We start from the raw sequence: 57,671 nt of genomic DNA on the forward strand, positions 1-57,671 counted from the left end.
TTATATGATCGACTATGTTTATTACAGCGGCAACGGACCGTATCCGTTCCTCCACCTTGGTGACGTTAACAACGATACCGTTGTCGACGGCGCTGATGTCGCGTTCCTGGTTAATTATTACTTTAATTTTGGACCGTGCATCATGGGTGATTGGACACTGTCCGGTTATTGATGACAACGATCGAAAATACAAGCAAGCAGGGCCCCGCGGCCCTGCTTTTTTTGTGCTTATAAGCAGATTATATGTTATGGTTGACACCCGCCTTGCACATTGATATTATTTAAACAAGTGTCAATTCATAATAAGAAATATTATGTCGGAACTGCTGATGGTAATTGTCGGCGGATTGCTTCTCGGAATCGGTCTGTCCAAAACGATCGGCATATCATACCTGATGGTCTACCTGATCATCGGCGCCATTACCAATAATATGTCAATGATGCATCGTCTGGTATATGCCGAGATGCGCCAGATAGAGATGCCTTTTTATATCGCTTTTTTTGTACTTTCGGGGGCGAGTCTGGAATTAGCGCAGCTTGGAAACCTTGGATTGCTGGGCCTGGCCTATTTGATACTTCGTCCGACAGGCAAATTCCTGGGGGCCTTTTTTGCCGGAAGAAAATCAGGCGCCGGCGAAATTATATATAGAAATCTCGGCTTGGCTCTTTTGCCTCAGGCCGGTGTGGCTATCGGATTGGTGCTGACCGTAACGGAATCCCACCCGGAGATGGGTGGAATAATCGGCACGGTCATTTTTTCATCGGTTATAATTTACGAGGGAATCGGCCCGTTTCTGACGAAATTCGCTATTGCCCGGGCCGGGGAAATACATCTCCAGGAATAGGCCTGCAGACAATTATCAAGCTTATGTTTGAATTGGAAAACGATAATTAGCTTTTTTGAATAGTACTCTTTTGTGGTGATTTGAATATTTTTAGCGTAAAACTATCTATCGCCCACCCAATCATTCAATTATGTCCATACCCGACAAAGGGTCGGGTTGTTTTCCGGATTCCACGAAAAATCAAGTTTTGGCATGGCTTGTATCTCCCTGTATTCTTGTTAATCGGGCTTGACAATTGAAAGTAAAGCGGTATATCTTAACGCTCACAAATTGACTTGCCAGAAGTTTGTAACCGAAGTTAAAGTATAGGAATATCTTATGGATATTGTTAAGCAGCTCGGTATATTGGCTTTCGGGAGTCGTCTCAAGAGATTCACCGAGAGACTGATGAGAGATGTTTCTCGAATATATCGGGAGCAGGATATCGACTTTGAGGCCCGCTGGTTCCCGGTCTTTTATCTTCTTAAGCTGGAATCAGACATGGCCATTACTGAAATTGCTGCGACTCTGGGAATGACCCACCCGGCGATAAACCAGATTGCCGGAGAAATGTCGCGTGACGGTTTGATAATTTCGGTCAAGGATAAAAATGACGAACGGCGAAGGCTGCTCTCCCTGTCGGCCAGGGGGCGAGCTATGGTTCCCGCCCTTGAGCTGCTCTGGCAGGACATTAGCGACGCTACCAATGAGATCCTTGAGGAGGGTGATGCCGGTTTTCTTGAATCGGTTGACCGGATGGAAAACGCTCTTGACCAGAAAGAGCTGTATGATCGGATAACGGCGAGAATTAAGGTGCGCCAGTACGAAGCGATAAGAATTATTGAGTTTGAGTCCGGCCTGGAGAAACATTTCAAGGCGCTTAATTATGAGTGGCTGGAAAAATATCATCATGTCGAACCCGCCGATAAAATACTCCTCGATGATCCTCAGGGCAAGATCATAGCCAGGGGGGGATGGGTGATTTTTGCCAGGCTGGATGATAAAGTGGTAGGCACAGGAGCCTTGATCAAACATGATGATCTGACATATGAGATCGCCAAGATGGCCGTTACGGAAAAATTGAGGGGGCGGCAGGCAGGGAAAAAATTAACCTGCGCATTAATTGACCGGGCGCTGGAAGTCGGCGCCAAAAGAATATTCCTTCAAACCAACCCCAATATGATTCCGGCCATCTCGCTTTACAGGAAACTGGGTTTTGTCGATTGTGGGGATATTGTTCCGCCCCGATATGAGCGGGAGTCGCTGACAATGATATTAAATTTAAAAGATACAAAGTTGAGAGAAAAGGAAGATGAAAAGAGAAACGTATAAAGCCGCCGCAAAAAGATTCATTACGATAGCACTGTTTGGGCTGTTGCTGATTCCTGTAACCGGAGAAATCGTCAGGGCTCAAATATCGCAGACGGAAGAAAGGGAAATTACTGCGGCCATTCAGGCCGAAATCATCGACAGCTTCAGTGCCGCGCTGAATGAGATATATGTCTTTCCCGATGTAGCCAAAAAAATGGAAAAACACCTTCGCAAAAGACTCAAGGAAAAGGCCTATGACGATAAAAAAACGCCGGGTGCTTTTGCCGATGCGCTGACCACTGACCTGCAGGAGATAAGCAAAGACAAGCATCTTGGGGTACGGCAAGTCACCCCTGAATTTGTAGAAAATTATCTTGGTGATACGCTGACGGATGACGCCAGGGAAGAAGATCTTCGGAGAAAAGAGTATAAGAATTTTGATTTTATCAAAGTCGAGCGCCTGAACGGCAACGTCGGTTATTTGAAATTCAACAGTTTTGAGGAGGCCGAAACCGGAGGGGCCACGGCGGTGGCCGCCCTTAATTTTCTGGCTCATGTCGATGTATTAATAATCGACTTGCGCGATAACGGGGGCGGCGAACCCAGTATGATACAATTGATAACGAGTTATTTTTTCGATTATCCGGTACATCTGAACAGTTTCTACATTCGCCAGTTGGATTCCATCCAGCAATTCTGGACACAGGCTTATGTCGAAGGCCCAAGAATGAGCGATGTCGATCTCTAAATCCTGACCAGCAATTACACTTTTTCCGGGGCCGAGGAGTTTTCATACAACCTGAAGAACCTTGGGCGGGCGACAATCATCGGCGAAACCACCGGCGGCGGCGCCCACCCGGTAGCGACGCGCATTTTTCCAAATCTGTTGGTTTTGGCCAGGGTCTCTTATGGAAGGGCCATTAATCCGATTACAGGGACCAATTGGGAAGGTGTCGGTGTGAAACCGCATATCGAGGTCGCCGCCAGTGAAGCATTCGATGTGGCCTATATCGAGGCATTGAAAAAGTTGAAAGAAAAGGCTGGTGAAGAGGGGAGGGCCTTCACTCTGCAATGGGCCATTGACGGCTTGGAAGCCAAACTTCATCCGATTACAGTGGAACCGGAGAAACTGACAAGCTGTGTCGGCGTCTATGGTCCCAGAGTTATAACGTTCGAAAACGGTTTGCTTTATTATCAGCGTGAGGAACGCCCCAAAATGGTTTTGACACCTATGGCTGAAGATTTATTTATGGTCGGAGATATTGAATATTTCAGGATAAGAATTGTCAGGGATAATGATGGTCGTGCAATTGCCCTTGATGGCATGTATGACAACGGGAATATAGATAATTCGCTTCGATCAGACGGCAAATAATTAGTCTTGGAACTTTCGCCGGCGGGTCGGAAATAAATTAATTCAGCCCGCCGTTTTTTTGATTTTTTATTTATTTTTCAATAATCGCTCTATAAAATCGTAATGATTATGAATAGATTATTTTGAACAAATGGCCGTTGATTGAAGTCCGCCGCGCGCGAATAGCGGTTTGGACAATAAGTCAATGCCGTTCAAATAATTAGCGACAAATTCAAAGATTAATATATCCACGGGCATCTTAGAAGAGTTAAAAAAAGTATAAATGTGGGAACAAAAACTGTAAACTAACGGTAATAGTAATTATTACTAATGAGTTTTATTATGAAAACAGAAAACATGCAGAGAATGACAGATCAACGCCGGGTAATCCTTGAGGAATTACGCGGTACCGTAGCCCACCCGACCGCCGATGAGTTGTATCGGACTGTCAGAAAACGGTTGCCCAAAATAAGTTTGGGCACTGTTTATCGAAATCTCGACATCCTGACAAAGGCAGGCTTGATTCATAAGCTTGATTTTGGGGCCGGCCAGAGCCGTTATGATGCTGATTTAAGCGAACATTATCATGTTCGCTGTGTCGATTGCAATCGTCTGGTTGATGTCATGGGTTTGCCGAGGTTTGATTATGACACGGAGATACTTTCACAGAGTCAATTTGAGATTATCGGTCACAGCCTGGAGTTTCTCGGCATATGTCCCGACTGCCAGCCAAAACAGGCCGGCATGATGGAAATGCCGCACTGAAAATCGGTTGGTGATTACTGTCATTAAAAAGAACGTGTGGAGAAAGAGGAATCCTGTAAAATTGGATTTTACGACCTTAAAATCTTACTTATAGTACATTATTTAAAATTGGTGGAGGCAAGTTGATGAGTACGAAGGAAATTCAGGAAAAAATCGTTGATAACATGAGGCGCTGGCAGAAAATCGAAAATGCTTCGGTCGCGTCTACCGGTAGAGTCATTGAGAAGACCGACAATCCAATTGTCCGTCTGGTCATGGAATTAATTCAAAGAGATTCTCAGTTTCACTATCGCGTTCAGCAAATGATAGCCGACAGCCTGGAAAGCAAGGCTATTGCCTTGAGTCCCGATGAACTGGGTGATGTTTGGGGGATGATTGAAGATCATATAAGGCTGGAGGAGAAAACGGTGGAACTGGCGCAGGAGGCGCTCGCGGCATTAAAAGGCAAGAAGATGCTGGTTCAGGAATATCTATTGAATTACCTGTTGGAAGACGAACTGAAGCATAACAAAATTTTGGACCACCTGCAGAAAATAAAAGCGGGCATGTACCCGTACGCATAACCATACAAGAAAAGGAAATTAAAATGAGAGAAAGAAAGAATATCATAAAAATGAAGGGCAATCCGCTGACCCTGGTCGGACATGAAGTAAATGTCGGCGACAATGCCCCGGATTTTACCGTTCTGGGTGAGAATCTTGAGCCGGTCACGCTTTCATCATTCAAGGGAAAGACGGTTGTTATTGTTTCGGTTCCGTCGATTGATACTCCGGTGTGCGATGTGGAAACCCGCCGGTTTAATCAGGAGGCCGTCAAGCTTGGTGATAAGGTGGCTATTCTGGGGATCAGCATGGATCTTCCGTTTGCACAGAAGCGCTGGTGCGGCGCGGCCGGTGTCGAGAAAGTAAAAATGCTCTCGGATTATCGCGATGCTTCTTTCGGCAATAATTTCGGTGTCCTGATAAAAGAGCTCAGGCTGCTGGCCAGAACGGTGTTTATTATAGATCCGAAAGGCAGAGTGGCTTATATACAATATGTCGAAGAGACCACCACCGAGCCGAATTATGATGAAGTTCTGACGGCGCTGAAGAAAATGGCCTGAGCGGATACTCGGACCAATTATTGGCAGGATAAAAGGTAAATGGAATATAGAATAGAACGTGACACCCTTGGAGAAGTAAAGGTACCTAAAGACACCTATTACGGCGCCCAGACCCAGCGGGCCGTGGATAATTTCAAAGTAAGTTCTCTGCGGCTGCCACCGGCCTTTATTCGGGCTCAGGCTGTCATTAAGAAGGCGGCGGCGATGGCCAATATCGCTGCCGGTAATCTCGATAAAGCGGTCGGGGAAGCGATTATTAAGGCAGCCGACGAGGTGATGGCCGGGAAATTCGACGATCAATTCGTGGTCGATGTTTTCCAGGCCGGCGCCGGAACTTCCCAGAACATGAATATCAATGAGATTCTGGCCGCCCGTGCATCGGAATTGCTTGGCGGAAAAAAGGGCGACTACAGCAAAGTGCACCCCAATGATCATCCCAATATGAGCCAATCGACCAATGATACGATTCATGTCGCCATTCATATTTCCGCCTATACCGAGATTCAAAAAAATCTGCTTCCGGCGCTGGAACGGCTGGAGAAAGCTCTCGGGGTAAAGGCGGCCGAGTATGATGGTATTGTCAAGTCGGGCCGGACGCATCTTCAGGATGCTGTTCCGATTCGGCTCGGCCAGGAATTCGGCGGCTATGCCGCCATGATCCGGAAGGGCCGCAATCGGGTCGCCCATGCTTCGGAGGCGCTGCTCGAACTATGCATCGGCGGAACCGCGGTCGGTACCGGTATCAACACCGATCCACATTATCGGGAAAATGCCCTGAGGGCCATCAATGAGATGACCGGATATGACTTTCGTGAACCGGAAAATATGTTCGAGGCGATGCAGAATCTCGACGCCGTGGTCGAAATGGCCGGGGCCCTGCGGGTGGTTGTCACCAGTCTGCGCAAGATAGCCGATGATTTCCGCTTGCTGAGTTCCGGGCCGAGGACCGGCCTGGCAGAGATACAACTTCCGCCGGTTCAGCCGGGATCTTCGATTATGCCGGGCAAGGTGAATCCGGTTATGGCCGAGATGCTCGACATGGTTTGTTTTCAGGCCATGGGCTGCGATACCACGCTGGTGACGGCGGGCCAGGCGGGGCAGATTGAATTAAACGTCATGATGCCGGTTGTGGCTTATAATCTTCTTCTGGAGATTCAGATACTTTCGGGCGGCGTTGGCAGCTTTGTTGATCGCTGTGTGACCGGAATCACGGCCAACGAGAAACAGTGCCGATTGTATGCCGAAAAAAGCGCGGCTCTGGCGACCGCTTTGAATCCGCAGATCGGCTATCAGCGGGCGGCGGAACTGGCCAAAGAGGCGCTCGAAAAAGATGAACTGATTCGGGATCTGGTTATATCGAAAAATATTATGGATAAAGAAAAATTGGAAAATATACTCAACATCCACGACATGACCATTGACCCGGCCGACAAAAAAGAGAAATAAAGTTTTTTGCGAAGTAAAGCTCGATATTTGCCGGCAGAACCGTATCAAGTAAAACTTTTTGGATTTAATATTTAACGGAGGACTACAACGTGAAGCTCGACTCGATTAACAAAGTTCTGGATTTCGCCATTGAAAAAGAACAGGACGCCGCCGACTTTTATACCGACCTGGCCAGCAAAATGAAGAAAAAGAATATGAAAGAGATATTCGAGCAATTTGCGCTTGAGGAGAAAAGCCATAAAGCCAAACTGCAGCAGGTCAAGGGCGGTAAGCTGGATCTCTCGCCGGTCAATCAAAAGATCATGGATTTGAAAATCGCGGAGACTCTTGCCGATGTCGATACCGACGGCAAATTTGACTATCAGCAGGCCCTGATCGTGGCCATGAAGAATGAAAAGAACTCGTACAGATTATATACCGATTTGGCCGGGATGATCGATGATCCGAGTGTAAAACAGCTTTTCCTGGGACTTGCTCAGGAAGAGGCCAAACATAAATTACGTTTTGAAATTGCTTATGATGATGATATCCTGGTCGAAAATTAAACCGGACCATATTATCTCTTGAATAGAAAGGGGAATACAATGTTAAGCAAGAAAATCGAAAAGGCCTTTAATGAACAAATAAATGCCGAGATGTTTTCATATTATATATATCTCGCCATGTCGGCCTGGCTGGACGAAAAGGGGTTCGTGGGTATGTCGAAGTGGATGAGACTGCAGGCCGATGAAGAGATGATTCATGCCATGAAATTTTATGATCATGTTCTCGAGCGCAACGGCTCTATAAAGCTGACAGTCATTGAGGGCCCGAAAATTACATGGAAGGCGCCGCTCGATGTCTTTAAAGCCGGTCTGGAGCATGAGCAGATGATAACCGGGCGCATCAACAATCTGGTCAAATTGGCTCACGAGGAAAGTGACTATGCTTCGCATAGTTTCCTGCAGTGGTTTGTCGATGAACAGGTCGAGGAAGAGGCCAACGCCCAGACCATTATCGATCAGTTGACAATGGTTTCCGGAAACCCGGCGGCCCTGTTTCTGGTCGATCGTGAACTTGGCCTGCGTCAGCCGGCCGCGGCCGCCGATGCGGCTGCCCAGTAAAATTGAATTCGCGGTTAATGAACGGAGAGGCAAGCTCATACTGAATCCGGGGATTTGAATTTCTAAAGAGGAGTTTTTAATGTCATTTCTAGTAACAAAGCGGGCGCCCGATTTTACCGCAAAATCGGTTATGCCCGACAATACATTCGAGGACCTGACGCTGTCGTCATATCGAGAAAAATATGTCATCCTGTTTTTCTATCCGCTTGACTTTACCTTTGTCTGTCCGTCCGAAATAATCGCCTTCAATGCCAGGCTGGATGATTTTAAGAGCAGAAATTGTGAGGTAATCGGGGTCTCGGTCGATTCCGAATATTCACACTGGGCCTGGAAACAAACGCCGGTCAACAAGGGCGGAATCGGTAACATCCAGTATCCGCTGGTTTCCGATATCACGAAGAAGATTTCCCGTGATTATGGGATTTTGTTTGAGGATTCGGTGTCGCTTCGCGGCCTTTTCCTGATCGACAGGGAAGGCGTTATCCGGCATGCCGTAATCAATGACCTGCCGCTCGGCCGCAGTGTCGATGAGGCGTTGCGTATGCTGGATGCCCTTCAATTCTGCGAGAAGCACGGCGAGGTTTGTCCCGCTAACTGGAAAAAGGGTGATGAGGGGATGAAAGCGACGGCGGAGGGGGTCGCCAATTATCTTGCCACTCATGACGTAAAGTGATGTATCGAACCGAAAACGAAAAGATGTATTGATTAGCCGGGAGCCGACGAAGATGATAACAAAAGAAGCCAATGCCATCGTGGTTCAAAGAATCGAAATTGCGCCGGGATTAATAAAATTGAGAGTGGTTCCCGACGGATGGGAACTGCCCGTGTTTACCGCCGGGCAATACAGCCTTCTTGGGCTGCCGGGGTCGGCTCCCCGCTATCAGTCATCGGAAGAGGAAAAAGAGCCGCCGGATGCGAACAAGCTTATCTTGCGAGCTTATTCGGTCGCCTCATCATCGGTGGCCAATGAATATCTCGAATTTTATGTGGCGCTGGTGCGTTCCGGGAGGTTCACGCCGCGATTATTCAATCTGAAAATCGGGGACAGGCTCTGGCTCTCGACTCACTTTTCGGGCATGTTTACGCTGGCCGATGTTTCTCCCGAATTCAACGTCGTTCTTATTGCCACCGGAACCGGCGTGGCTCCTTATATGAGCATGATCCGCACCGAGGTTTATGAAGGGCTGCGGCATAAATTCGCGGTCATACACGGGGCCAGGAATTCCTGGGACCTGGGTTATCATGAGCAGTTGACTACTCTCGACAAACTGAGCGATCACTTCTCATATATTCCCATTATCAGTGATGCTCACAACGAAGCGGTTCCGTGGAAAGGGCATACCGGCTTCGTGCAGAAAATCTGGACCGACGGCGCCCTCGATGCCAAATGGGGTTTTCATCCGACTTCCCAGGACACCCATGTTTTTCTGTGCGGGAATCCAAATATGATCGATGATATGGTTAAGCTGCTGACGAGCGAAGGTTTTTACGAGCAGACCAAGGAAGCACCCGGTAATATTCACCTTGAGCGGTACGATTGATTCATTTAATCCGTTCGGATTAAATCCTACAATTTATATAGCATTAAATAGATTGCAATTCCGCTGAGGGAGACGAACATCCAGACCGGCCAGATCCACCGGACGATTTTCCTGTGCTTTTCAAATCTGGAGCGGAAGGCGAAATACAGTGCCGCCAAAATAAACGGCACCATCACTCCGGCCAGGATGACATGAGGGACCAGGATAATATAGTAAACCGGCCGGGTCCAGTCGTGATAAGGATATGGGACCGAACCGACCTGATAATGATAAATCAGATATGATATCAGAAATAAAGCCGAAGAAACCACGGAGCTCAGCATGATTTTCTTGTGAATGGCTCGATTGCCCTGTTTGATCTTGATATATCCGAACATCAGCAGGGCGGCGCTGACGGCATTGAGAAAGGCATTGATAGTCGGAAGCGAGGCAGTGGTCACGGCATCTCCCGCAAAAGTTTACTGATATCAGTCTTGATATTATCGATACTGGTTTCGTCCATGCCGTCATGATAGCTGCGAATTCTGCCGAGTTGGTCGACCACCACGAATTTGGTCGTATGCCCCATGGGCAGTCCCTCGGCGGCCAGCATGAAGCCGTTTTCGCTCAGGTTAATGACCTCTTCCACCGGCGCCCAAAGAAAGACCCAGCGATTATCTGTGACGCCGTGCTCTTCGGCATATCTGTTCAGCGTCTCAAGCGTATCACGCTCGGGATCGACCGTAATTGACACGATTTGCACCCTGTCGATGCCCTTGTAATACCCATACAACTCACCCATATTGACAACCATGATCGGGCATTTTGTTTTACAGTTCGAGAACATAAAATCAACCACACTGATCTTGCCCTTCATGTTTTCCAATCCAAACGGCTCGCCGCCACGTTCGGTGAATTCGAAATCAGGTACCTGCCCGAGAATCGGCAGTTCGGAGCGTGAATGGTCGGCCTGGTTGATTACCAGAAGGGCCATGATGGTCAGGATTATCAGGGCGGCGACGATCAATACTACAAGTTTTGGCAGACTTCTTTCCGTGCTCATTTAATTCTCCTGTTTTTTTTTCATGGCTGTGTATAAAATAAGGCAGAGGCCGATAATCAGACTGGCTGTCCAGAGGTGCAACACCTGCATGACCGGCGGTATGGCTCCGATGTATAGCGTAATTCCCAGGAGCAGTTGAAGGCAGACCAGAATTATTATTCCAAAACTGCTTTGTTTGACCAGCGTTGAGGGCCGGCTGCCGCCTGCGAGTAATCTGAATACGGCGAAAAATGCCAGAAAGGTTACGATTGTACCTAGAATGGTATGGACATGACTTATTATTCCCACTTTATCGAGCCAGGCCGATGCCGGCAGCTCCGGAAATTGGCGGGCATTGATTTCAATGGCCGATCGCACCTGTGTCCCCATTATTACCTGTATTATGACGACGATCCACAGCAAGCCGATCCATAATTTCATACCGGCTGGGTATCGCGCATCTTTTTCGGCGTCAGGTTTGGCCAGATGACGCGCCTGCAGCGAGACGTAAAGCAGCAGGCTGACAATTATAAAGGCAATAACCATATGCGCGGTGACGATGATCGGCTCCAGTTCGGAGGCAACCACGCGGCTTCCCTGCCAACCCTGAAATGCGACCAGTAAGGCGGCCAGTATCGAGGGAACTATTATTTTGGGGCGGTTGCGAAAATTCCTGATGGCCAGAAAGGCGACGATTACGATTAAAAATCCGATTGTAACCCCGACCAACCGGTTGATATACTCTATCCAGGCAAGGGTAAAGTTAAACATGGCCGGGTCCATATCAGGCGGCAGTTGAGCGGCGCTTGTCGGGGGAACCCAGCGGCCGAAGCACTTCGGCCAGTCGGGACAGCCTAACCCGGCTCCCGAAACGCGTACCAGTCCGCCGACAAAGATCAGGAAATAGGTGGCAACTGTGGCAATGATGGCAAATTTCTTGAAATTCTTTATTTTCTCAAGCATCGGATCACCCGGAAAATTTTCCAGTATTTAACGCCGCAGTGAATCTTGAGTCAATATAAAAATAACCGCGGGCTCTATGATCAATGGCCCCGATCCGGTAAAACAGACGCAGTATCGTCAATAATCTCTATCTGCAGTGAGTCGGCGGCTTTTTTCTCGTACATCGCAGCCTCATTTTTAATCGGTGAAGATGTGTCGGGGTTGACCTGGCCGCGAAGGACAATATCAAACATGGTCAGGGCAATGAACAGCCCCAGAAAGAGAAGCGCCGTTACGAAGATAATCATGTATATCTTTTTATCATACAACAGGTGCATGAAAAACAGTGCCACCAGCAGGCCCTTGATAGTGGCCACACCGAAAGCAATGACGGCGTTCCAGCCGCCGAGATGAATGAATGACACACTGACCGTGATGATCGTCAGAATAAACAGGGCCACGGCCACAGCCAGATAGGTCCTGACGGGTATTACATGTTCTTTATATTTGCTTTCACTCATATCAATCACCTCAACCAATCAGATAAAGCAGCGGAAAGAGATAAATCCAAATCAGGTCAACCAGGTGCCAGTATAGACCCGTCATTTCCACCGGGGTGTAGTACTCCGCCGAAAAATCATTGCGAATTGTTCTGAACAGTATCCAGCCGATCGCGCCCATCCCGGCGAGAACATGAATCCCGTGCAATCCGGTCATGGCGAAATAAATACCGAAAAATATATGCGGGTTATTTCCGGCGACACCGGTAAAGGTGTAATATTTTCCGGGAAGCTGCCCCAGGTGAAATTTATGACTGTATTCAAAATACTTTATTACCAGAAAGACGGCCGCCAGCGCCAGTGTTGTTATCAGAAATATTATCGTCTTTTTTCTGTTGCCTGTCTGGATAAAGCGAATGGCCAGCGCCATTGTCAGCGAGCTGGAAATCAGCACAAAAGTATTAATGGTGCCGAGAGTAACATTCAGAAATTTATGGGCATTGTAAAACATGTCCGGGTTCCAGGCCCGATAGACGGTGTAGGTGACAAACAATCCGCCGAACAGGAGAACCTCGGTCAGGAGGAATATCCACATGCCCATCTTGGCCGAATCGCGCTGTTGTTCGACTTCGCTGAAATGGTGTGCCAGATGAGCCGGATGGCTGTCGTGCTGATCACTCATTTATGGATAGGTCCTTTCCGGGACGATTTTGTCATAGTCATATGGTCCATGTGTAAATACCGGAGTTTTCTCGAAATTCTCTCTGGGCGGGGGAGAAGTCGATTCCCATTCGAAGGTCAAAGCGCCCCAGGGATTATTGCCGGCCGGTTGGCCTTTTTTGAGGGAGTGAATCAAATAGACCGCCATTATTATGAACCCGACCGCCATGATCCATGAACCGTACGAAGAAAATGCATGCAGCGGCTGGTACTGGTCAAGATAACTGTAGTACCTTCGCGGCATTCCTTTCGCGCCAAGAATAAACTGAGTAAAGAACGTCACATTAAATCCGACAAAAACGAAAATCCAGGCGACAAAGGCCCACTTTTGATTGAACATCCGACCCCATATTTTGGGCCACCAGTAATGCAGTCCGCCCAAAAAGGCCATGACCGTTCCGCCCACCATTACATAATGGAAATGAGCCACAACGAAGTAAGTGTCATGCAGGTGGACATCGATCGCCAGCGCCCCGAGAAAAATGCCGGTTAAGCCGCCGATAGTAAAAAGGAACAGAAAGGCCAGAGTGTAGAGCATCGGGGTACCGAATTCGATCCGCCCCTTATACAGTGTTGCCAGCCAGTTGAAGACCTTAATACCGGAAGGGATACCGACCAGAAATGTAAGAAACGAAAATATGGTTGCGGCCAATTGCGACTGCCCGCTGACAAACATGTGATGTCCCCAAACCAGGAAACTGATAAAAGCAATGGCCAGCGACGAAAAGGCGATGGCTTTATAACCGAAAATCTTTCTGCGTGAAAAGACCGAAATGAGCTCGCTGATAATGCCCATTCCCGGAAGAATCATGATATAAACGGCCGGATGCGAATAAAACCAGAAGAAATGCTGGTACAGAACCGGATCGCCGCCCATGGCCGGGTCGAAAATTCCGATTCCGAATGATTTTTCCAGTATCAGCAGGATCAAAGTTATGCCCAGAACCGGTGTCGCCAGAACCTGAATTATGGCTGTGGCATATAGTCCCCAGACGAACAGCGGCAGTTTGAACCAGGTCTGGCCGGGCGCGCGAAGTTTATGGATGGTGACAATGAAATTCAAACCGGTGAATATCGAGGAAAACCCGAGGATGAAAACGCCAAGGGTCATCGATATGACGGAACTGGTCGATTGCGTGCTGTATGGCGTATAGAAGGTCCAGCCGGTATCGACGGCGCCGGTATAGATTGAATAAACGGCAAACAAAGAACCGAAAATGTATATATACCAGCTGGCGAGATTAAGCCGGGGAAAGGCTACATCTTTGGCGCCCAGCATTTGCGGCAACACAAAATTTCCCAGTGCCGCCGGGATCGAGGGAATGATGAACAGGAAGATCATAATGGCGCCGTGCAGCGTAAAAAACTGGTTGTACGTTCCGGCATCGACAATGTCCTTACCCGGGTGCAGGAGCTCGATTCTTACGAGTATGGCGAAAATGCCGCCGACTAGGAAGGCGGTCATTATGCTGAATAGATACAACACGCCGATCCGTTTATGATCCAGAGTGAACAGCCAGGATAATATTCCTTTCGGATCATTCAGGTAATTTTTTTCAGGCATCGTGTTCATAAATATTTATCCGTGTTACTTCAATGTCTTTAAAAATGCAATGATGGCATCTATCTCGCGATCGCCAAGCAGACCCTGGTAGGTCGGCATGACCGGTTCGAAGCCGGCCACCACATGGGCCTGCGGTTCCAGGACGGATTGGCGAATGTAATTTTCATCGGCGGTCAATTTGTCGCCCTTGGTGAAAACACGGGTTTTGCCGAAGATACCATTGAAAGCCGGCCCGACCAGCGTTTTATTTTCGATGCTGTGGCAAGTGTTGCAGGCCTTGGCGACATAAAGTTTCTGCCCGTACTCCTCCAGCGACATGCCTTCGCCGCCACTCGATCCCGCTTCCAGCCAGGCAGCATACTCTCTTTCCGAAACCACCTTTACCTTCCCGATCATGGTAGAATGTCCGTCACCGCAAAACTCGGTGCAAAAGAGATTGTAATTACCGACATGGGTCGCCTCGAACCATGTTACCGAATAGCGATTGGGGAGAACGTCCATTTTGATTCGAAAATCCGGCACGAAGAAACTGTGAATAACGTCTTTGGAAGACATCAGCAGTTTGACCGGTTTACCGACCGGGACCACCAACTCATTGACCGTTTTGGCTCCTTCCGGATAATCAAATGACCAGAACCATTTCTGGCCGGTGACTTTCACCTCCATGGCGTCCTTGGGTACGACATTCATTTTCATATAAATTTTGAATCCCCAGAAAAATACAATAATCACCAGAATAGTGGGAATTACAGACCACAATAACTCCAGTTTGAGGTTATGTGTCATTCCCTTAGTCGGTTCGGGGACTTCTTTTTTCCGGCGGCGATAACGGATGCTTAAAAAGACGATTCCAAATAAGACAATGGCGAAAAGTGCCAGCGACGCATAAAACAGAAAATAAAATAAAGCGTCAACTTCGCCCGCAATAGTCGATCCGCCCGGGGGCAGGAACAATGTGCCCGTAGTGTCCATAAAAAAAGATCCTCAAAGCCAATTATTCTGTAACAGCAAAAAGGTTCAAACTGTTCTGGTTTTTTTTCGACTTCCCTTCAGCCACAAAAAGAAAATCAGGGCGCCCAGCAAAACAAGGGTTGCCAGCCCGCCCAGTTTCATAATATTGGCGGCAAAAATGGTATAGCTGCCGGCGCTGGGATCATAGTGATAGCAGTATAATATCAGCCTGTCAATGGTGTTCCCGACCTTGCCTTCGGCGGCCTCCATCAAAGCCAGCCGAACATCCAGTTCCTTGAATTGAATTCCGTAGAAATATCGCGATATTTTGCCATCAGGAGTCAGAATTGTTATGACCGCCGCATGGGCATACTGCTTATTATCTTCATCATAATAATACTCGAACCCGATGGCATCGGCCAGGGCCCGTGACCGCTGTGCCGGGCCGGTAAAAAAGACCCAGCCATTCTCTACTCCCGCTTTGTCGATGCTTTCAATGTAATTTTTCTTCTTGGCCGCCGCCAGGACCGGCGTTTCGGTCGAGTCAATACTCACGGTCAGAATCTGAAACTGCTTTCCGGGCACCCAGTCCATTTCTTTGACCACATCGCGGACCCCGTTAAAGACCAGGTTGCATAACATCGGGCAGGTATAGTAGCCCATGATCAGAATAACCGGTTTGCCCTGATTAAAATACTCGGCCAGCTTCACTTCCCGGCCGTCATCGGCGGTAAAAGTCAGGTCAAGCGGAATTTGGTTCCCCGGATGCTCATTGACACCGATCCCCTTGAGTTTTTTTGGGTTTTCTTCAATCACCTGCCCGGGTGAGACCGAAAAAAGAACCATGATTATTAATAAAACAATGACTGCCTTTGGGGCAGTCCGAAAGTTTGAATAATTTTTCATAATCAGTTTTGCTATTGCTTGCCGGCCTTGGCCATTCTCTCGCGATAGGCTTCATCGGCCGTAAGCTGTTTGGCGCGCTCGATGGGGATTCGGAACACCGAATCCGCCGAATTCAGCAGCTTATAGCTGCCCAGCTCCTCGATTTCACGGGCACGCAATTCCCGGAGCGGCGCCGACTCCGGCCTTAAAACCTGCTCATAAACAATTTCTTCCTTCATGGCTGAAAATTGATCAACCACAAAGATAATTACGATAATCAGAAGGATAATTCCCAATATACCGTAAAGAAAAACCTTCTTTAGATTGACATCACTTTTTTCGTAGCCGATGTCATGAGATTCGCTGTTATTTTTATCGATATCAGCCATATTTCCAGAGTTAATTACTAATAAATTTAATCGACGATTCAAGATTCGGATCGCCGACCGGCACAATTGGATTGGCCGTCATTCTCTTCCAGAAAAGCCACAGGAAGATGCCGCCGATTCCCATCATGGCGGTCAGGTCCATCCATGACAGATGCAGGCCGTGCTGATGCAGGTTCGGCATAACAATCCAATATATATCCACCCAGTGCATTATCAGGATCCATATCGTTATAATTTTCAACAAGGTCGGGTTCCTTTTGGGTGTCTGCGGGAAAAGTATGAAAAACGGAATGATGAAGTGCCCGAAGACAAGTATCAGGCTGACCGTTTTCCATGTCCCCGTCCAGCGATGCAAGAACCAGATCGTTTCTTCGGGAATATTCCCGTACCAAATCAGGAAATACTGCGAAAAGGCCATATAGCCCCAGAATATGGTAAAGGCGAAGATCAGTTTCCCCAGGTCATGATAATGTTCACCGGTGATGCTTCCTTCAAGGATACCGCGGCTTTTGAGTCTCAATATTACAAAAGTAATAAATGAAAGCATGGCCAGCAGGGCGCCGGAAAATATATATACCCCGAAAATAGTCGAATACCAGTGGGCATCAAGTGACATCAGCCAGTCGAAGGAGGCAAAGGTGATCGTCAGCGCAAACAGAATCGTTCCGGGAGCGCTGACAATTCTCATTCTTCCGGCCAGAACCTCGCTGTGTCCGCGATCCTGCTGCAATGATGCTCCGCAGAGTATCCGGCAGATGGTGAACCATATCAGGAAATAGACGACGGCGCGTATTATAAAGAAGGGCACGTTCAGGTAGCCGGATTTGCCCTGAAGGAGGGCGTCGTCGGCGACGACATCGCTATGCGACCAATGATAGAGATCATGCAGGCCGAAAATAATCGGAATGAAAAATATAATCATAAAGGGAACGATCATCGCCAGATTCTCGGTAAAGCGCCTTATGACAACGCTCCACTTGGCGCCGACCAGGTGATGCAGCATCGAGAAAAACAATCCGCCCAGTCCGATTAACAGCCAGTAAACGAACGCAGTCAGGTAAGAATGATAAAACTGCGCGGTATCGACAAAGTAACCGACAATACTGAGCGCCAGTCCGATAACGCCGATCACCAGAGCGATGGTTCCAAATTTGCCTGCATCCGTCAGGCGGTATGTCTTGCTGTCGAACTTCATAATTACTTTACTATTTTACCGTTTCTCTCAACTCGACCGGAATATCTTGAATGGCGGCATTCTGGCTTCTTTGCAGCGCCCGCAAATAGGCCACAATGGCCCAGCGATCTTCGGGCGGAATCTGGTTCCGGTATGACGGCATGTTCCTGACACCGTGCGTGATAATGTCGAATATCCTTGCGTCGGGGAATTCCCTGATACGGTCGGAGTGAAAACTCGGCGGCGGAACATAGCCGCGCGTTATCATAATGCCCTTGCCGTCGCCCACGCGGCTGTGACACGGTGAACAATATATTTTAAACCGCTCCTGGCCGCGGTCGAGAAGTTGCATGGTTACCTCGACCGGAGCCTTTTTCACGAAGTTGTCTTTGTCATCTTTGCCCTTGTAAAAGACATCGTCATCTTCAAGTTCACCCCGAGCCACTGTTCCGGCAACCGGTGTTCGCATAGTGGCGCTGTCATTGAAAAAAGCGCTCTTCGACTGCGTCTTGTATTTGGGCTGGTTATCCATATCCGGGTTCAGGTGTATCGGCGGTTTTTCCGAGGGCCGTTTGCGGGCACAACCCAAAGACAGCATCACGAATGTGCACGCTATCAGCGTAAGTGCGATATATATTCTAAATTTTTTCATATCAAACATCACGGCTCTTTCAGAACCTCCGGATTTGTCCCACCGATTGATTCCAAAAAACTTCTTGTTTTTTCCGTGTCGTACATCGGATCATCAGCTTCGATGCTGATAAAGAAACCGTCATCGGAAGCTTTAACAAAACGATCCGAATAGAAAATCGGATGATGCAGCCGCGGCAGGCCGTTCAGGATTAACATGGCCAGCAGTGCGGTAACTGCCGACAGAAGCACGCCCAGGGCAAATGTCACCGGCACATAGGCCTGGAAACTGAAAAACGGTTTACCCGAAATCACCAGCCGGTAATCGACAGTGCTAGTCCACCACTGCAGACCTAATGCGGCCGATGTTCCAAACAGCGCCGCGAGTCCGACAATCCACCCGAGCGGCGACCGTTTCAGGCCCATGGCCCGGTCCATACCATGAATCGGAAAGGGCGAGTGGCAATCGAATTTCTTATAGCCGGCATCACGGATTTTTTCCGCCGCCTTCAGCAAAGCCGCTGGGCTCGAAAATTCGGCCAGGATTCCCTCAACTTTATGTTTCACGACTTCACTCATGCCGGTCTCCTTCGGTGTGGTGCGGATCGGCCTGCGGCAGAACGCCTTTTACCTCCGCCATTGCAATCATCGGCAGGAAGCGTATGAACAGCAGAAACAGCGTAAAGAACAGGCCGAATGATCCGACGAAAGTGCTTATATCCCAGATAGTCGGGGCGTAATAACCCCAGCTCGACGGCAGGAAATCTTTCGACAATGAAGTGACCACGATTACAAACCTTTCGAACCACATACCGACATTTATCAGGATCGATGCAATAAACATGACCGGGATGCACCGCCGCAGTTTCTTGAACCAGAACATCTGGGGGATAAGAACATTGCAGCTGATCATAATCCAGTACGCCCAGGCGTACTGCCCGAAGGCCCTGTTGATAAAAACAAATTGCTCGTAGATATTGCCGTTGTACCAGGCGATGAAAAACTCAATGCTGTAGGCATAACCAACCATCATTCCGGTCAGGAGCATAATCTTGTTCATTTTCTCCAGATGACCGAGAGTGATAATATGCTCGAGATGGAATAATTTGCGGGCAATGATGGTCAGTGTTACTACCATGGCGAACCCGGAGAAGATGGCCCCCGCCACGAAATACGGCGGGAAGATGGTCGTATGCCAGCCGGGAAGAATCGACACGGCAAAGTCGGTACTGACAACACTATGCACCGAGAGAACCAGCGGCGTGGAAATACCGGCCAGAATCAGGTAGGCCAGTTCATAATGTTTCCATTGCCGGTTGCCACCGCGCCAGCCCAGTGAGAGAAATCCGAAAATTATCTTTTTGATTCTGGTTTTGGCCCGGTCCCTGAATGTGGCCAGGTCGGGTATCAATCCGGTGTACCAGAACAACAACGACGCTATAAAGTACGTACTTACGGCAAAAACGTCCCAGAGCAGAGGGGAACGGAAGTTCGGCCACATCGACATCTGGTTGGGAACCGGGAACATCCAGTACACCACCCAGATACGTCCGACATGTATCGCCGGAAATATCAGCGCGCAGGATACCGCAAAGAGCGTCATGGCTTCGGCAAACCTGTTGATCGAGGTCCGCCAGCGCTGCCGCAGCAGGAAGAGAATGGCCGATATCAATGTTCCGGCATGGCCGATACCGACCCACCAGACAAAATTAATAATCGCCCAGCCCCAGCCGACCGGATTGTTCAGGCCCCAGATACCGACTCCCTCGAAGATCAGATAACCGATCGAGCCGAACAGGACAAACATCAGCGAAACCGCCGCGCCGAGGGCAAGATACCAGACACCGGGCGTTTTACGCTCGGTGATCCGGCTTATTTCTTCGGTAATGCTTCCGAAGGTCGGATTCTTCTCGATCAGCGGGGAATCCCCGCCGGGAATAATCCCTGAATCTGTTATACCTTTACTCACAGCTTCATCTTTATCCGGTTTCGTGGTCCTCGATTTTTTCCAGTTTCGGATTGGGATTTCTTATTTTGGCCAGATATGAGTTTCTTGGCCGTACATTTAATTCACCCAGCAACGCATAATTGCGGTCGATTTTCTTCATTGCCGTCACGGCGCTGTCGGGGTCATTTATATTGCCGAATCTTATCGCCTTCGTCGGGCAGGCCTGCTCGCAGGCGGTCATGATTTCACCGTCGCGGACCGTCCGGCCCTCCTGTTTGGCCCTGATTTTGGCGCGGTTGATGCGCTGGGTGCAGAAAGTACATTTTTCCATGACACCTCGCGACCGTACCGTCACATCCGGGTTTTGTGCCATCTTAATCGTCTCGGAGTATTTTCCGGTATAGTTGAAAAAGTTAAACCGCCGCACTTTGTACGGACAGTTGTTGGAGCAGTAGCGCGTCCCGATACAGCGGTTGTAGGTCATATTGTTGAGACCTTCTTTATCGTGCACGGTCGCGGCGACCGGGCAGACCGACTCGCAGGGCGCGTTTTCGCATTGCTGGCAGGCCACCGGCATATGCACTATTTGCGGATCGTCCTCATCTCCGACAAAATAGCGGTCGTTTCTGATCCAGTGCATTTCGCGCCCCTTGGAAACCTGCAGCTTGCCGACAATCGGGATATTATTTTCGCTCTGGCAGGCAATGGTGCAGGCACTGCAGCCGATGCAGGCATTGAGATCGATGACCATACCCCATTGATATCCGTGGCCGTAATCATGCTCCGGATAAATGGAATCCAGCGGGGGATGCTCGACCATTTCTGCGGCAAACTCCGGATGGCCTCGATATTCATCGAGGACGGCCTCGCGGACTATCGGCCGGCCGTGCATACTGCCATGATCCTGGGTTCCGGCCATTTCGATTACGGCGCCGGTTTTTACCAGTTTGACACCGCGATAGAACGATGAATTATTCGAATTCCGGAGAGTATAAGTGTTGGCGCCGACGCCATCGGCCACTTTACCGATGCCATTGCGGCCGTATCCGAGCGCAACGGCCACCGTATAATTGGCCTGGCCCGGCGAGATCCAGACCGGTATTTCAAGTTTTGCACTATCTGTTTCGATATTTACCATGTCGCCGTTGGCTAATTCCAGCTCGGCCGCGGTTTTGGTGCTTAACAGAGCAGCGTTGCCCCAGGTGAGTTTATTGATCGGGTCGGGAAGTTCCTGCAACCAGCCGTTATTGGCAAAGCGACCGTCATATATCTTGGATGGATAAAAATTCAATTCGAGATTGTCTTTCGACAATTCCTTTTCGGGTTTGGGCGGCTCGATTGCAGCGGCACTTAATTTTATTATTTCATCAGGAAGAGCACTATCGGCCAACAGGCCGTCATGCAGTACCTTTCGCCATCTCTTTTCGAAATCGCCGCCTTTGAGGTAACTCTGCCAGGTCTCCCTGATAATATCATACCCGCGCTGGTCACGACCGGTAGCCAACAGTGCATAAATTTCGCTATCGACAGGCGCGTCGTACAATGGCTCAATCATCGGCTGAATGACACTTAAAGTGCCATCAACAGCTCTGGCATCGCCCCAGCTTTCAAGGAAATGGGCCCGCGGAATATGCCATTTGGTCAGCTTCGATGTTTCATCCATATATTCGCTGAAATGCACACTGTTTTCGCATTTTGACAGGACCGACGCAAAATCAGAGTCCGCAGGGGCATTGTACACCGGATTACCACCAAAAATAATAATAGTGGAGATTGCCCCCGATTTCAATCTTTCTGTGACAGTCTTTAATACGCCCATATCAGGCAAAAGGGCATCATCGGTATTGCGATAAGTGACAGTCTGTCCGATATTGCCGAGAGCATCATTGAGGATTATAACCTGCTTATGCACCCAGATGGGCTGGCGACTGCCAGCGACAATTAGCGAGCGGCCTTTTGCACTATATAAGTCATCGGCAAGCGCTTCTATCCATTCTTTATTGAAATCAGAGCCGTCATATTCGGCGGAACCGGGGATATTTAATCCGCGCTTTCGCAGTGCCTCTGCGATGGCCAAAGCCAGCCGGCCGATATGGGCGCTACTTATTCGCAGACGGTGATCCGCCATGCTCCCGGTTATACTGAAGGCGCTCTCCGCCGCATAAAGGCGATTCATGCCGGTTTTGTCGTCATCCGGCTTTCTTTTTGCGGCAAATCCGCGGGCGGCCTTTATATTTTCGTTTTCAGTCAGAAGGAAATCAGCATCAAGCGACAGAATAACATCAGCCTTATTATAATGATATACCGGTCGGAGTAACCTGGCCGTGAGTTGACTGACGGCCTGATAATGTTTTTCATCGCTGACAGGCTCATAACAGATCCATGGAGCGTTCGGATATTTTTTCAGAAAATCCTTTCTCAGCCGCATCAGAGTGGGGGAGGAGAAGGATTCGGAAATAACAGCCAGCCCTTCGCCTCTGTTCGCGGCAAATTTTAATCCCTGCTCGCGCCAGAATGATACGAAATCATTGTAGGTCGATTCCGCACCGGCATGCATCACCTTTTTTGAACGATCCGGATCATAAAGCCCGAGAATGGCCGCTTCAAGAAATATGTCGGCCGAGCCGAGAGTCGAGGGATGCTTTGGGTTTCCTTCGATTTTTGTCGGCCGCCCCTCGTGTGATTCAACCAGAATACCGTAGGCGGATGTCCCCAGCGGCATCGTTGATGCATAATATTGAGGGACCCCGGGAATGACTTCCTCCGGCATGACAACATACGGTACAATTTTTTCCACCGGGCGGCGGCATCCAGCCAGACCGGCCAGGGCCAGCGAGGCGCCCATTATGCCGAGAAAGCTGCGGCGCGAAAAACCTCCGCTGGTTTCACCGTTTTCCTCATGATACCTATCCCGCAGATTTCTGCGATATTCTTTCGTATCATGAAGCTGATCCGGACTGAGCCAGTATTTTTTATTTTCTTTATTCATCATCTATGACACCCCGAGCAGTCTTGCGGCGGCGCAATTGCCTTCTCCTTAATGACCTGCTCGGCAAATTTCATTTGCTCTTCTTTATCGGGTGGTACCCAGTACATATTGGTCAACTCTACGTGGGGCCGCAGATGCATCTCCGGATTGCGGTGGCATTCCAGGCACCAGCCCATACTGAGCGGCTTGACCTGCATGACAACTTCCATCTCCGCGATATTCCCGTGGCAATCGGCGCACCCGACACCGGCATACAAATGCGCGCTGTGGTTGAAATAGCAGTAATCGGCCACTTTATGCACGCGAACCCACTCGATCGGTTTCTTGGTCCCCCAGCTTTCCCGCACCGGCAGGAGCTTCTCGCTCTCGGTCAATATTATAGAATGGCAGTTCATACAGGTTTGAGTCGGGGGAACGTTGGCCGACGCTGATTTTTCGGCAAGGTTATGACAGTAGCGGCAGTCCAGACCCAGATCACCCGCATGCAGCTTATGGCTGTATGGAACCGGTTGAACGGGACGATAGCCGACGACGGTGTACCATGGCGATCCATAGTACCAGAAGAAACTAACCACGGCAACAGCGATGAAGACCGCACCACTGGCGATATATGTCTGAATATTATTCGTCCATTTTGGAAATATCTGTGCCAATGGTTAACCCTCTGCGGCCAATTATAGCAAAATAAAAAAAATAACGCAACCTAAAATATTGCATCCAGCATCAGCGATACAAAAATTACGAACAAATATATTATGGAAAACCTGAACATGGCCCAAATCAGTACACTATCCTTATTTTTTCTGGCCCGGTAAGCTTTTATTATAAACCAGGGACCAAGTATTGATACGGCGCTAAAATAGAACCAGCCAAAATTTATTGCCAGTAAAATTATGCTGGAGACAAAAAGCAGCAGGGTATAAATGAAAATCTGGTTGAGCACAGCTCCGGTGCCTTTGATAACCGGCAGCATGGGCAGGCCGGTGATGCGATAATCGTTCCTGTAATAATGCGCCAGGGCCCAGAAATGCGGCGGTGTCCAGAAAAAAATAATCAGAAACAATATCCAGGGCTGAAGGGCCATGGTTCCGGAAGCGGCGGTCCAGGCTCCGACCGGCGCCATTGCTCCGGCGATTCCGCCGATTACAATATTCTGACTGGTATGCGGTTTGAGCCACAACGTGTAAAATAGCGAGTAAAACAAGATGGTTCCAATCGCCATTAACGCGGTCAGGGCATTAAAAGCCAGAAATAAAACAAAAACGCCGATTATTCCGATTCCGATCGAGAAAATAAGAGCCTCTCCGGATGAAAGTCTTCCCAAAGGAAGCGGCCTTCGGCCGGAAGTGCGGCTCATCCGGGCATCGAGATCCCGCTCGAAATATTGGTTCAATGCATTGGCACTGCCGCCGGTCAAATATAAGGCAATTATGAAAATGAGAAAATCGATCGGCCGCCGAAGCAGGCTGCCCTCCATAAACAATGCGGTCGCCCCGCCTGCCAGGACCAGAATCATTATTTTTGGTTTTGTGAGTTGAAAAAAAGCTGATATTTTGTTACTCATTTTGTCCCGGGGTTAAATGAAAATCGCCACCACATTTTTGGGGAATATAGGCGCTATAAATATTTTTGTCAATTGCAAAATGCTCTAAGTATAATTCTTTTAAAGGTTTCATGGGTCAATCATGGATACAAATGGCCGATTAATTGGAAACATCAATTGACTTGGGGGTGGCGATATTATATAATAAAGACTTTGAAATATTATGGCGGAAGACGGAGTTTCGAAGCATAATATCGGGATGTCCATCGCTTATTGATATTTTGGCGTATATATATGGATATACCAGGAATTTAAAGGGGTTGCTTGAGGTAAAGACTGTTGAGGCAAATATTTTGAAACGATGCCCGTCAAATCACATTTTTTTCACTGAAATAAATTATAATGGCCTATACAGGAATTAGGAGGTTTAATGCCTGCCACCAGGAAAGCCGCTAAACCATCCCTGAAGCAGATTGGCCTGCCCGAGGAAACCCTTCTGGGGCTATATGCCAACCTGCTTAAAACCAGGATGCTGGATGAGCGCTTTAGAAAACTGTTCCGCCAGGGGCGGTTTGCCGGGACCTATTTCTCGGCCGTCGGCCAGGAAGCCACCACGGTCGGGCCGACCTATGGTCTTCGTGATGAAGATATAATCGCTCCTTCGCACCGCGAAATCGGAGCGGCCGTAACCAAAGGCATTCCGCTGGTTCATATTGTGGCCCAGATTTATGCTCGAATCAATTCGCCCGATAAAGGCAAGACCCATCCCTGCCACTATGGCTGGAAGGAAAAGGGCTTTATCAGCCCGTCCTCGACCCTGGCCGGCCAGACGGTAACTGGAACCGGCTGTGCCATGGGATTCAAAATTCAAAAAAAAGATAATGTCGTCATCGCGTTCTTCGGCGAAGGCGCCACCGCGCGGGGCGGCTGGCATGAAGCGGTCAACTATGCCGGTATTCATAAGCTCCCGATCGTTTATCTCTGCCAGAACAATCTCTGGGCCGAATCGGTCCCGGCGAGCCTTCAGGCCGGTATCAAAGACTTTTCCGAGCGCGCCAGGGCTTATGGTTTTCCAGGGATTACCATTGACGGCAATGATGTTGTCCTGGTGCATAAAACCGCGGCCGAGGCGGTTGCCAGGGCGCGCAAAGGAGAGGGCCCGACCCTGATTGAGTGCAAGACTTATCGGTGGTATGGTCATTCCGAAATAGATCCGGCCGACTATCGGCGGGAAGAAGAAATCGTTGAATGGAAAAAAGGCGATCCGATCGCCCGCGCCGAAACATTATTGATGGAACTGGGGATTCTTACCACTCAGCAGCGGGAAGCTATAGTCGAGCAGTTTAATCATGAAATCGAGGAGGCCGTGGCCATCTGCGAGAAAGAAGAATATGCCGAACCGGAAGAGGCCTACAATGATGTCTATTCGAAAAATTTCCCGGTAAGACGCGATGAATACTAATATATCCGTATTGAAAATAAGGTATCAGGAGATAAAATGAAAAAGACGACATTAATCGAGGCCATCAACCAAGCGCTTTTTGAAGAAATGGAGCGCGATAAAAGGGTCTTCCTGATCGGCCAGGATATCGGAGTCTATGGCGGCGTTTTCAAAGCCACCAAGGGGCTGCTGGATCGTTTTGGCCCGGAAAGAGTCATCGATTCACCGATTTCCGAAGTATATATCGCGGGCGGCTCGGTTGGTGCGGCCATGGTTGGTTTGCGCCCGGTTCCCGAAATCCAATTCGCCGATTTTATTACCCCCTCGATGGATCAGATTATACAACAGGCCGCCAAATTACGTTACCGCACCGGCGGCCAGTGGACCTGTCCGATGACCATCAGGGTCTGCTGCGGCGGCGATGTCGGCGGCGGGCTGTATCATTCTCAAATAAATGAGCAGTGGTTTTTCTCGCAGCCCGGTTTGCAGGTGGTCATGCCGGCCACGCCTTATGATGCCAAGGGGCTTCTCAAGTCGGCTATCCGGGGTGATGACCCGGTCATATATTTCGAACACAAACGACTCTATCGATGGGTAAAAGAGGAACTCCCCGAAGGCGACTTCACTGTCCCCATCGGCAAGGCGGCCATCCGTAAAGAAGGCAGCGCTATTACCATTGTTGCCTATGGTTTCATGTATCACCGTTCGATGGAAGCGGCGGCGGCTCTCGAGAAAGAGGGCATATCGGCCGAAGTTATCGATATGCGGACCATCAGTCCCTGGGACAGAGAGATGATATTCGAGTCGGTGAAGAAGACATCCAGAGTTGTCCTGGTGCAGGAAAGCTCCAAGACCGGCGGCGTTATGGCCGAAGTGGCCGCATCCATCACCGAAGAAATGTTTGATTATCTCGATGCCCCGATCAGCCGCGTCTGCGGACTTGATGTTCCGGCGATACCTTTTGCGCCGCCGATGGAACACTTTTTCCTGCCGAACGCTGAGAAGATTTCCCGGGTTGTAAAAAAAGTTATGGAATATTGAGGGAGGCAAAATGGAATATAAAGTTGTTGTTCCGCCGCTGGGTGAATCGGTTGTCGAAGGTACGATTGTCAAGTGGCTGAAAAAGGAAGGGGATCAGGTCAAGGTCGATGATCCGATTGTCGAGATCATGACGGATAAGATCAATGTCGAGATACCTTCTCCCCATGACGGTGTCATGACCAAACATATCGTCCCGGTCGATATGGTTGTCCAGATCGGCCAGGAAATCGCCGTCATGGAGGTCAAGGGCGAAGTGACCCAGGCCCGGACATTCCAGACCAGGCCGGATTCGGGTGAGGAGAGAATCCCCCAGGAACAGGAAGTTAAGGAGCCTCCCAAAGAATTTATCGGGACGGTCGAGCACCATGAGAAAATGGGTATTCATGCCGATAAGGAAGCCATCGAGGGCGGTATCAAGGAGGTCAAATCCTCGCCGGTGGTGCGCCGCCTGGCCCGCGAACATTTTATCGACCTGAGGCTGATTAAAGGGACCGGCCGCGACGGGCGCGTCTCCAAGGAAGATGTCGTTAAGTACATTAATATGAGACATTCGGCCGACAAAGTGAAACCTGATTTTGTCTGGCCCCAGCAGGAAGAAGAGGAGATTATTCCGATCACCGGTGTCCGCAAAGTGATTTCGGAACACATGGTGAAGTCGGCTTTTACCATTCCGCATGTGACCACTTTCGACGAGTGCGATATGTCGGAGCTTCGTGACTGGCGACGGCAGAATGTCGATAAGATCGAGAAAATGCATGGTGTCCGGATCACCTATCTTCCGTTCATCGCCAAGGCCATAATTTTTGCCGCCAAGGATTTTCCATGGATCAATTCCACACTGGAAGACGATACCCTTCATGTAAAAAAGTATTTCAACATCGGCATGGCCGTTGCCCGGGACAATTCGCTCATCGTGCCGGTAATCAAACATTGCGAACAGAAATCATTGCTTCAAATATCCAAGGACATGCGGGATCTCGCCGATAAGGCCAATCAGGATATTCTTAAAATGGATGAGATCACCGGAGGCACAATTTCAATCACCAATGCCGGCGGCATGGGTGCCCTCGGCTCGACCCCGATCATTGCCAAGCCGCAGGTAGCCATTCTGGGTGTCCATAAAATCGTTGATAAACCGGTTGTCAGAAACGGAGAAATTGTCATCCGCCCGATTCTTAACTTCGGGCTGTCATTTGACCACAGGGTCATCGACGGCGGCTATGCCGTTCAGTTCCTTCGCCGGATGATCGAATATCTTGAGGATCCGCAGGGTTGGCTGATTGGAGTTATTTAACCGATTTGAGGTATAAAAATGGCTGAAAAATACAAAGTGGTTGTAATCGGCGCCGGACCGGGGGGCTATGTGGCGGCGATACGGGCGGCCCAGCTGGGAATGAAAACCGCCATTGTCGAAAAAGAATATATGGGCGGCGTCTGCCTGAATTGGGGCTGCATACCGTCGAAAACGCTTCTTTATGTCACCGAATTGAAAAGAACCGTCGAGGCTGCCAAACGCATCGGCCTGGTGGTCGATAAGGTCGAGATTGATCTGGATAAGCTGCGCAAACATAAGGATGACACGGTCAAGCGCCTGACCGGAGGAGTCGGCCTCCTTCTGGACAAAGCCAAAGTCACGAAATTCGACGGGGAAGCATCATTTGTCTCTGACAAGGAAATTCAGGTCATCAAAGGCGACTCGAAGGTGAAAATCGAAGCCGAGAATTTTATTATCGCTACCGGTACCTCGCCCATCGATCTGCCGATGCTTAAATCCGATGGCAAGACCATTATCGGCGCCCGCGAAGCGGTCGGCCTGCCCGATGTCCCCAAGACCATGCTGGTGGTCGGGGCCGGGCCGATCGGTGTCGAAATGGCCACCGTTTACAATACACTCGGATCAAAGGTGACGATCGTCGAAATTCTTGATACGGTCCTGCCGTCATTGGATGCAGAAATCTGCGCCGCTTCCGAAAAAGCCCTGAGAAAACAGGGACTTGAGATTATGCTTTCATCGAAGGTTCTCTCATCCAGAATGAGCGGCAAGCAGATCAATGTTGTCATTGAGACCAAAGATGGCAATAAGAATTTGAGTTTCGACAAGGTTCTCGTGGCGGCCGGGATGAGGCCGAATACCCGGGACCTCAACCTCGAAAAGGCTGGCGTCAAGCTCGATGCCAAAGGATTTGTCCAGGTGGATCAGCACATGCGTTCCAATGTTGCTCATATTTTCGCCATTGGCGATGTTGCCGGCGGACTCCTGCTGGCGCACAAGGCATCTCATGAGGGTATTGCCGCGGTCGAAGCCATCGCCGGGGCCTCCCTGGGCGCCGACTGGAAGGCGGTGCCCTATGCCGTCTTCACCGATCCCGAAATTGCCGGTATCGGCATGACCGAAAAGGAAGCAGTCGATTCCGGGCGCAAGGTGAAAATCGGGCGGTTCCCTTACCGGGCGGTTGGAAAAGGAATTGCCACGCTGGCAATCGAGGGATTTGCCAAAGTTATTGCCGACCAGGAAACCGATCTCATCCTGGGAGTGCATATTTTCGGCCCCCACTCGGGCGATATTATTTATGCCGCGACCACGCTGATGGAGTGTGACGGTACCGCCGAGGATCTCGGTCATATGATGGCGATTCACCCGACTCTGTCCGAGGCCTTGATGGAGGCGGCCCTGAATGTCAATAAACAGGCGATTCATATTATTAATTGATGATATTTGACCATTCCCGATTTTTTTGAAAATAGAGATGGTTTGGCAGGAATTCTTAATCGGATTCCTGCTTTTTTATGGTTGTTTTAATATTTTTATTATATATTAAAGCATGTTCGAAGTGTACGAAAGGGGTATAAAACTCTGGCATTTCGAGAACCTGCAAAAGTATACTGACATCACGCACTTTGTCTCGACCCGCCATGGAGGGAGCAGCGTCCCGCCCTTTAATTCGCTCAATCTCGGATTGAGTTCCGGCGATAACCCGGTCAGGGTAATGGAAAACCGCCGACGGCTGGCGGCGGCGCTCGGCTTTAATGTCGAAAGCATCATTACCAGCTGGCAGGTGCATGGCGACGATGTCAGGATCATCACCAGGGAATCGATTGCCGAGGATGCGTCATTTTGCAAAATCCCCAAAGTTTCGGCTGATGCCATGGTGACCGATATTCCCAATGTCTGCATCACGGTCATTGTCGCCGACTGTGTCCCGGTAATGTATTTTGATCCGACCAAAAAAGTCATCGGCATTGCCCATGCCGGCTGGAAAGGGACCGTCAAGGGGATTGCTCGAAAAGTCGTCAAAACGCTTGAAGAAACCTTCGGCTGCTCACCGAAAGATATTATCGTCGGGATCGGGCCGTCGATCGGCCCCTGCTGCTATGAAGTCGGCCCGGATGTGGTCGGAATCGTCAAAAAAGTGTTCGATAGCCCGGAGGGCATGGTCAAGGAAATCGATGTGAAAGGCAAGGGGCTTTTCAATCTGTGGGAGGCCAACCGCCGGGAATTAGTCGATGCGGGTATCCCCGACAATAATATCGAAATATCCGAGGAGTGCACCAAATGCCACCACAATACCTTTTTTTCCTACCGTTATCAGGGTGAAAAATCCGGCCGCCTCGGGGCGGGGATCATGATTCGTTGATTTGTCGATAGCGTCGTTCAGCCCTTAATTCAATACAAAAATACCGTCAGCTCCGCCTGAAGGCTAATGCGACCCTGTGATAATATGTAATGAATAAATAATACGAATTACAGCTTGATCGCCATCCCGAGGCCGTCGCGGATCGGGATTATCATCGAAAGCAGATCTTTTGAGCCGAAAAGCATCTTATTGAATTCAAGAATCCCGCGGGTCGATTCCGCCGGTTCATCGTCAAGAACCCGCCCGCTCCAGAGAACATTATCGGTGATGAATATCCCGCCCTTGCGGAGTTTCGGAATTGCCATTTCGAATACTTCGGGATACTGCTCCTTATCGACATCGTTGAGAATTATGTCGAACGGACCGTCATATTGTTTTAAGACATCCTGCGCGTAGCCGACATGAAAATCAACCATCGAACCGAAACCGCCTCTTCGCAGATATTCCATGGCCCGTTTCTTATTGTCTTCGGAGCCTTCCGTGCAGATAATTTTGCCGTCTTTGGGCATGCCTCCGGCAAACCAGTAAGCCGAATAGCCGTATCCCGAACCCATCTCGAAAATCGATTTGGCCTTTATGGCCATGGCTAACTGCCTGAGAAATATCCCGCACATCGGGCCGATAATGGGGAAATTATTTTCGCGGGCATAGGTTTCCATCTCCTTCAGAATATCATCCCGTTCGGGCATCAGGTTCATGATATAATCTTTTATCCGTGGTTCGGTGATATGCATGGCCATCTCCGGTTAGAGTTCAATGATTCTGTCCGGCGCGCTGTGCTCGGCGATTAATTCTTCGGCGCTGTCGATCGACTCGACTTCGTAGTAAAACAGGTCCGCGAAATTTTCGACCAGCAGTTCATTGAGGTATTCCATTTCGATATCGACGCCTAATATTCCGGCAATGGAACCGACCGGGTGGTCGGTGATGCCGCACGGATTGATCAGGTTAAAATACTTCAGGTCGGTGTTGACATTCAGGGCCAGCCCGTGATAAGTCACCCATCTGGAAACAGCCACTCCGATGGCCCCGACTTTGTGTCCGTTGACCCAGATTCCGGTCATGCCCTTTTTGGTATAGGCTTCCAGGCCGATTTGCTGCAGGGCCATGATGACAAAATATTCCAGGTCGCGCAAATACTGGTGGACATCCTGGTTCCGGTCGTGTAAATCAAGAATTGGATAAAGAACGGTCTGACCCGGGCCATGAAAAGTAATATCACCGCCCCGCTCGATTTCGTACAGTTCGACTTTTTTCTTCTTAAGTTGATCGGTCGAAACAAGAAGATTCTTTCTCGAGGTGCCCCGCCCCATAGTAATTACCGGCTCATGCTCAGTCACGATCAGGCAATCCGGAATCTTCTCCTGAGCGCGGATTTTGACCAGCTTCTTTTGAATATCCCAGGCCGTTTTATACTTCGTTCGGCCCAGTTCTATTTTGATAAGTTTCTTGAATCCTCGGCTGCGCATGTCGGCTACAGTCTCACCAGGTTAGTAATTTTATAAGCATGCCTAATATATATCCAAGAATCGCGTGTGGTCAAGCAGTTCTATTCAGAATATTTTAATATCCTGTTTTTATTACGATAGTTTCCGTGAATAATTGAAAGAATATGAAGCTCTTTTTAATCTTGCCAGGCTGTTTCATTCGTATTATTATAATCTTCAATCAGGGGTGATAATAATATGAAATGGCAAGGATAACGGCATGGATTTAGTCGGGTGGTTTACTGAACTCCATCCTGTGAAACAGGCGCTGATAGGCACGATTTTTACCTGGTTGATGACTGCGGCAGGAGCCGCCGGCGTCTTCCTGGCGCGAGAACTGAAGCGCAAAACGCTTGACGGCATGCTCGGCTTTGCCGCCGGCGTTATGATCGCCGCCAGTTTCTGGTCACTGCTGGCCCCGGCAATAGAGATGTCCGAGGGCAAAAGCCTTCCGGCCTGGCTGCCGGCTCTGATCGGGTTCCTTCTCGGCGCGGCCTTCCTTCGCCTGGTGGATCTGGTTCTGCCGCATCTGCATGTCGGCTTTGACAAGGAATCAGCCTCGCATGAGGAACGCGAAGGCGTGAAAACCAGCTGGCATAGAACCACGCTTCTGATTGTCGCTATCACCCTGCATAATTTTCCCGAGGGCCTCGCGGTCGGCGTGGCCTTCGGCGCCGTGGCCGCCGGGTTTGAATCCGCTTCTCTGGCCGGCGCGGTGGCTCTGGCCATTGGCATCGGTATTCAAAACTTTCCCGAGGGAATGGCAGTTTCTATGCCGCTCAGGCGGGAAAAAATCTCCCGGTTTAGAAGTTTTTGGTACGGCCAGCTATCAGGAATTGTGGAACCGATAGCCGGTGTCCTGGGCGCGGCGCTGGTTATTGTCGCCCAGCCGATTTTACCCTACGCGCTGGCTTTTGCGGCCGGAGCCATGATATTCGTCGTTGTTGAAGAGCTTGTCCCCGAATCCCATATCGGCGGCAACTCCCACGCCGCCACCTGGGGGGCCATTATCGGTTTTGCCGTGATGATGACCCTTGACGTCGCCCTCGGCTGATTGAAAATCTCCCCGGCTGTTTCCCCAAAAAATATTGCCGTAAGGGAACATGCTGTTTCCTTGATTGTTCTATAATTTAGTTTTTATAATGGATTGTTGATATCTATTTAAGAATTTACTTTTTGATTGTTTCACATATAGAAAGGCGGTGAGCATATGAAAACGAATATGGGCAGTGTTGATCGCATTATCAGATTAATTATTGGACTGGTTGTTATTGCGCTGGGAATTTATTACGGAAGCTGGTGGGGATTGCTTGGTCTGGTTCCTATAATCACAGCACTCATCGGTTTCTGTGGATTTTATGTTCCGTTCGGAATCTCGACCTGTAAGCTGAAAAAAGAAGCGTAAGTTTTAAAGAAGCGTGCAAAATCATAAAGGGGGCTATGAATATTGCGCGCTTTTTTATTTTTAAATAATAATCGATCGGATATCGGTAAAAGAGAAGCAAATAAATCTGCGTCAAATGCGTTTAATTAATTATAGAATTGAATTCGCGAAAACTATCAGTCAAATGAGATAAAAATGTATCCTGAGTTAAAAGGGAAGACCGCCTTGATTACCGGAGCGGCCCGCGGCTTCGGGCGGGCCATCACTCTGCGACTGGCCGACGAAGGTGTCAATGTTATTGTCAATTACCGGCGAAGCATGAATGATGCCAATGCCGTCGTGGAGGAAGCAAAATCACGCGGCGTCACGGCCGTAGCCATCAGGGCCGATATCGGCAAAGAAGACCAGCTTGACAAAATGTTTGACCGGATAAAGGAATTAACCGGAAAACTCGACATTGTGGTGGCCAATGCCGCTTTCGGCGTTCCGGGGAGTCTGATGGATGCCACCTCGAAGCATTGGGATATAACGCTCGCCGCATCGGCGCGTTCGCTGCTCGATCTGGCCAGGCGGGCCGTACCCCTGATGAATGGCAATTACGGTCGAATAATAAGTATTACCAGCGACGGCGGGCAAAAAGTAATTCCGGGATATGGGGTTGTCGGTCCGGCCAAGGCGGCTCTGGAATCGATCACCCGCGGTCTTGCTTTTGAGTTGGCTCGAAAAGGAATCATCGTCAACGGCGTTCTGGCAGGTCTGGCCGATACCAAATCGGCCCGTTCGATCCCGGGGGCTCATGAAGTCATCGATCATGCCAAGTTTCATACTCCGGCCGGGCGAATCGTCGAACCGGAAGATATTGCCAAGGTCGTTGCCTTCCTGGCATCGGATGATGCCGCCATGATTTGCGGGCAATTTATTGTTGTTGACGGCGGCAGGAATATTGTGGGATAATATATTAGAAAATCGATTATAATTAAAATATCAGGCAGGTCTTATTACTGATTGCTGGAAGGGGGGATCGTATTTAGGGCCTGCCTGCTTTTATTTATGCGGCTACCAAAGACCCAATTCGTCTTTGGCTTCATCGGATGCCATCTCATAGGGATCCCAGGGCGGGTCCCAGACAATATCCACAACCACACTTTTGACTTCTTCGAGCTCTTCTATTTTTTCCTTTATCTGCGACACCAGTTCCGGTCCGATCGGACACATCGGTGAAGTCAATGTCATGGTCACTTTGACGATAGAATCCTCGGTTATATCGACATCATAAATCAGCCCCAGGTCCACCAGTCCGATACGAATTTCCGGATCTTCAATTGGAGAAATATGCTCCAGTATCAGTTCTTTGGTCAGTTCCATTTATTTCTCCGTGGATGTGATATGTATGGATTTATCGGCCTGGCCGGCATTGATGGCATCGACCAACGTTGTCCATGACAGCAGGGCACATTTCACTCTGAGTGGAAATTTCTTTACACCGCGAAGCGCCTCAAGATCACCCAGATCATGTTTTTCATCGATATCTTCGCCCTTGAGCAGTTTTTTTACGACCTCGGCTATTTTCTTTATCTCCGGTAATGTTTTGCCTTCGATAATTTCCGCCAGCATCGAGCCGGAAGCGACCGAGATGGCGCAGCCGACACAATTGACCGATATATCTTCAACCTTCTCGCCGGCCATCTTCAGTTTGATCTCGATCTCATCCCCGCAGACAGGATTCTGGCCCTGGTTGGCGATATCCGGATTATCCACATGATGATGTCCGCGCGGGAACCGATAGTGCTCCATGATAATATCGCGATACAGATCGGAAAGCTGATCACTCATACTTAAAATACCTCCGTGCTTCCTTCAAGGCATCGAAAAGCTGATCGATTTCATTTTTGGTGTTATAGATATAGAAACTTGCCCGGGCCGTTGAGCCGACTCCAAGAAGCCGCGCCAGCGGCTGGGCGCAATGATGCCCGGCCCTGACGGCGATGCCCCGGGAATCGAGAAACTGGGCCAGATCGTGCGGATGGATATCCCTGTCCGTAAATGAAACCGCGCCGCCGCGATGTTCGACATTGCGGGGCCCGTAAATTTTGAGCGAATCTATTCCCGAGAGCCTTTCAAGAGTATATCCGGTCAGTTCCTTTTCATGCCTCCGCACCGCCTTCATGCCGATTTGTGATAGGTAATCCAGAGCGGGGGAGAAGGCGACCGCATCGGCAATATTGGGCGTACCGGCCTCGAATTTCCAGGGAAGCTCGGCCCATGTGACATCACTGAAAGTCACCAGGCTGATCATCTCGCCGCCGAATGTGACCGGTTCCATTTTGCGAAGCAGTTCTTCTTTTCCGTAAAGAATTCCGATGCCGGTCGGCCCGAGCATCTTGTGCGCGGAAAAAGCCAGAAAATCGGCATCCATTGCTTTTACATCAACCGGCATATGCGGCACGCTCTGGGCGCCGTCGATCAGCGCTATCGCGCCGACCTTGTGAGCGAGGGCGATTATTTCCTCGACCGGATTTATGGTCCCCAGGACGTTTGACATATGGGTCAACGCGACCAGTCTGGTTTTCGAATTTATTATTTCGTTTATATGACTGAGGTCGAGATAGCCGTCGGCATTAATCGGAATGTACTGCAGATCGGCTCCGTTTCTTTTGGCCAGCATCAACCAGGGAATAAGATTGGCATGATGTTCCATCTGCGTGATGACAATACGGTCGCCGGGCTTGATATTATCCGCTCCCCACGAGGAGGCCACCATATTGATGGATTCGGTGGCATTGCGGGTGAAAATGATTTCCTCGCGCCTGACACCCCCTATAAATGCCGCCACCTTGTCGCGGGTCGCCTCATAAGCGGCAGTAGCTTCTTCCGCCAGAGTATGAAGTCCCCGATGTACGTTGGCGTTGGTTTGGCTATAATACGCCTCCAGCACATCAAGGACAATTTTCGGTTTCTGGGTGGTCGCGGCACTGTCCAGATAAACCAGTTTCCGGCCGTTTACCCGGCGTTCAAGTAGCGGAAAGTCTTTTCTGATTTTTTCCGGATCGATTGAATCCACCCTTGAAGCTGAAATTTTCGGCGTGTCCGCCTCGGTTATTATCCGCCCCGATTTCATCTTCCACCCCTTATTTGTCGACGGCGACATAGACATCACCGTCTTCGATTTTAACTTCGTAGGTATCAAGTTCGGCCACGGCCGGCATTTGCGTCGCCTCACCGGTTTTAATATCGAACCGGGCGCCATGCCGCGGACATTCGATCTGCCCGTCAATTATATCCGCATCGCCCAAAAGACCGCCGTCGTGCGTGCACATATTTTGCAGGGCAAAAACCTCGCCGTTCAGCTTTGCCAGTAGAATCGTGCGGCCTTCGATCTCAACCACTCTGGTTGCACCGGCGAGGATGTCTTCGACGCGGCATACCTTAACAAATTGTCCCGTCATACCGTCATCCCTCCAGCTTTCGCAATATAAGGTCGAGCAGGGCGCTCGCCAGGTCGGCCGGCACCTGTGCCAGAGTCGGCTCGACAAATCCGGTTATCAGGGTCCTTACTGCTTCTTGATAGTTCAGGCCGCGGCTCTTAAGGTAAAACACCATGTCCGGATCTATCGGGCCGGTCGTCGAACCATGACTGCATCGTACCTGATCACATAATATCTCGAGCTCAGGTATCGATTCGGCTCTCGTGCCTTTATTCAGCAGCAGATTTCGATTTAGCTGATATGCTTCGCAATTCTGCGTATCCTGGTTGATCTTTATCAGGCCCGTGTAGGCCGAGACCCCTTTATCCTTCAGGATAACCTTGAAATCGATGTTTGAAAATGATTCACTGGCTTTATGATGATGCAGGGTGTGATAGTCGAAATGCTGGCTGGCGTTGGCAAAAACCACGCCCGACATTTTGCTGTCGGCGCCCCGTCCGGCCAGGATGGTCCCGGCGTTTACCTTGGAAATATTTCCTCCAAGGCCGCCGTAAACCGTATGTATCCGGGCATTATCGGCCAGCCGTGCCCGCTGTGTAATGTACGACCGGCAATTATCTTCGAACCGCTGAGTGTTAGCATACCGGACATTTGATGATTCGCCCACGAAAATTTCGGCGACACTGTTGTTAACCGCATCCGATTCCCGGCATTCCCCCGAATAATCATCGATTATTGTCGCCTCAGAATTTTTGCCGACGATTACGAGCAATCTCAGAAAGGTCATCGGGCCCGCAGGATGTCTCTGCAGCCGGATCGGTTTTTCGATGATCGTGTTGTCCGGGACATACAAAAACAACCCGGAACTCCAGAGAGCGGCATTCATGGCCTCGAACTTTCCGAACGATCCGTCCACCAGATGTCCCAGGTGATTGCCGACAAGATCTTCATTTTCGCTCGAGGCCGCATAGAGGTCCTTAAAAATCACGCCTGAATTGGCCGTGGATTCGTCCAGAGCCGCCATTGTCAGATGATCCGGGCGGTTGTAGCCGTAGCCGGAATACTCCGGCTTGATCGACAGGCCGATGGAATTATCGGCCGGGGCCGGGGAAATCCTCATGGCTTCATGCATATCATTTATAAGAAAGTATTCGGGATCGGTGTATTTCCAGAGATGTACCATCCGCTCGGGAAGAGCCATATTCATAAAGCTGTTCCAGCTGTTTTTCCGGAAATTGTACAGCCAGGGCGGCTCCTGTTTATTGCTTTTCCTGAAATCTATTTTGCTAATATCTATTACTTGCGTACTCATAATAATCCTCGATAACGGGACAGGCGGCCTCAGCCGACAGATCCCTCCATTTCAAGTTCGATCAGCCTGTTGAGCTCGACCGCGTATTCCATCGGGAGCTCCTTTGTAAACGGCTCTATAAAACCGTTGATGATCAACAGACGCGCCTCATCTTCCGAAAGGCCGCGGCTGGTCAAATAGAATATCTGCTCTTCAGCCACCTTGCTGACTCTGGCTTCATGCTCGATTCGGACATTTTCGGCGTCGATTTCCATGGTCGGATAGGTATCGGAACGCGAGGCATTATCAATCAAAAGAGCATCGCATTCAACCGAGACCTTGCTGTTTTCCGCCTTGGGATACACTTTTACCAGGCCGCGGTATGACGCCCGGCCGCCCGCCTTGGAAATCGATTTCGAAGTAATTCTGGAGCTGGTATTGGGCGCGGCATGGATGACTTTAGCTCCGGCATCCTGATGCTGTCCGTTGCCGGCGAAAGCGATCGAAAGGATCTCGCCTTTGGCGCCCTCGCCCACGAGATAAATACAGGGGTATTTCATGGTCAGGCGCGAGCCGATGTTCCCATCCACCCATTCCACTGTCGAATTTTTGTGAGCCACCGATCGTTTGGTGACCAGATTAAGGATATTATGCGACCAGTTTTGTATGGTCGTGTATCTGATATAAGAGCCCTCGAGCGCAATAAGCTCGACCACGGCCGAATGCAGCGAGTCGGTAGTATAAACCGGCGCCGTGCACCCTTCGATATAATGAATCCGTGATCCCTTGTCGGCTATTATCAGGGTTCGCTCGAATTGCCCCATATTTTCAGCATTGATTCTGAAATACGCCTGCAGCGGTATCTTGACATCAACGCCCGGCGGCACGTAGATAAACGAACCTCCCGACCAGACGGCGGAGTTGAGGGCCGCAAATTTGTTGTCGTTGGGCGGAATCACCGTGGAAAAATATTTTTTGACGATTTCGGGATGCTCCCGAAGGCCGCTGTCCATATCCAGAAATATAACGCCCTGGTCCTCGAGGTCCTTTTGAAAGGAATGATAAACAACCTCGGATTCATACTGCGCCGAAACGCCGGCCAGAAACTTCTTCTCGGCTTCGGGTATGCCGAGCCGGTCGAAAGTATTTTTGATATAAGCGGGGACATCATCCCAGGTCTGGCCGCGCTCCTCGATAGGTTTTATATAGTAGAAAATATTATCAAAATCGATTGAATTCAAAATTTCGGTATTGCCCCATTTGGGCATCGGCTTGGCGAGAAAAATATCCAGCGCCTTATGGCGGAATTCCCGCATCCAGTCCGGCTCTTTCTTCATCCGCGAGATCATCTCAACCACTTCATGGTTGATCCCCCTGGCCCCCTTGTGGAAGTATTTTTCCGGATCATGAAAGCCGTATTTTTCGGCATAATTGTCGCCGATATCGGAGACTTTGCCATTTTTTATTACAGTATCGCTCATTTTTTTACTCCTGACTCAGGCCGCGTGGGAATTCAACCAGTCGTATCCCTGGTCTTCCAGTTTCAGGGCCAGTTCCGGGCCGCCGGAACTGACAATGTGCCCGTTCATCATGACATGGACTTTGTCCGGCTTAACATAGTTCAACAGCCGCTGATAATGTGTGACCAGCAGCACGCCTCCGTCGGTCGGGGCCGACTCATTTATGCCATTGGCGACAACCTTGAGAGCGTCGATATCAAGGCCGGAATCGGTTTCATCCAGAATGGCCATTCTTGGTTTGAGGACAGCCATCTGTAATATCTCCAGCCTTTTCTTTTCCCCGCCCGAGAAGCCGTCATTGACATAGCGAGTCGCGAATGTCTGATCGATCTCGAGTAATTTGAACTTTTCCATCAAATCCTTGCGGAAGGTCTTCAGGCTCGAATCATCGCCGACATTCCGTGCCTTTACAGCCGAGCGAAGGAAATTGGCCACTGTCACGCCCGGTATGGCCAGCGGATATTGAAAGCACAAGAAAAGACCGGCCAGGGCCCGTTCTGTCGCATCCATCTCCAGCAGATTCCGACCCTCCAGATAAGCCTCTCCGGATGTTATGGTATAGCTGGGATGACCCGCCAAGGCGTTGGCCAGCGATGACTTGCCGGAACCGTTCGGTCCCATAATGGCGTGCTTTTCACCCCGCTTGATCTCAAGAGAAACCCCTTTAACAACTTCCTTACCCTCGATTTCAACATGGATATCATGAAATGAAAATATTGTCTCATTGTTTTTCATAATTAACCTCTATTAATACCTGATAAATATTATCCTGTTTATATATGAAGTTTTCCCATATGGTTATAGTTCAAAAAATTAGGCTGTCTCTTTTTGTTGGGGAAGTGGTTCCCTGGATTCGGGGAAATCCAATTTTCCATTGGCCAAATCTGCCAAAGTGACCTTTCCCAGAATACCATCTATAAAGCGGTCAAATGTGCTCCACATATGCCTGACACGGCAATCTTCGTCATGAGCACAAACGTCACTTTCGCCGGCGTAACGCGCGCAGTGATGGTTCCCGAAGAATGGCTCGCCCAAAGCGCCAAAAATTTCTCTCAACGGGATTTGGTCGGCCGGTTTGGATAAAACATAACCCCCATTGCGGCCCCGAACCGCCCTGACAAGCCCGGCCTGTTTCAATATCATTAATAGCTTGCCGGCGTAAGGGATAGAGAGTTTCTCGGTTGAACTGATTTCCGGTATGGTAAGCGGGCCGCCATTGTTTTTTCCCACAAACAGCAGCATACAGCGTAATCCATATTCTTCTAAAGCCGTTACTTTCATTTTTTATGATCCTCTGTTGTTTTTCCTATACCTTTTACAATTACTATACAATAAAGTATGGTAAATTGTTCCCATATAGGACTATTTCTATCAAAATTATCTTCTTTTGCAATATATTAAAACACACAATAAAGTAAACAAAAAAGTAAACAAAAAAACCGGGATTGTTCAGCCACCGCTTCGATATTTGGCAGATGGAATGTTTAACATATTTCAGGGGAATTTTTCGAATCCCGGGATTTTATGAGCGTCGATTCTGTGCTTGACTTTTTCCGGCCGATTGCTGATACTTAAAAATCAGTCAGGAAAAGATTGCATCAAGATATATACATATTTCTTAAACCCAAGCCGGAGTACCGGGCATTCCATCCGGGCATTCTGGTGAGCCCTTTTAAGTACCTCAGGAGGAGCCGCCATGAAGTCGATTCCAGGATTAGCAGTTTTTTTAACAGTCCTGCTTTTGTTCCCGTCTGCATGGGCAATCAGCTTCCGGGCTGACGCATCCCCGCAGGCGGTACCGGACACCATTCAAGTCGGTGTACCCTTCACTGTCGATATATACATGGATAACAATGATGGCTATGATCATATGGGCTATAGCTGGCCGATGCATTTTTATAGCCCGGACCAGAGTATCTCGAATGTTATTCACCGCAATGTTCATGGTTACAGTGCCGACAGTATTCCATATACGTATTCATATTATGACAGTTCGATTCTGATGGTCAATGGTTACGATGTCTATTGGAATGTGATGAATAAATGGTTCGGTTTCAGCTGGGATGGATCCCTCCCGGACACCATCAACCATACCGCAGCGTCGACAAACGGCTGGCCATCCGGCCTGGGAGAACAACTTTACGTTCAATTCGCATTTCAGATTTATGAAACCGGAACCTTCTGTATAGACTCCATCGATCATCCAAATGATATCTATGACTGGTTATTTGAGCCGGAAGGCTCAAATCATCCGTTTAACGGTCCCTATTGCTGGACCATAGTGGCCTGTTACAATGATCAGGATTGCGATGGCATCGACGATGCGATCGACAACTGTCTCGCCCTTGCCAATCCCGGTCAGGAGGATCTGGATCAGGACGGTGTCGGTGACAGCTGTGATAATTGTCCCGGGACCTCAAATGCCGATCAGACTGAAACTGATGGGGATGGTTTGGGGGACGCCTGCGACAACTGCCCGACTGTCGGCAACACCGATCAGTCTGATCTGGATGAGGATAATGTGGGCGATTCCTGTGATAATTGCTTGAATACGGTCAATGCCGACCAGGTAAATTCCGATACTGATGAATTTGGCGATTCCTGTGACAATTGTACTGAGCTGAGCAATCCCGACCAGTCTGACATAGATCAAGACGGTGTTGGTGATACTTGTGACAACTGCCCGTTTGATGTTAATGAGAATCAGCAAAATTCGGATGGTGATGCGCATGGTGATCTGTGTGACAACTGCCCGACTGTTGACAATCCCGACCAGGCCGACTTGGATAACGATTCAATTGGTGATCTCTGCGATGACTGTACGGACCGGGATGGGGACGGGTTGGGAGACCCCGGATATGCCGCAAATGACTGCCCCGATGACAACTGCCCTCAAGTTGCGAATCCGGGACAGCAGGATTTTGACGGGGATGGAAAAGGGGATGAATGTGATATTTGCACGGACACCGATGGAGACGGCTATGGAAATCCGGGCTTCTTCCGCAATACCTGCCCTGAAGACAAGTGTCCCGATGTTTACAATCCCGGGCAGGAAGACAGCGATGTCGACGGTCTCGGCGATGCCTGCGATCCCGGCTATGTTGATTTTTCGGCCGGAATGCGCTGCGGATCGGCGCCTCTGGGTGTCCAGTTTACCGACCTTTCGGTTCCCATGTCGGGGATAACAGAATGGTTCTGGAGTTTTGGCGATGGCGGCAGCAGTACCGAGCAAAATCCTTATCATGAATATACGACAATTGGCGAATTTGATGTCATGTTGAAAATTTCCGATGGCATCAACTATGACTCACTGGTCGTCCCCGGATATATAACTTCGCAGGAAGGGATAACGACCAATTTTGAAGGATTTCCCCATACGGGGAAAGCGCCGCTGACAGTTATGTTCGAACCCATTCTTACCGGTATTGCCAATGCTTATTTCTGGGATTTTGGCGACGGCAATACCAGCACGGAAATGAATCCGGTTCACATCTACACGACGCAGGGTAAATTTAATGTAAAATTGAGAGTCGGATTACAGCTTGACGGCTGCAATCAGGTCGATTCACTTATAAAAAATGAATATATTGTCGTAAGTGATGTGGATGCTCTTTTCAAGGCGACCCCCAGGTCCGGTATATATCCGCTCAGTGTTCAATTTACCGATACCAGCAGCGGCGAGCCGGACGGCTGGCTTTGGAAATTTGGCGATGGAACCACCAGTACTCTTCAGAATCCGATTCATGAATATACCCAGCCGGGACAATATGATGTCTTTCTGTGGGTTCAAAATTCGGCATTTAATGATGCCGACAGCACCATGAAGCTGGGTTATATTACAGTGTTTGATTTGCCTTACACCGACATGCAGGTGGATGGTTATGACTGGGGAGCCCGCCCGGGATTTGATATGTGGGTTGCCGGTCTTTGGACAAATATCGGCTCCAACCCCGCCGATGATGTTGTCCTGAAGATCTTGCCACCACCGGAAATGACTTACTACGGCACACCCTATATTGAACCGGGGTTTCTCTACACCGGCACTTATAGCGGATATTATTTCAGCGGCGATACCATGGTGGTGCCCCTGGATAGTGTCGATCCTTCGGTATGGTATGGCGGATATGTCATAGTATTTGGAAGGCTTTCCGAGTTCGTGCCTATTGGCGATACCATCTACATGGAGGCCTGGCTGACGACATCCAGCTCGGAAGAGGACACTCTTAATAATTATATCTGTTATCCCATTGAGGTCACCGGATCTATTGATCCTAATGATAAGTCGGCCGAACCGGTTGGAAAAAACGATTCTCATGATATTGAGCCGGGCCAGAGAATCACTTACCTGGTCCAGTTCGAGAACAAGAAAGAAGCGACGGCAGATGCCGTCTATGTCCGGGTTGTGGATACCCTGGATCAGGATCTTGACTGGTCTACGCTGGCGTTTGGCGCCATGAGCCACCCGGAACCATGCAAATATGAATTTGATCCCTATACGGGCATTATCACCTGGTTCTGCGACAGTATAATGCTGCCCCCGAATCAGAATCCGCCGGAAGGGGAGGGGTACTTCATCTATTCAGTATCTCCCCGGAAAGATCTCCATGACGGCACGGTTATTTCCAATATGGCGTGGATCCGTTTTGATTATAATGCCTGGCTGCAAGCCCCCGAGGAAGGTCCGGTCATCAGGACCATCATGTCGCCTTTCATTTGCGGCGATGTCGATGCGGATAAAAATGTCAACCTCCTTGATGTCCTTTATTTGATAGTCTATTTTTACAGAGCCGGACCGGAACCGGTGATCCCTCAATCTTCGGATGTCAACAGTGATCATGCTCTAAATATTCTCGATATTGTATATTTGATAAACTACATTTATCGGGCCGGGCCGGCTCCGGTCTGCCCGGTTTATTGGCCGTGATGATTTTCATATGCTCGGCATGAGGTAAATCCTTGTGCCGAGTTTACTTCCCAGTCTTAAATACATTTGGTTTTCCTATTAGACTCGCGGAGTGCTCGAAAAAAGACTTGACAAAAAAGTGGTTTTCCCGGTATATTATTTCTATAAAGGGAATCGGAATAAGGCGAACGCATATTATTTATACACTGAAATTATTTAATTCGTCGGCCCCTACTGAAACAGACATTTTAATTAGTCGGACATTCTTCGGGAGGATTACCCTTTTTATTGTTTGTCATGTGTGTCCAAAATCTAATAAACACCAATATCTCAGGAGGGATGTTATGCGTAATCTGTCCCTGCTTCTGACCCTTGCCTTGGTGCTGCTGCTGGCCGGGCAAGCCGGCGCCATTACCTTTCGCGCCGAGGCATCACCAGAATTATCTCCCGGCGTTGTTCTGGTCGGGACCCCGTTTACCGTCGATCTATACATGGAAAATAATGACGGTATTGATCAAATCGGTTATAGTATGCCGCTGTACTTTTACAGTCCGGATCAGAGTCTTACGAATATCATTCATCGAAATGTGCAGGGCTACAGCGCCGATGATATTCCTTTTGTCACCTCCTATAATGACAGCTCAATTCTTATGCTCAATGGTTATAGCACCTTTTGGAATGCCATGAATAGGTGGTTCGGTTTCAGCTGGGATGGAGTCCTGCCCGATACGATCAATCACACCACCGCTTCCACAACCGGATGGCCGCCCAATATCGGGGAGCAGCTTTTTATCCAGTTTGCCTTTCAGATCAACGAGGCGGGGACATTCTGTATTGATTCATTGAGTCATCCCGACCCTACTTATGACTGGCTTTTTGATCCCCCGGGTGCGAACCAGGCCTTTAACGGCCCATACTGCTGGATAATCGGCTGCACCAATGACTATGACTGTGATGGTATAAATAATGCCCAGGATAATTGTCCCTATGATCACAATCCCACCCAGCAGGATTCGGACGGCGACGATATCGGGGATGTCTGCGATGTCTGTCCCAATGACGCCGACAACGATGCCGATGGCGACGGCGTCTGCGGGGACGTCGATAACTGCCCGACTATCTATAATCCAACTCAGGCGGATTCCGACGGTGACGGGATCGGAAATGATTGTGACAACTGCATTAGCACCTATAATCCCAATCAGGAAAATCCAGATGGCGATCAATTCGGCAGCGCCTGTGACAATTGCCCCCTGGATCCGAATAATAATCAGGCGGATTCCGATTTCGACACCCACGGCGATGTCTGCGACAACTGCCCCGCTGATTACAATCCGACGCAAGCCGATAATGATGCCGATGATATCGGCAACACCTGCGATAATTGCCCGGATGACGCCAATACCAGCCAGACAAATTCCGATAATGATGCTTTCGGCGATGCCTGCGATAACTGTCCGACCATAGATAATGAAAACCAGCAGAACTCCGATTCCGACAGTCATGGCGATCTCTGCGATAACTGCATCAACGTCACCAATGAAAATCAGGCCAATTCCGATGCCGATGCATATGGAAACGCCTGCGACAATTGCCCGACAGTTACCAATCCCGATCAGTCCGATGTGGACACCGACACCGTCGGCGACCTGTGCGACAACTGCCCCGACGATGCCAATCAGAACCAGCAGAATTCGGATGCCGACAGTTATGGCAACGTCTGCGATAACTGCCCCACCGTGGCCAATGAAAACCAGGTCAATTCCGATGCTGATACCTATGGCGATGCCTGCGACAACTGCCCCGATGTCACCAATCAGGACCAGGCCGACGCCGACGGTGACGGTATCGGTGATGCCTGCGATACCTGCCCCAATGATCCCAATAATGATAGCGACGGCGACGGCATCTGCGGCGATGTGGATAACTGCCCGACCGGCTATAATCCGGGCCAGGAAGATGCCGACACAGACGGCCTTGGTGATGTCTGCGACAATTGTCCCAATGCCGGTAACCCCAATCAGGAAAATTGGGATAATGACAGCCATGGCAATGTCTGCGATAACTGTCCGCTGGTCGGCAACGAGGCCCAGCTGAATTCCGACGAAGATACTTTCGGCGATGCCTGTGATAATTGCCCCGATAACACCAACCAGGATCAGGCGGATGCCGATGACGATGAAATCGGCGACGTTTGCGATGCCTGCCCCAGCGATCCCGACAATGATATCGATGAGGATGGGGTTTGCGGCGACGTCGACAACTGCCCGACGACCTCAAACAGCGATCAGGCCGATATCGATGAGGATACGATCGGTGATGCCTGCGACAACTGTCCCGACAATGCCAATACCAGCCAGCAGAATTCTGACGGCGACAGCTTTGGCGATGTCTGCGACAACTGCCCTCAGACAACCAATGGGAATCAGCAGAATTCCGACCTGGACAGTTTTGGCGATGTCTGCGACAACTGCCCCGGTGTCACCAACGAGAATCAGCAGAATTCCGACTCCGACAGCCATGGCGATGTCTGCGACAACTGCCCGACTGCGGCTAATGAGAACCAGTTGAATTCGGACGCGGACAGCTATGGCAACGCCTGCGATAATTGTCCCGCTACGACTAATGAGGACCAGCAAAATTCGGATAATGATTCGCACGGCGATGTCTGCGATAACTGTCCTTATGCGGATAATGAGAATCAATTGAATTCGGATACTGACAGCCACGGCGACGCCTGCGATAATTGCGATTTTGATGCCAATGAGGATCAGGCCGATTCCGATAGTGATGGCATCGGTGATGTCTGCGCCTTTATCTGCGGCGATGTCAATAATAATGGCAGTATAAATTTGCTTGATATTTCTTATCTGATAAACTTCTTATACCGGGGAGGACCGCCGCCGGTGTTTTACCAGGCGGCCGACGTAAACAATTCGCTGACAATTAATATCCTCGATGTCGTCACGCTTATTGCTTATATCTACAGGGGCGGTCCTGAGCCCAATTGCCCGACGGTTTGGCCTTATTGATAGTTAATTCAAGTCTGGCCGGCGGTAATGACCGCCGGCCTTTTTTATTATTGTCTCTTGCGGACCTGATGCCCGCCCCGGATAAAACTTGTTGACAATATTGGATTTAAGTCTATAATACTATATACAGTATGAAATACCTGCCGATAATGGATGTTATGAAGTTGACATACTTGAAGTTTGCACTTTCTTTTCTGATTTCCTTTCTGATATTAGGCGTTATTCCAGCGGCCGCCGCCGATAAATCGCCCGAAGAAGAACTGGCCGAAATACGGCAAAAAATAGCCAGTGAAAATCTCGACTGGACCGCGGACCTGAACCCGGTCGTCCTGCAATATTCTCCCGAGGAAAGAGAGCAGATGCTGGGCCTTAAGTTGCCCGACAACTGGCAGGCTATTTGGGAAGAACATCTTTCCGATGATTTTGTTGTCAAGTCCGCCGAAAGTCTTCCAGCCTATTTCAACTGGGAAGATTCCGGCGTTATAACCGGTGTTCGCAATCAGGGCGGCTGCGGCTCCTGCTGGGATTTCGCGGCCACTGCTGCTCTCGAGGCCAGTTATTTCCGGTTTCGAGGCGTCAATCTCGATCTCTCCGAACAGGCGGTCCTTTCCTGCGCCACTCCCGGCTATGGCTGCGAGGGCTCCTATACCGAAGTTGCGTACAATCATTTTCGTCTGCATGGCGCCATTGCCGAAGCAAATATGCCTTACCTGGCCAATGATGACATCCCCTGCACCCAATACATTTACCCTGACCTGGCAAAAGTCATCAAATGGACCTCGGTGCCATCACCGAGAAATTACCTGAAAACGGCCATAATGACCGCCCCCATTGCCGTTTCATTTCAGGTTTTCAACGACTTTTATTATTATTCGGGGGGGTGCTATTCCAACGGGATGCCGACCGATGAAATCAATCACGCCATTCTGGTCGTCGGCTGGGATGACAATATGTGCCACGGCGAAGGAGCCTGGCGCTGCAAAAACAGCTGGGGAAGCTGGTGGGGGGATGACGGCTTTTTCTGGATAAGATATGATAACTGCAATTTCGGGCAGCAGGCTTTCCTGATTGAGATCGATACGTCCTTTAATATCGCGACCCCGGCCCAACTGCCCCAGGCCGACATGTGCCAGGATTATGGCTTTCAACTGGAAGCGGTCAATGGTGTCCCACCCTATAAATGGGGCGTTATCGGCGGAAATTTTCCTGCCGGCCTGACTCTTGACAGCAGCGGCTTTATTCATGGCCACGCGGGCTCTGCGGGCAGTTTTAATTTCACTATTCATGTCGAAGATTCTGGCATGTTATCGAAGGTTTGGTTTAAAAATGTCGCACTTAATATAGTCGATGCTTTGAATGGTGATGCCGATTGCAGCGGATCTTACAATATTCTGGATATTTCTTTCCTGATAGGTTATTTGTATAAAGAAGGCGAAGAGCCTCAATCGTCGCAGGGTTGTGACTGCAATTGCAGTTCCAATTGCGATATTCTGGATGTTACATTTTTGATAAATTATCTCTATAAGGGCGGCGCCGCCCCCTGCAGTAATTAATCAATAAACAAACTTGAAATAATCCGGTCGGCTGATCCTGATGATCAATCGATCATGTCCGGAAGCAGTACCCAGCAAATAACCCAGTTACCGCTTTCTTCTCGTGATAGGCAGACAATCCCGCCATTTTGAAAGTTTACAATGGCATTGTCGGGATTGCCGCAAAGCAACACCGATGTTATTCTTTTGATATTGGGCAGATGACCCACCAGCATGAGATCATCTTTTATGTCGGAAACCCGCTCGGCCCAGATTTCGGGATCATCCATCGGGCTCAGGTACTCCAGCGCCTTCATGCCGCCGGCCGGCTTAAGATGCTCCATAAAAATCTGCGCCGTTTGCTCGGCTCTGGCCGCTCCGCTGTGGATAATTTGATGCGGTTTGACATTAAGATGTTTTGCGGCATATGAGGCGATCCGTCTGACGTTGCCGATGCCGATGTCGGTCAGCGGACGCGACGAATCTTCTTCCTTTGTTTTGGCCTCGCCATGTTGTATTAGATATAATTTCATACGCCTAATCCTCCATCCTCTCTAATAGAATATATAAATATTGAATATTGTTATCAACTCTAATGACCAAAAATACACAAATTCGCCGATTATTAAGCGACGGCAAGTTGAAAAACTCGAAAAAATCAAAAAAGCCCGGAATTTATGATCTTCCGGGCTTCTAAAGTGCCGTTGACTAGGCCCCGACCACTTCCTCTTCGAGCCGAAAACGACGATATATCCTGGCGTAATGACCTTCCCGCGCGACCAGTTCAAAATGTGTTCCTGATTCGGCAATCATGCCATTTTCCATGACATATATCATGTCGGCCTGCTCGAGAGTGTCCGGGCGATGTGTGACCAGAATGGCGGTCATATCCGGCATCACTTCGTGAAGCCTGTCCCAAAGGGCCGCTTCGGTCCGCGAATCCAGCGCCGAGGTGCAATCGTCGAGAATTAATATTCTCGGTTTCCCAACCAGCGCCCTGGCCAGGGCCAGACGCTGCTTTTGCCCCCCCGAGATCGACATCCCGCGCGTTCCAATCGGCGTTTCGATTCCCTTGGGAAACGTCCCGATCTCTTCTTTCAACTGCGACACCTCGATCGCCCATTCCAGCAGGATATCCGAAATGTCTTTGCGGCCGAAAGTGATGTTGTTGCGAACGGTATCACTGAACAGGACCGGTTCCTGCGGGACATAGCCGATTATACGGCGCAGATCCTCGAGACGGTATTCCCTGAGATCATGACCATCGAGCCTGATGACGCCCCCGGTCGGATCGACCAGGCGCGGGATCATATTGGCCAGCCAGCTCTTTCCAGAACCGACTTTGCCAACCAGAGCCACCGTCTGACCCGCCTTAATATCGAATGACACACCATCGATAATCCTGCGCTCCGAACCGTCAAACGCCAGAGAAATCTTCTCGAAACTGAGATCCCCCTTCGTTTCACCGTTGCAGGGGAGGGTCCCCTTGTCCGCCACCATCGGAGGCACATTTTCAAGTTCCATCAAGCGGTTGATCGAAACCGTCGACTGGCGCGATTTCACCAGAAACTGCCCGATGTCGAACATGGGGAAAATCATATATACGACATAGTATATGAATGCAACCAGTTTCCCCATCGACAGATTTGAGTGTATGGCCATATATCCACCCGACAGAAGGACAATCAGAATTCCAAACTGCCAGATGTACATATATATCGAATCCACAATTGTCGTTGCCTTGATCGAGGAAATCTCGGCATCGCGCCGCTCATGCACCGCTTTGTCGAATTTGCCCTTTTGGGCCTTTTCCTTGACATAGGCCTTGACGACCCGAATGCCGTAAAAACAGGCCTCCATCACATCATTCAGGACCGATATCTTTTTCTGGAGGAAATCGTATCTCTTATCGAGATGCGATGAACTCTTAAAAAAGATCAATATCAGAATCGGCAGCGGTCCAGCCGACAACAGTGTCAGCTTAGGATTGATCGAAACCATCATGGCCAGCGCAAAACTTACCATGATAACCGCCTCATAAAACCTGAATATGCCGGAGCAGGCGAACCACGACAACTTCTCCGCCACATCATCGGTCATACGCGTCACCAGGTCGCCGGTCCGGAACTTGTTAAAAAAGTCCGGCCCTTTATCGGTGATGCCGTTGAAGGCATTTTGCCGAAACAGCCATTCCAGCTTGATATTCATCCAGGCCCGGTGCGACTGCACGAAAGTGTAAAGCATGCTGGCGGCGAATCCGATCCAGATAAGTGCCAGCATGAAGGTCGCCTCCGTCGAGAGGCCCAGCGTCTGGCCGTAATTGTTCAGCCATACCGCCACTTCATTGTCCGATACTTTGCCGCTCTTTACATAATCGACCATGAATTCGATCAGCCTCGGTATCGAAACCTGAAAAGCCGCCTGAACCGGTGTCAGCAGGATAAGGACCGCCAGAACATATTTATAGTCTCTGTAATATTTCCAAAACCATTTTATCTTACTTAGCATTGACAACCACCCCATTTCTGTTTTTGAACTGTAAATGGAACAGTTTTGAATAATAGCCGTTTTTTAAAATCAATTCCGTATGGGTTCCGCGCTCGATAATTTCGCCGCGCCGAATCACCAGAATCTCATCGACATCGAGAATCGTCGAGAGCCGATGCGCTATCACCAGCGAGGTCCGCCCGGCCATAAGTTTCCGGAGCGATTCCTGGATAGTCCGCTCGGTTTCCGGGTCAACCGAACTGGTGGCCTCATCGAGCACCAGCACGTCAGGGTCAACCGCCAGAGCCCGCGCAAACGAAAGCAGCTGCCGTTCGCCCCGGCTGAAATTGGCGCCCTTCTCGGAAACCTCGGTCTCGAAACCCTTGGGCAGCCGCCCGATAAACTGATCGGCCTGCACGGTGGCCGCGGCTGATTTCACGCTCTCTTCGCTGATATTTTCCGATTCCAGCGATATATTGGACTTCACGTCGCCGGGGAAGAGGATTATATCCTGCAGCACCAGCGCAAACCGCCGGCGAAGTTCATCACGGCTGATATTGCGAATATCGATGCCGTCAACCAGAATCCGCCCCTTTTGCGGATCGTATAACCGAAGCAACAGTGATATCACCGTGGACTTGCCGCCGCCGGTAACACCCGCCAGGGCGATCCGTTTGCCGACCGGGATCTCGAAATTGGCATCCTTCAGCGCCCAGTTTTCGTCGCCGGTGTACGAGAACCAGACATTCTCGAACCGGATACTCTTTTCGAGTTTCTTCCACTCGACCGGCTGCGCCGGATCATATATGACCTGCTCGGTTGCGAGCAGCGCGAATACTCGCCTGGCTCCCGCAATGCCCTTCTGAATTGTCGACAACTGCTCCGAAGCGCGCCAGATCGGGTCGAATGTCCGCCAGATCAGGATGATGAACATGCCGATCGTCCCGACCGTTATCGTGCCCGACTGAACCCACTTGACACCGAAATACAGAGTCAGTGCAATCATCAGGTACTGGAAGAAAAAGACGGTGTTGAAGAAAATACATACGCCGATATTGACGAAAACATCATCCTTGAACTTCGCCTCGTTGGCCCGGTAAACCTGCTCGCGGGCATAGGCCCCGCGGTGAAATATCTGAATAATCGACATCCCATGCAGGAACTCGGCCAGCTTCGCGGTAACCTCGGCCATTTTCTTGCGCACCTCGAAAAAGCGGGGAGTGGTGATCTTCTGGAAGATGTACATAAGCGTCGCCACCACAGGAACAATCACTATCAGGATCGAGGCCAGTCTCCAACTGTAATAGAACATGATGCTGTAAATGCCGGCTATCAGAATCAAATCACCGATTACCAGCACGACCGTGTTGGTGAACAGCATCCTGAGCGATTCGGTGTCCGATTCCACCCGCGCCATCAGGCGTCCGACCGGATTCTTGTCGAAAAACGACACATCCAGCGACAAAATATGGTTAAACAGTTTTCGCTTGAGATCGACCATTATATTCTGGCCGATGGTCTCCAGCTTGATTCTCTGTATATATTGCAGCGTCAGCGTCGTCAACTGTATCAGGCCGATCGCTCCGACCGTAATCAGAAGTCCCTTGAAATCGCCGTCTTTTATATTAACATCCAACGCCCGTTTCAGCAGGATCGGCCAGGAAATCGATAGAAGTGTCCCGCCGGTCAACAGGAACAGGCAAACCAGCAGGCCGTGCCGGTGGACGCGTAGAAGCGGAAGCAATTTGGCGAAAGCCATGCGCGATTTTATCGCTTTCTCTTCCGGCTTTATCTTTTCGTCTTCGTATAATTCGCCAATCATGGTAATACCTTTAAGTTTAACTGTTCATTCGGGTTGCTGCCGATCCGAACAGGTAACAAAAAACCCGCCGAACCTTTTCCGGTGCGGCGGGTTTTTGCAAACTTTGTGACGTTTTTCACAATCGAGGGGAACCTCCACCGCCGCGGAAACATACATTAAGCCCAATGGCAAATGCGCGCTTGTATGTAAGTTGAATCATGCTCATCAAAACGCTGTTCCTTTTTTGCGACGAGTTAGTTCATATTATTTATCGATTACGATAAAACCTTTCAGTTGTTTCGTCAAAATAAAGAATAATTTTACCTTGTCAAGAAAAATATTTGACTTACTCGATTTTTAATGGGAAATGTGATATAAGGTCAATTTGAGGAATAATCAGGAGCTCACTAATCACTAGCTCGTTAATTCCTTTTAAGTCTCAGCCTATCGTAATGTCATTTCCGCGACGGCGGGAATCCATTTAATAAGCTGATAATGAAATGACCAGGAAACTTTTCATTGGCCACATCTGCCTGTGATCGGCGGGCCATATTCGGGCGTTAAATTAAATTCATCTCATGTTAAGATATCGTTGTACTATAATAGGAGGACTGATGGCTCGAAATATGTATTTAATAATATCAGGCATCATTTTTGGCCTGGTGGCCTTACTCCACTTGGGGAGGCTGGTCTATGGATGGGAAGTTCAGTTTGGAGCCTGGACAGTACCATTCTGGCTGTCGTGGGGTGGATTCTTCGGTGCGGGAATTCTTTGCTTCTGGGCATTTTGGCAATTGCCGGTGACCAAATAGTTGGATTCGATGCTATATCACTCCCCGTGCCTTGAGAGTGTCGATGAACTCCCCGACTACTGTTTCCAGATGCTTCTTATAATCGTCGTCTTTATAAACCGGTTCAATCGTTTTGATATATGGCCCGTCTTGAGCGGTCAACTCATTAAGCCGGGATATGACCTCCGGAGTATATTCATCATTGTCCCTGATGCTGTCCTCGATGCTAATATATTCATATCCCGTTTTAAGGGAATCATTGAAGCCATCGACACTCAATTCCACCGAATCGCCGGGTGCAGTCTCGATCTTGAGGATAACATCTTCGGTAAGATTAATCCCATTCGCACTGAAAACCGAATCCACCACCTCCCGCGCTTCGTTCTCGGTCACCATACCCGGCGGAATGGGGGGAGGCCCGGCGATTCCGTTACCAATGCACCCGATGTTTTCAAGCGCCGTGATGATGACCGCCGCCCCCAGGCCATATTTGACGATATTTTCATGCATCGCCGGTATCCGGCGGTAAAAGTAATATTTCGGATACCTGGCCCGGTTATATTTGGCTATTCGTTCGTGCTTAAGCATGGCTCGTACCTAAATTATCCCTTCCGATTTTAAGGAATCTATAAAGGATTCTACCGTTTGTTTGATTTTCATTTGGTAATCTTCGCTCTTTGATTGAGGATCAATAATTAAAATATTCGGTCTTTCAGTTCTTTTGGGACCGGTAAGTTCTGCCCTTACCTGATAATCAATCTCACCTGGATCTTCAATGCCCAAATATTCATAACCAACATCGAGTCTGCTATCAAACCCGTCCAGAACCAGTCGTCGGCTATCACCATTACTCAGGACAAAATTGATCTCAAAATCAGGTTCGAGTTTTATATTTTCCTCTTCAAAAATATGATTGATTACCTCTCTGGCTTCATTTTCTGTTATAAATTCCGGAGCCATTGGCGGCGGTCCCATAACGCCGACTCTATTTAATCGCATGCCGGTTTTTGACGAGCAATCCAAATCGCACCCCTCAAACAGCGCCAGAATTGAAAATGCGATTGGTGAGTATTTCAACAATAGCTCCAACTTACCCAGCGGTTTTTTATAGTAAAACTCCTTTGGATATTGCGCCAACCTGTAACCGTCAATCCTGGCTATTCTGAGCATTGGTCCCTCCCGGGGAAATCATACAGTCCTCAATATATGACGAAATAGCGAATGATTTATCATAAAATTTTCGACGGAATAATTCAACATTTTTTTTCCACAGGCGGGAAGCGGTCCGGTCCACAATCGGCATCAGCATCCGCTCATGCTCACAGATAATCGGCGGTATTTGATTTAACTGCCCGGTGGCGCGCCAGTTAACACAGCCGCAATATGTTGCGCAGCGCCCGTTAAGGGCGCACTCACGGCAGGTCTCTTTTTCCATATAATTCTGCTCGATATAATAGGCCCGTCGCGTTTTATCAAACCCTGTGAAAACATCGCCGATGCCATTGTCCCTCTGTTTTTCATCATCGTTTCCGACAAACTGCACACAGGGATAAATCTGTCCCGAGGCGGCAATGGCGATCTGCGAATTAGCCAGGTCGCACAGATCGCCTTTACCGTATGGTTTCTGCGCCCAGGTTTTGATCCGCTCGTCGAACGGGCTGTAATATATTTTGTGCCCTTTTTTCAACTCCTCGAAATAATAGCCGGCCATTTCTTTGTACTGCCGTTTCAGGGCCGCGATATCTTTCTTTTTCCAAACAGCGGAGTAGTCGAGGGTTTGAAGCACATACCTGAATCCGTGCTCGAAAAGGCTTTTCACCCCTTCGGCCAGATATTGCACCGTTTCCGGGACAATAACCGACACCGCGATAGTGTAGGGATTGATTGCGAGTATATCCGCCAGTTTGCTGGTGATAATGTCGTAGGAGCCTCTTTGATCGGCATAATGCCGGACCGCGTCATGCTGCTCTTTACCGCCATCGATACTGAGTACGAAAAAGATTTTGTTTGCGGCCAGATATTCCAGCTTCTTTTTGTCCAGCAAAGTGCCATTGGTGCTCATCCGGAAGGCGAGCGCCTCACCGTATTCAGCCTTGGAATACTTGATGATTTTTTTGATAAGATTGAACTCCAGAAGCGGTTCACCGCCGAAAAAAGTGATAATACATTCCCCGCCCGATTGACTGTGCAAAAAGTCCAGCGCCCGGCAGGCGGTCTCATAAGTCATCCGATTCTTTATCTTATCCCCGGCATAGCAGTAGCGACAGCGCAGATTACAATTGTGAGTCAGGCAAAGAGCGGCATATTTGACCGTTTGGAATTCCATATATTTAATATAGTCGATCCTTACAGGAAATATCAATCATTTATTATCAGACGCCTTTTGCCTATCATTTAACCATAAAAAAAGTCGCATATATGTTGTAAGGCGTCGTCGTGTCAGGTCCTGTTCCGACTTGGCGGGAGATATGATCTGACAGTGGTAAGCGAAGCATCAGGGAATACTGAATTCATTATTTTCGATATTGAAATAGGCAATCCCTGATTCGCTTTAATCTTGCAGAGTCTAACCGGCTGACTATAAATTGGTTAGTCGGGCGACAAAATCCCCCTTGTAACATAATTTCCTGTTGCCATGCCGGACTAAAATAATTATCTTTGCCGCCGTAAGAATATATATATATCGGGCCGCCGGGCCCGGGAATCCTATGCCCCCGTAGCTCATTAGGATAGAGCATCTGCCTTCTAAGCAGAGGGTAGCAGGTTCGAATCCTGCCGGGGGTATTTTAATTACTACCGGACAACGACTTCCAGCGATTACTCCCACGTTAAAACGAGGCCAAAAAGGCAAAAAGGGCCTCTGACTAGGAGAAGTCATGGAAGATCATCTAAAGCGACTTTACGAATTGGTCGATGAATTTAAGGTGGGATCAAACTGGAAGACATACGTCGATGCGTTTGTCTTCGGCTGCAAGATTAGGAACTTGGCACCACGCACGCTCAACGTCTATGCAGAGCGTCTCGGATATCTCATCCGGTACCTCGAAGCAAAAGGCATCGACATAGAGAGCATTACGAAGCAGGGCATTCAAGACTACCTGCTCTCGCTGATTGGCAACGTTTCGGACGAAACGGTCAACGGCCGAATACGCGTCTATCGCCGCTTCTTTAACTACCTCGAGGAAGAAGGTCTCTGGGA

At 49.3% G+C, this 57,671-nt stretch carries 57 protein-coding genes and 1 tRNA gene (1 of these 58 running past the window's edge); 26 read left to right on the forward strand and 32 right to left on the reverse strand.

Annotation, left to right across the window (positions count from 1 at the left end; genetic code table 11):
* Positions 1-314 precede the first annotated feature (314 nt).
* From CVT49_09915 to CVT49_09970, 12 genes are all read left to right on the forward strand, one after another.
* A complete protein-coding gene (locus tag CVT49_09915) occupies positions 315-845 on the forward strand; it encodes a hypothetical protein (GenBank protein PKK83115.1) in 531 nt (176 codons plus the stop codon).
* A gap of 318 nt (positions 846-1,163) precedes the next feature.
* Positions 1,164-2,156, forward strand: coding sequence for a MarR family transcriptional regulator (locus CVT49_09920; protein PKK83116.1), 993 nt, complete (start codon positions 1,164-1,166; stop codon positions 2,154-2,156).
* Positions 2,137-2,883 carry a hypothetical protein gene (locus CVT49_09925; GenBank protein ID PKK83117.1) on the forward strand — a complete coding sequence of 249 codons (747 nt, stop codon included), beginning with the start codon at positions 2,137-2,139 and terminating at the stop codon, positions 2,881-2,883. Before CVT49_09920 ends, CVT49_09925 begins: the two co-directional genes overlap by 20 nt.
* Positions 2,884-3,510, forward strand: a complete 627-nt coding sequence (locus CVT49_09930) for a hypothetical protein (protein ID PKK83118.1) — start codon at positions 2,884-2,886, stop codon at positions 3,508-3,510.
* Between the two features lie 336 nt (positions 3,511-3,846).
* A complete protein-coding gene (locus tag CVT49_09935) occupies positions 3,847-4,254 on the forward strand; it encodes a transcriptional repressor (protein PKK83119.1) in 408 nt (135 codons plus the stop codon).
* Positions 4,255-4,379: 125 nt separating this feature from the next.
* A complete protein-coding gene (locus CVT49_09940) occupies positions 4,380-4,817 on the forward strand; it encodes a hypothetical protein (protein PKK83120.1) in 438 nt (145 codons plus the stop codon).
* A gap of 23 nt (positions 4,818-4,840) precedes the next feature.
* On the forward strand, positions 4,841-5,356 hold the full coding sequence (locus CVT49_09945; GenBank protein PKK83121.1) for a thiol peroxidase: 516 nt from the start codon (positions 4,841-4,843) through the stop codon (positions 5,354-5,356).
* Positions 5,357-5,395: 39 nt separating this feature from the next.
* Positions 5,396-6,802, forward strand: a complete 1,407-nt coding sequence (gene aspA, locus CVT49_09950) for an aspartate ammonia-lyase (GenBank protein ID PKK83122.1) — start codon at positions 5,396-5,398, stop codon at positions 6,800-6,802.
* 89 nt (positions 6,803-6,891) lie between these two features.
* Positions 6,892-7,347, forward strand: coding sequence for a rubrerythrin (locus CVT49_09955; GenBank protein ID PKK83123.1), 456 nt, complete (start codon positions 6,892-6,894; stop codon positions 7,345-7,347).
* Between the two features lie 39 nt (positions 7,348-7,386).
* Positions 7,387-7,905, forward strand: coding sequence for a ferritin (locus tag CVT49_09960; GenBank protein ID PKK83124.1), 519 nt, complete (start codon positions 7,387-7,389; stop codon positions 7,903-7,905).
* Between the two features lie 79 nt (positions 7,906-7,984).
* Complete coding sequence (locus CVT49_09965; protein PKK83125.1) at positions 7,985-8,578, forward strand: thioredoxin peroxidase; 594 nt, start codon at positions 7,985-7,987, stop codon at positions 8,576-8,578.
* A gap of 52 nt (positions 8,579-8,630) precedes the next feature.
* On the forward strand, positions 8,631-9,446 hold the full coding sequence (locus CVT49_09970; GenBank protein PKK83126.1) for a hypothetical protein: 816 nt from the start codon (positions 8,631-8,633) through the stop codon (positions 9,444-9,446).
* 26 nt (positions 9,447-9,472) lie between these two features.
* Here the strand turns inward: CVT49_09970 and CVT49_09975 are convergent, their stop codons facing one another.
* From CVT49_09975 to CVT49_10050, 16 genes are all read right to left on the reverse strand, one after another.
* A complete protein-coding gene (locus tag CVT49_09975) occupies positions 9,473-9,886 on the reverse strand; it encodes a DUF420 domain-containing protein (GenBank protein PKK83127.1) in 414 nt (137 codons plus the stop codon).
* Positions 9,883-10,488: a hypothetical protein gene (locus CVT49_09980; protein ID PKK83128.1), complete on the reverse strand. Its 606-nt coding sequence runs from the start codon at positions 10,486-10,488 to the stop codon at positions 9,883-9,885. Before CVT49_09980 ends, CVT49_09975 begins: the two co-directional genes overlap by 4 nt.
* Entirely contained in the window at positions 10,489-11,430 is a 942-nt protein-coding gene (locus tag CVT49_09985) for a hypothetical protein (protein ID PKK83129.1), read from the reverse strand. It abuts the gene before it with no gap.
* Positions 11,431-11,510: 80 nt separating this feature from the next.
* Positions 11,511-11,930, reverse strand: coding sequence for a cytochrome c oxidase subunit IV (locus tag CVT49_09990; protein PKK83130.1), 420 nt, complete (start codon positions 11,928-11,930; stop codon positions 11,511-11,513).
* A gap of 10 nt (positions 11,931-11,940) precedes the next feature.
* Positions 11,941-12,591 carry a cytochrome C oxidase subunit III gene (locus CVT49_09995; protein PKK83131.1) on the reverse strand — a complete coding sequence of 217 codons (651 nt, stop codon included), beginning with the start codon at positions 12,589-12,591 and terminating at the stop codon, positions 11,941-11,943.
* Positions 12,592-14,202, reverse strand: a complete 1,611-nt coding sequence (gene ctaD / locus CVT49_10000) for a cytochrome c oxidase subunit I (protein ID PKK83132.1) — start codon at positions 14,200-14,202, stop codon at positions 12,592-12,594.
* 15 nt (positions 14,203-14,217) lie between these two features.
* Complete coding sequence (gene coxB / locus CVT49_10005) at positions 14,218-15,165, reverse strand: cytochrome c oxidase subunit II (GenBank protein PKK83133.1); 948 nt, start codon at positions 15,163-15,165, stop codon at positions 14,218-14,220.
* Between the two features lie 45 nt (positions 15,166-15,210).
* On the reverse strand, positions 15,211-16,050 hold the full coding sequence (locus tag CVT49_10010) for an SCO family protein (protein ID PKK83134.1): 840 nt from the start codon (positions 16,048-16,050) through the stop codon (positions 15,211-15,213).
* Between the two features lie 11 nt (positions 16,051-16,061).
* Complete coding sequence (locus CVT49_10015; GenBank protein PKK83135.1) at positions 16,062-16,418, reverse strand: hypothetical protein; 357 nt, start codon at positions 16,416-16,418, stop codon at positions 16,062-16,064.
* A 10-nt stretch (positions 16,419-16,428) separates the two neighbouring features.
* Positions 16,429-17,613, reverse strand: a complete 1,185-nt coding sequence (locus tag CVT49_10020) for a hypothetical protein (protein ID PKK83136.1) — start codon at positions 17,611-17,613, stop codon at positions 16,429-16,431.
* A gap of 10 nt (positions 17,614-17,623) precedes the next feature.
* Positions 17,624-18,244: a quinol:cytochrome C oxidoreductase gene (locus CVT49_10025; GenBank protein PKK83171.1), complete on the reverse strand. Its 621-nt coding sequence runs from the start codon at positions 18,242-18,244 to the stop codon at positions 17,624-17,626.
* 8 nt (positions 18,245-18,252) lie between these two features.
* Positions 18,253-18,801 carry a DUF3341 domain-containing protein gene (locus tag CVT49_10030; GenBank protein PKK83137.1) on the reverse strand — a complete coding sequence of 183 codons (549 nt, stop codon included), beginning with the start codon at positions 18,799-18,801 and terminating at the stop codon, positions 18,253-18,255.
* Positions 18,794-20,191: a hydrogenase gene (locus CVT49_10035; protein PKK83138.1), complete on the reverse strand. Its 1,398-nt coding sequence runs from the start codon at positions 20,189-20,191 to the stop codon at positions 18,794-18,796. The genes CVT49_10030 and CVT49_10035 overlap by 8 nt, the downstream gene beginning before the upstream one ends.
* Positions 20,192-20,201: 10 nt before the next feature.
* Positions 20,202-23,162, reverse strand: a complete 2,961-nt coding sequence (locus tag CVT49_10040) for a molybdopterin oxidoreductase (protein PKK83139.1) — start codon at positions 23,160-23,162, stop codon at positions 20,202-20,204.
* Complete coding sequence (locus tag CVT49_10045) at positions 23,159-23,812, reverse strand: cytochrome C (GenBank protein PKK83140.1); 654 nt, start codon at positions 23,810-23,812, stop codon at positions 23,159-23,161. The genes CVT49_10040 and CVT49_10045 overlap by 4 nt, the downstream gene beginning before the upstream one ends.
* Positions 23,813-23,862: 50 nt before the next feature.
* The gene (locus CVT49_10050) at positions 23,863-24,723 is read right to left on the reverse strand and encodes a protoheme IX farnesyltransferase (GenBank protein PKK83141.1); all 861 of its coding nucleotides are present in this window, start codon (positions 24,721-24,723) and stop codon (positions 23,863-23,865) included.
* Between the two features lie 409 nt (positions 24,724-25,132).
* Between CVT49_10050 and CVT49_10055 the strand changes: the two genes are divergently transcribed.
* The 5 genes from CVT49_10055 (at position 25,133) to CVT49_10075 (ending at position 30,819) form a co-directional block, all read left to right on the forward strand.
* A complete protein-coding gene (locus CVT49_10055; protein PKK83142.1) occupies positions 25,133-26,164 on the forward strand; it encodes a hypothetical protein in 1,032 nt (343 codons plus the stop codon).
* Positions 26,165-26,200: 36 nt separating this feature from the next.
* Positions 26,201-27,184, forward strand: coding sequence for an alpha-ketoacid dehydrogenase subunit beta (locus CVT49_10060; GenBank protein ID PKK83143.1), 984 nt, complete (start codon positions 26,201-26,203; stop codon positions 27,182-27,184).
* 10 nt (positions 27,185-27,194) lie between these two features.
* A complete protein-coding gene (locus CVT49_10065; protein PKK83144.1) occupies positions 27,195-28,478 on the forward strand; it encodes a branched-chain alpha-keto acid dehydrogenase subunit E2 in 1,284 nt (427 codons plus the stop codon).
* Between the two features lie 18 nt (positions 28,479-28,496).
* A complete protein-coding gene (lpdA, locus tag CVT49_10070) occupies positions 28,497-29,894 on the forward strand; it encodes a dihydrolipoyl dehydrogenase (GenBank protein PKK83145.1) in 1,398 nt (465 codons plus the stop codon).
* Positions 29,895-30,006: 112 nt separating this feature from the next.
* Positions 30,007-30,819 (forward strand): peptidoglycan editing factor PgeF, encoded by an 813-nt coding sequence (locus CVT49_10075; GenBank protein PKK83146.1) that lies wholly within the window; start codon positions 30,007-30,009, stop codon positions 30,817-30,819.
* Positions 30,820-30,926: 107 nt separating this feature from the next.
* Here the strand turns inward: CVT49_10075 and CVT49_10080 are convergent, their stop codons facing one another.
* Positions 30,927-31,559 carry an O-methyltransferase gene (locus CVT49_10080; protein PKK83147.1) on the reverse strand — a complete coding sequence of 211 codons (633 nt, stop codon included), beginning with the start codon at positions 31,557-31,559 and terminating at the stop codon, positions 30,927-30,929.
* A gap of 6 nt (positions 31,560-31,565) precedes the next feature.
* Positions 31,566-32,288 (reverse strand): octanoyltransferase, encoded by a 723-nt coding sequence (locus tag CVT49_10085; protein ID PKK83148.1) that lies wholly within the window; start codon positions 32,286-32,288, stop codon positions 31,566-31,568.
* A gap of 238 nt (positions 32,289-32,526) precedes the next feature.
* Here CVT49_10085 and CVT49_10090 point away from each other — a divergent pair, with 238 nt between their 5' ends.
* From CVT49_10090 to CVT49_10100, 3 genes are all read left to right on the forward strand, one after another.
* Entirely contained in the window at positions 32,527-33,360 is an 834-nt protein-coding gene (locus tag CVT49_10090) for a ZIP family metal transporter (GenBank protein ID PKK83149.1), read from the forward strand.
* 156 nt (positions 33,361-33,516) lie between these two features.
* Complete coding sequence (locus CVT49_10095) at positions 33,517-33,711, forward strand: DUF2892 domain-containing protein (GenBank protein ID PKK83150.1); 195 nt, start codon at positions 33,517-33,519, stop codon at positions 33,709-33,711.
* Positions 33,712-33,885: 174 nt separating this feature from the next.
* Entirely contained in the window at positions 33,886-34,644 is a 759-nt protein-coding gene (locus CVT49_10100; GenBank protein ID PKK83151.1) for an enoyl-[acyl-carrier-protein] reductase FabL, read from the forward strand.
* Between the two features lie 102 nt (positions 34,645-34,746).
* Here CVT49_10100 and CVT49_10105 read toward each other — a convergent pair whose 3' ends face one another.
* From CVT49_10105 to CVT49_10140, 8 genes are all read right to left on the reverse strand, one after another.
* Positions 34,747-35,055, reverse strand: coding sequence for a hypothetical protein (locus CVT49_10105; protein ID PKK83152.1), 309 nt, complete (start codon positions 35,053-35,055; stop codon positions 34,747-34,749).
* Entirely contained in the window at positions 35,056-35,523 is a 468-nt protein-coding gene (locus CVT49_10110) for an SUF system NifU family Fe-S cluster assembly protein (GenBank protein PKK83153.1), read from the reverse strand.
* Positions 35,516-36,808 carry a cysteine desulfurase gene (locus CVT49_10115; protein PKK83154.1) on the reverse strand — a complete coding sequence of 431 codons (1,293 nt, stop codon included), beginning with the start codon at positions 36,806-36,808 and terminating at the stop codon, positions 35,516-35,518. Before CVT49_10115 ends, CVT49_10110 begins: the two co-directional genes overlap by 8 nt.
* A 10-nt stretch (positions 36,809-36,818) precedes the next feature.
* Positions 36,819-37,136, reverse strand: coding sequence for a biphenyl 2,3-dioxygenase (locus tag CVT49_10120; GenBank protein PKK83155.1), 318 nt, complete (start codon positions 37,134-37,136; stop codon positions 36,819-36,821).
* Positions 37,137-37,140: 4 nt separating this feature from the next.
* Positions 37,141-38,427 (reverse strand): Fe-S cluster assembly protein SufD, encoded by a 1,287-nt coding sequence (gene sufD / locus CVT49_10125; GenBank protein PKK83156.1) that lies wholly within the window; start codon positions 38,425-38,427, stop codon positions 37,141-37,143.
* A gap of 29 nt (positions 38,428-38,456) precedes the next feature.
* Complete coding sequence (gene sufB / locus CVT49_10130) at positions 38,457-39,887, reverse strand: Fe-S cluster assembly protein SufB (protein ID PKK83157.1); 1,431 nt, start codon at positions 39,885-39,887, stop codon at positions 38,457-38,459.
* A 15-nt stretch (positions 39,888-39,902) separates the two neighbouring features.
* On the reverse strand, positions 39,903-40,661 hold the full coding sequence (sufC, locus tag CVT49_10135; GenBank protein ID PKK83158.1) for a Fe-S cluster assembly ATPase SufC: 759 nt from the start codon (positions 40,659-40,661) through the stop codon (positions 39,903-39,905).
* Positions 40,662-40,739: 78 nt separating this feature from the next.
* Positions 40,740-41,207, reverse strand: a complete 468-nt coding sequence (locus CVT49_10140) for a transcriptional regulator (protein PKK83159.1) — start codon at positions 41,205-41,207, stop codon at positions 40,740-40,742.
* A gap of 415 nt (positions 41,208-41,622) precedes the next feature.
* Here CVT49_10140 and CVT49_10145 point away from each other — a divergent pair, with 415 nt between their 5' ends.
* The 3 genes from CVT49_10145 to CVT49_10155 all read left to right on the forward strand — a co-directional run bounded on the left by CVT49_10145 (position 41,623) and on the right by CVT49_10155 (position 49,414).
* Positions 41,623-44,850: a hypothetical protein gene (locus tag CVT49_10145; protein PKK83160.1), complete on the forward strand. Its 3,228-nt coding sequence runs from the start codon at positions 41,623-41,625 to the stop codon at positions 44,848-44,850.
* Positions 44,851-45,173: 323 nt separating this feature from the next.
* The gene (locus CVT49_10150) at positions 45,174-47,861 is read left to right on the forward strand and encodes a hypothetical protein (GenBank protein PKK83161.1); all 2,688 of its coding nucleotides are present in this window, start codon (positions 45,174-45,176) and stop codon (positions 47,859-47,861) included.
* 131 nt (positions 47,862-47,992) lie between these two features.
* Positions 47,993-49,414, forward strand: coding sequence for a hypothetical protein (locus tag CVT49_10155; GenBank protein PKK83162.1), 1,422 nt, complete (start codon positions 47,993-47,995; stop codon positions 49,412-49,414).
* 44 nt (positions 49,415-49,458) lie between these two features.
* Here CVT49_10155 and sixA read toward each other — a convergent pair whose 3' ends face one another.
* From sixA to CVT49_10170, 3 genes are all read right to left on the reverse strand, one after another.
* Positions 49,459-49,926, reverse strand: coding sequence for a phosphohistidine phosphatase SixA (gene sixA, locus CVT49_10160; protein PKK83163.1), 468 nt, complete (start codon positions 49,924-49,926; stop codon positions 49,459-49,461).
* A 175-nt stretch (positions 49,927-50,101) separates the two neighbouring features.
* A complete protein-coding gene (locus CVT49_10165) occupies positions 50,102-51,916 on the reverse strand; it encodes a hypothetical protein (protein ID PKK83164.1) in 1,815 nt (604 codons plus the stop codon).
* Entirely contained in the window at positions 51,891-53,702 is a 1,812-nt protein-coding gene (locus tag CVT49_10170) for an antibiotic ABC transporter ATP-binding protein (protein PKK83165.1), read from the reverse strand. Before CVT49_10170 ends, CVT49_10165 begins: the two co-directional genes overlap by 26 nt.
* 593 nt (positions 53,703-54,295) lie before the next feature.
* Between CVT49_10170 and CVT49_10175 the strand changes: the two genes are divergently transcribed.
* Positions 54,296-54,493, forward strand: a complete 198-nt coding sequence (locus CVT49_10175) for a hypothetical protein (protein PKK83166.1) — start codon at positions 54,296-54,298, stop codon at positions 54,491-54,493.
* A 12-nt stretch (positions 54,494-54,505) separates the two neighbouring features.
* On the opposite strand, the gene CVT49_10180 is transcribed toward CVT49_10175, so the two are convergent.
* The 3 genes from CVT49_10180 to CVT49_10190 are packed head-to-tail and all read right to left on the reverse strand — an operon-like array spanning position 54,506 to position 56,798.
* Positions 54,506-55,060, reverse strand: a complete 555-nt coding sequence (locus CVT49_10180; GenBank protein ID PKK83167.1) for a hypothetical protein — start codon at positions 55,058-55,060, stop codon at positions 54,506-54,508.
* 9 nt (positions 55,061-55,069) lie between these two features.
* Positions 55,070-55,642: a hypothetical protein gene (locus tag CVT49_10185; GenBank protein ID PKK83168.1), complete on the reverse strand. Its 573-nt coding sequence runs from the start codon at positions 55,640-55,642 to the stop codon at positions 55,070-55,072.
* Positions 55,620-56,798 carry a hypothetical protein gene (locus tag CVT49_10190; GenBank protein PKK83169.1) on the reverse strand — a complete coding sequence of 393 codons (1,179 nt, stop codon included), beginning with the start codon at positions 56,796-56,798 and terminating at the stop codon, positions 55,620-55,622. Before CVT49_10190 ends, CVT49_10185 begins: the two co-directional genes overlap by 23 nt.
* Before the next feature lie 384 nt (positions 56,799-57,182).
* On the opposite strand from CVT49_10190, the gene CVT49_10195 reads away from it, so the two are divergent.
* Positions 57,183-57,256 (forward strand) — tRNA-Arg (locus tag CVT49_10195).
* Between the two features lie 92 nt (positions 57,257-57,348).
* Positions 57,349-57,671, forward strand: the start of a protein-coding gene (locus tag CVT49_10200; GenBank protein ID PKK83170.1) for a hypothetical protein. Its footprint extends 325 nt past the window's final position; only the first 323 of its 648 coding nucleotides appear in the window; its start codon is at positions 57,349-57,351; its stop codon lies off the right edge, out of view.

This window comes from candidate division Zixibacteria bacterium HGW-Zixibacteria-1 (assembly GCA_002838945.1).
Classification (GTDB): Bacteria; Zixibacteria; MSB-5A5; order GN15; family PGXB01; genus PGXB01.

Coding starts and splice junctions, on each gene's coding strand:
- CVT49_09965 (PKK83125.1), top strand. CDS start 7,985: ATGTCATTTCTAGTAACAAAGCGGGCGCCCGATTTTACCGCAAAATCG.
- aspA (PKK83122.1), top strand. CDS start 5,396: ATGGAATATAGAATAGAACGTGACACCCTTGGAGAAGTAAAGGTACCT.
- CVT49_10095 (PKK83150.1), top strand. CDS start 33,517: ATGAAAACGAATATGGGCAGTGTTGATCGCATTATCAGATTAATTATT.
- CVT49_10080 (PKK83147.1), bottom strand. CDS start 31,559: ATGGCCATGCATATCACCGAACCACGGATAAAAGATTATATCATGAAC.
- CVT49_10010 (PKK83134.1), bottom strand. CDS start 16,050: ATGAAAAATTATTCAAACTTTCGGACTGCCCCAAAGGCAGTCATTGTT.
- CVT49_10050 (PKK83141.1), bottom strand. CDS start 24,723: ATGAGTAACAAAATATCAGCTTTTTTTCAACTCACAAAACCAAAAATA.
- CVT49_10175 (PKK83166.1), top strand. CDS start 54,296: ATGGCTCGAAATATGTATTTAATAATATCAGGCATCATTTTTGGCCTG.
- CVT49_10040 (PKK83139.1), bottom strand. CDS start 23,162: ATGATGAATAAAGAAAATAAAAAATACTGGCTCAGTCCGGATCAGCTT.
- CVT49_10185 (PKK83168.1), bottom strand. CDS start 55,642: ATGCTCAGAATAGCCAGGATTGACGGTTACAGGTTGGCGCAATATCCA.
- CVT49_10060 (PKK83143.1), top strand. CDS start 26,201: ATGAAAAAGACGACATTAATCGAGGCCATCAACCAAGCGCTTTTTGAA.
- CVT49_10075 (PKK83146.1), top strand. CDS start 30,007: ATGTTCGAAGTGTACGAAAGGGGTATAAAACTCTGGCATTTCGAGAAC.
- CVT49_09945 (PKK83121.1), top strand. CDS start 4,841: ATGAGAGAAAGAAAGAATATCATAAAAATGAAGGGCAATCCGCTGACC.
- CVT49_09925 (PKK83117.1), top strand. CDS start 2,137: ATGAAAAGAGAAACGTATAAAGCCGCCGCAAAAAGATTCATTACGATA.
- CVT49_09935 (PKK83119.1), top strand. CDS start 3,847: ATGCAGAGAATGACAGATCAACGCCGGGTAATCCTTGAGGAATTACGC.
- CVT49_10025 (PKK83171.1), bottom strand. CDS start 18,244: ATGAAAAAATTTAGAATATATATCGCACTTACGCTGATAGCGTGCACA.
- CVT49_10120 (PKK83155.1), bottom strand. CDS start 37,136: ATGACGGGACAATTTGTTAAGGTATGCCGCGTCGAAGACATCCTCGCC.
- CVT49_10110 (PKK83153.1), bottom strand. CDS start 35,523: ATGAGTGATCAGCTTTCCGATCTGTATCGCGATATTATCATGGAGCAC.
- CVT49_10155 (PKK83162.1), top strand. CDS start 47,993: ATGAAATACCTGCCGATAATGGATGTTATGAAGTTGACATACTTGAAG.
- CVT49_10100 (PKK83151.1), top strand. CDS start 33,886: ATGTATCCTGAGTTAAAAGGGAAGACCGCCTTGATTACCGGAGCGGCC.
- CVT49_09995 (PKK83131.1), bottom strand. CDS start 12,591: ATGAGTGATCAGCACGACAGCCATCCGGCTCATCTGGCACACCATTTC.
- CVT49_10105 (PKK83152.1), bottom strand. CDS start 35,055: ATGGAACTGACCAAAGAACTGATACTGGAGCATATTTCTCCAATTGAA.
- CVT49_09960 (PKK83124.1), top strand. CDS start 7,387: ATGTTAAGCAAGAAAATCGAAAAGGCCTTTAATGAACAAATAAATGCC.
- CVT49_10020 (PKK83136.1), bottom strand. CDS start 17,613: ATGAAGTTCGACAGCAAGACATACCGCCTGACGGATGCAGGCAAATTT.
- CVT49_10180 (PKK83167.1), bottom strand. CDS start 55,060: ATGCTTAAGCACGAACGAATAGCCAAATATAACCGGGCCAGGTATCCG.
- CVT49_10190 (PKK83169.1), bottom strand. CDS start 56,798: ATGGAATTCCAAACGGTCAAATATGCCGCTCTTTGCCTGACTCACAAT.
- CVT49_10150 (PKK83161.1), top strand. CDS start 45,174: ATGCGTAATCTGTCCCTGCTTCTGACCCTTGCCTTGGTGCTGCTGCTG.
- ctaD (PKK83132.1), bottom strand. CDS start 14,202: ATGAACACGATGCCTGAAAAAAATTACCTGAATGATCCGAAAGGAATA.
- CVT49_10170 (PKK83165.1), bottom strand. CDS start 53,702: ATGATTGGCGAATTATACGAAGACGAAAAGATAAAGCCGGAAGAGAAA.
- CVT49_09940 (PKK83120.1), top strand. CDS start 4,380: ATGAGTACGAAGGAAATTCAGGAAAAAATCGTTGATAACATGAGGCGC.
- CVT49_10090 (PKK83149.1), top strand. CDS start 32,527: ATGGATTTAGTCGGGTGGTTTACTGAACTCCATCCTGTGAAACAGGCG.
- CVT49_10065 (PKK83144.1), top strand. CDS start 27,195: ATGGAATATAAAGTTGTTGTTCCGCCGCTGGGTGAATCGGTTGTCGAA.
- CVT49_09920 (PKK83116.1), top strand. CDS start 1,164: ATGGATATTGTTAAGCAGCTCGGTATATTGGCTTTCGGGAGTCGTCTC.
- CVT49_09980 (PKK83128.1), bottom strand. CDS start 10,488: ATGAGCACGGAAAGAAGTCTGCCAAAACTTGTAGTATTGATCGTCGCC.
- sufB (PKK83157.1), bottom strand. CDS start 39,887: ATGAGCGATACTGTAATAAAAAATGGCAAAGTCTCCGATATCGGCGAC.
- CVT49_09915 (PKK83115.1), top strand. CDS start 315: ATGTCGGAACTGCTGATGGTAATTGTCGGCGGATTGCTTCTCGGAATC.
- sufC (PKK83158.1), bottom strand. CDS start 40,661: ATGAAAAACAATGAGACAATATTTTCATTTCATGATATCCATGTTGAA.
- CVT49_10055 (PKK83142.1), top strand. CDS start 25,133: ATGCCTGCCACCAGGAAAGCCGCTAAACCATCCCTGAAGCAGATTGGC.
- CVT49_09970 (PKK83126.1), top strand. CDS start 8,631: ATGATAACAAAAGAAGCCAATGCCATCGTGGTTCAAAGAATCGAAATT.
- CVT49_09985 (PKK83129.1), bottom strand. CDS start 11,430: ATGCTTGAGAAAATAAAGAATTTCAAGAAATTTGCCATCATTGCCACA.
- sufD (PKK83156.1), bottom strand. CDS start 38,427: ATGAGTACGCAAGTAATAGATATTAGCAAAATAGATTTCAGGAAAAGC.
- CVT49_10015 (PKK83135.1), bottom strand. CDS start 16,418: ATGGCTGATATCGATAAAAATAACAGCGAATCTCATGACATCGGCTAC.
- CVT49_10115 (PKK83154.1), bottom strand. CDS start 36,808: ATGAAATCGGGGCGGATAATAACCGAGGCGGACACGCCGAAAATTTCA.
- CVT49_10165 (PKK83164.1), bottom strand. CDS start 51,916: ATGGGGTGGTTGTCAATGCTAAGTAAGATAAAATGGTTTTGGAAATAT.
- sixA (PKK83163.1), bottom strand. CDS start 49,926: ATGAAATTATATCTAATACAACATGGCGAGGCCAAAACAAAGGAAGAA.
- CVT49_10085 (PKK83148.1), bottom strand. CDS start 32,288: ATGCGCAGCCGAGGATTCAAGAAACTTATCAAAATAGAACTGGGCCGA.
- coxB (PKK83133.1), bottom strand. CDS start 15,165: ATGGACACTACGGGCACATTGTTCCTGCCCCCGGGCGGATCGACTATT.
- CVT49_10145 (PKK83160.1), top strand. CDS start 41,623: ATGAAGTCGATTCCAGGATTAGCAGTTTTTTTAACAGTCCTGCTTTTG.
- CVT49_10140 (PKK83159.1), bottom strand. CDS start 41,207: ATGAAAGTAACGGCTTTAGAAGAATATGGATTACGCTGTATGCTGCTG.
- lpdA (PKK83145.1), top strand. CDS start 28,497: ATGGCTGAAAAATACAAAGTGGTTGTAATCGGCGCCGGACCGGGGGGC.
- CVT49_10030 (PKK83137.1), bottom strand. CDS start 18,801: ATGAGTGAAGTCGTGAAACATAAAGTTGAGGGAATCCTGGCCGAATTT.
- CVT49_09990 (PKK83130.1), bottom strand. CDS start 11,930: ATGAGTGAAAGCAAATATAAAGAACATGTAATACCCGTCAGGACCTAT.